Source organism: Dongia sp. P2_B8 (assembly GCF_056404715.1).
The window spans coordinates 1-56,752 of the sequence record NZ_JBFUDM010000002.1; the positions used below are offsets into that span (position 1 = coordinate 1).

General features: G+C 62.3%; 53 protein-coding genes (1 of these 53 cut by a window edge). 30 read left to right on the forward strand and 23 right to left on the reverse strand.

What is annotated here, in order from left to right; genetic code table 11:
* Positions 1-19: 19 nt before the first annotated feature.
* The 3 genes from tldD to AC1DWZ_RS04905 form a co-directional block, all read right to left on the reverse strand.
* Complete coding sequence (gene tldD, locus AC1DWZ_RS04895) at positions 20-1,453, reverse strand: metalloprotease TldD (RefSeq protein WP_477167750.1); 1,434 nt, start codon at positions 1,451-1,453, stop codon at positions 20-22.
* 120 nt (positions 1,454-1,573) lie between these two features.
* On the reverse strand, positions 1,574-3,769 hold the full coding sequence (locus AC1DWZ_RS04900) for a PAS domain S-box protein (RefSeq protein ID WP_477167751.1): 2,196 nt from the start codon (positions 3,767-3,769) through the stop codon (positions 1,574-1,576).
* 343 nt (positions 3,770-4,112) lie between these two features.
* Positions 4,113-5,207 carry a calcium-binding protein gene (locus AC1DWZ_RS04905; RefSeq protein ID WP_477167752.1) on the reverse strand — a complete coding sequence of 365 codons (1,095 nt, stop codon included), beginning with the start codon at positions 5,205-5,207 and terminating at the stop codon, positions 4,113-4,115.
* A 234-nt stretch (positions 5,208-5,441) separates the two neighbouring features.
* On the opposite strand from AC1DWZ_RS04905, the gene rph reads away from it, so the two are divergent.
* Entirely contained in the window at positions 5,442-6,176 is a 735-nt protein-coding gene (rph, locus tag AC1DWZ_RS04910) for a ribonuclease PH (RefSeq protein WP_477167753.1), read from the forward strand.
* Positions 6,176-6,787 (forward strand): RdgB/HAM1 family non-canonical purine NTP pyrophosphatase, encoded by a 612-nt coding sequence (gene rdgB, locus AC1DWZ_RS04915; RefSeq protein ID WP_477167754.1) that lies wholly within the window; start codon positions 6,176-6,178, stop codon positions 6,785-6,787. Before rph ends, rdgB begins: the two co-directional genes overlap by 1 nt.
* Here rdgB and hemN read toward each other — a convergent pair whose 3' ends face one another.
* A complete protein-coding gene (gene hemN / locus AC1DWZ_RS04920) occupies positions 6,788-8,173 on the reverse strand; it encodes an oxygen-independent coproporphyrinogen III oxidase (protein WP_477167755.1) in 1,386 nt (461 codons plus the stop codon). It lies immediately after the preceding gene.
* Between the two features lie 127 nt (positions 8,174-8,300).
* On the opposite strand from hemN, the gene AC1DWZ_RS04925 reads away from it, so the two are divergent.
* The 3 genes from AC1DWZ_RS04925 to AC1DWZ_RS04935 all read left to right on the forward strand — a co-directional run bounded on the left by AC1DWZ_RS04925 (position 8,301) and on the right by AC1DWZ_RS04935 (position 11,014).
* Positions 8,301-8,900 carry a DUF1989 domain-containing protein gene (locus AC1DWZ_RS04925; protein ID WP_477167756.1) on the forward strand — a complete coding sequence of 200 codons (600 nt, stop codon included), beginning with the start codon at positions 8,301-8,303 and terminating at the stop codon, positions 8,898-8,900.
* 162 nt (positions 8,901-9,062) lie between these two features.
* On the forward strand, positions 9,063-9,845 hold the full coding sequence (locus tag AC1DWZ_RS04930) for a 3-hydroxybutyrate dehydrogenase (protein WP_477167757.1): 783 nt from the start codon (positions 9,063-9,065) through the stop codon (positions 9,843-9,845).
* Positions 9,842-11,014 carry a DUF3734 domain-containing protein gene (locus tag AC1DWZ_RS04935; RefSeq protein ID WP_477167758.1) on the forward strand — a complete coding sequence of 391 codons (1,173 nt, stop codon included), beginning with the start codon at positions 9,842-9,844 and terminating at the stop codon, positions 11,012-11,014. Before AC1DWZ_RS04930 ends, AC1DWZ_RS04935 begins: the two co-directional genes overlap by 4 nt.
* Positions 11,015-11,017: 3 nt before the next feature.
* Here the strand turns inward: AC1DWZ_RS04935 and AC1DWZ_RS04940 are convergent, their stop codons facing one another.
* From AC1DWZ_RS04940 to groES, 5 genes are all read right to left on the reverse strand, one after another.
* Complete coding sequence (locus AC1DWZ_RS04940) at positions 11,018-11,383, reverse strand: hypothetical protein (RefSeq protein ID WP_477167759.1); 366 nt, start codon at positions 11,381-11,383, stop codon at positions 11,018-11,020.
* 85 nt (positions 11,384-11,468) lie between these two features.
* The gene (locus tag AC1DWZ_RS04945; protein ID WP_477167760.1) at positions 11,469-12,236 is read right to left on the reverse strand and encodes a tetratricopeptide repeat protein; all 768 of its coding nucleotides are present in this window, start codon (positions 12,234-12,236) and stop codon (positions 11,469-11,471) included.
* Positions 12,237-12,412: 176 nt separating this feature from the next.
* Positions 12,413-12,856, reverse strand: coding sequence for an Ohr family peroxiredoxin (locus AC1DWZ_RS04950; RefSeq protein ID WP_477167761.1), 444 nt, complete (start codon positions 12,854-12,856; stop codon positions 12,413-12,415).
* Positions 12,857-13,280: 424 nt separating this feature from the next.
* Positions 13,281-14,924: a chaperonin GroEL gene (gene groL / locus AC1DWZ_RS04955; RefSeq protein ID WP_477167762.1), complete on the reverse strand. Its 1,644-nt coding sequence runs from the start codon at positions 14,922-14,924 to the stop codon at positions 13,281-13,283.
* Between the two features lie 60 nt (positions 14,925-14,984).
* On the reverse strand, positions 14,985-15,302 hold the full coding sequence (groES, locus tag AC1DWZ_RS04960; RefSeq protein ID WP_477167763.1) for a co-chaperone GroES: 318 nt from the start codon (positions 15,300-15,302) through the stop codon (positions 14,985-14,987).
* A gap of 373 nt (positions 15,303-15,675) precedes the next feature.
* Between groES and AC1DWZ_RS04965 the strand changes: the two genes are divergently transcribed.
* The 4 genes from AC1DWZ_RS04965 to AC1DWZ_RS04980 all read left to right on the forward strand — a co-directional run bounded on the left by AC1DWZ_RS04965 (position 15,676) and on the right by AC1DWZ_RS04980 (position 17,784).
* Positions 15,676-15,945: an usg protein gene (locus tag AC1DWZ_RS04965; protein ID WP_477167764.1), complete on the forward strand. Its 270-nt coding sequence runs from the start codon at positions 15,676-15,678 to the stop codon at positions 15,943-15,945.
* A 108-nt stretch (positions 15,946-16,053) separates the two neighbouring features.
* Positions 16,054-16,605 (forward strand): YqaA family protein, encoded by a 552-nt coding sequence (locus tag AC1DWZ_RS04970; RefSeq protein ID WP_477167765.1) that lies wholly within the window; start codon positions 16,054-16,056, stop codon positions 16,603-16,605.
* A gap of 17 nt (positions 16,606-16,622) precedes the next feature.
* Positions 16,623-17,156, forward strand: a complete 534-nt coding sequence (locus tag AC1DWZ_RS04975; protein ID WP_477167766.1) for a disulfide bond formation protein B — start codon at positions 16,623-16,625, stop codon at positions 17,154-17,156.
* Between the two features lie 31 nt (positions 17,157-17,187).
* Entirely contained in the window at positions 17,188-17,784 is a 597-nt protein-coding gene (locus tag AC1DWZ_RS04980; protein WP_477167767.1) for a demethoxyubiquinone hydroxylase family protein, read from the forward strand.
* A gap of 10 nt (positions 17,785-17,794) precedes the next feature.
* Here the strand turns inward: AC1DWZ_RS04980 and AC1DWZ_RS04985 are convergent, their stop codons facing one another.
* The 3 genes from AC1DWZ_RS04985 to AC1DWZ_RS04995 all read right to left on the reverse strand — a co-directional run bounded on the left by AC1DWZ_RS04985 (position 17,795) and on the right by AC1DWZ_RS04995 (position 20,241).
* Positions 17,795-18,328 (reverse strand): hypothetical protein, encoded by a 534-nt coding sequence (locus AC1DWZ_RS04985; RefSeq protein WP_477167768.1) that lies wholly within the window; start codon positions 18,326-18,328, stop codon positions 17,795-17,797.
* A 21-nt stretch (positions 18,329-18,349) separates the two neighbouring features.
* Entirely contained in the window at positions 18,350-18,859 is a 510-nt protein-coding gene (locus AC1DWZ_RS04990; protein WP_477167769.1) for a hypothetical protein, read from the reverse strand.
* A gap of 194 nt (positions 18,860-19,053) precedes the next feature.
* Positions 19,054-20,241, reverse strand: coding sequence for an MFS transporter (locus AC1DWZ_RS04995; protein WP_477167770.1), 1,188 nt, complete (start codon positions 20,239-20,241; stop codon positions 19,054-19,056).
* 376 nt (positions 20,242-20,617) lie between these two features.
* On the opposite strand from AC1DWZ_RS04995, the gene AC1DWZ_RS05000 reads away from it, so the two are divergent.
* Both AC1DWZ_RS05000 and AC1DWZ_RS05005 read left to right on the forward strand, forming a co-directional pair.
* Positions 20,618-21,061 carry an Lrp/AsnC family transcriptional regulator gene (locus AC1DWZ_RS05000; protein ID WP_477167771.1) on the forward strand — a complete coding sequence of 148 codons (444 nt, stop codon included), beginning with the start codon at positions 20,618-20,620 and terminating at the stop codon, positions 21,059-21,061.
* A gap of 11 nt (positions 21,062-21,072) precedes the next feature.
* Positions 21,073-22,011 (forward strand): threonine/serine dehydratase, encoded by a 939-nt coding sequence (locus AC1DWZ_RS05005; RefSeq protein WP_477167772.1) that lies wholly within the window; start codon positions 21,073-21,075, stop codon positions 22,009-22,011.
* A 164-nt stretch (positions 22,012-22,175) separates the two neighbouring features.
* Here AC1DWZ_RS05005 and AC1DWZ_RS05010 read toward each other — a convergent pair whose 3' ends face one another.
* The 6 genes from AC1DWZ_RS05010 to trpS all read right to left on the reverse strand — a co-directional run bounded on the left by AC1DWZ_RS05010 (position 22,176) and on the right by trpS (position 27,750).
* On the reverse strand, positions 22,176-22,868 hold the full coding sequence (locus AC1DWZ_RS05010; RefSeq protein WP_477167773.1) for a FecR family protein: 693 nt from the start codon (positions 22,866-22,868) through the stop codon (positions 22,176-22,178).
* A gap of 128 nt (positions 22,869-22,996) precedes the next feature.
* Positions 22,997-23,515 (reverse strand): universal stress protein, encoded by a 519-nt coding sequence (locus AC1DWZ_RS05015; RefSeq protein WP_477167774.1) that lies wholly within the window; start codon positions 23,513-23,515, stop codon positions 22,997-22,999.
* Positions 23,516-23,529: 14 nt separating this feature from the next.
* Positions 23,530-24,255 carry a TIGR02186 family protein gene (locus AC1DWZ_RS05020; protein WP_477167775.1) on the reverse strand — a complete coding sequence of 242 codons (726 nt, stop codon included), beginning with the start codon at positions 24,253-24,255 and terminating at the stop codon, positions 23,530-23,532.
* A gap of 29 nt (positions 24,256-24,284) precedes the next feature.
* A complete protein-coding gene (locus AC1DWZ_RS05025) occupies positions 24,285-25,205 on the reverse strand; it encodes a sulfite exporter TauE/SafE family protein (protein WP_477168268.1) in 921 nt (306 codons plus the stop codon).
* Between the two features lie 267 nt (positions 25,206-25,472).
* On the reverse strand, positions 25,473-26,519 hold the full coding sequence (locus tag AC1DWZ_RS05030; protein ID WP_477167776.1) for a DUF2333 family protein: 1,047 nt from the start codon (positions 26,517-26,519) through the stop codon (positions 25,473-25,475).
* 199 nt (positions 26,520-26,718) lie between these two features.
* Positions 26,719-27,750, reverse strand: a complete 1,032-nt coding sequence (gene trpS, locus AC1DWZ_RS05035; protein WP_477167777.1) for a tryptophan--tRNA ligase — start codon at positions 27,748-27,750, stop codon at positions 26,719-26,721.
* A gap of 173 nt (positions 27,751-27,923) precedes the next feature.
* On the opposite strand from trpS, the gene AC1DWZ_RS05040 reads away from it, so the two are divergent.
* The 7 genes from AC1DWZ_RS05040 to AC1DWZ_RS05070 all read left to right on the forward strand — a co-directional run bounded on the left by AC1DWZ_RS05040 (position 27,924) and on the right by AC1DWZ_RS05070 (position 34,464).
* Complete coding sequence (locus AC1DWZ_RS05040; RefSeq protein WP_477167778.1) at positions 27,924-28,679, forward strand: Bax inhibitor-1/YccA family protein; 756 nt, start codon at positions 27,924-27,926, stop codon at positions 28,677-28,679.
* A 200-nt stretch (positions 28,680-28,879) separates the two neighbouring features.
* Positions 28,880-30,022, forward strand: a complete 1,143-nt coding sequence (locus AC1DWZ_RS05045; protein ID WP_477167779.1) for an ABC transporter ATP-binding protein — start codon at positions 28,880-28,882, stop codon at positions 30,020-30,022.
* Between the two features lie 104 nt (positions 30,023-30,126).
* Positions 30,127-31,269, forward strand: a complete 1,143-nt coding sequence (locus AC1DWZ_RS05050; RefSeq protein ID WP_477167780.1) for an ABC transporter substrate-binding protein — start codon at positions 30,127-30,129, stop codon at positions 31,267-31,269.
* Positions 31,270-31,437: 168 nt separating this feature from the next.
* Positions 31,438-32,310: an ABC transporter permease gene (locus AC1DWZ_RS05055; protein WP_477167781.1), complete on the forward strand. Its 873-nt coding sequence runs from the start codon at positions 31,438-31,440 to the stop codon at positions 32,308-32,310.
* Positions 32,311-32,320: 10 nt separating this feature from the next.
* Positions 32,321-33,139, forward strand: coding sequence for an ABC transporter permease (locus tag AC1DWZ_RS05060; protein ID WP_477167782.1), 819 nt, complete (start codon positions 32,321-32,323; stop codon positions 33,137-33,139).
* Positions 33,140-33,253: 114 nt separating this feature from the next.
* Positions 33,254-33,895, forward strand: coding sequence for a glutathione S-transferase family protein (locus tag AC1DWZ_RS05065; protein ID WP_477167783.1), 642 nt, complete (start codon positions 33,254-33,256; stop codon positions 33,893-33,895).
* A complete protein-coding gene (locus AC1DWZ_RS05070; protein WP_477167784.1) occupies positions 33,892-34,464 on the forward strand; it encodes a DUF924 family protein in 573 nt (190 codons plus the stop codon). The genes AC1DWZ_RS05065 and AC1DWZ_RS05070 overlap by 4 nt, the downstream gene beginning before the upstream one ends.
* Before the next feature lie 10 nt (positions 34,465-34,474).
* Here the strand turns inward: AC1DWZ_RS05070 and AC1DWZ_RS05075 are convergent, their stop codons facing one another.
* A complete protein-coding gene (locus AC1DWZ_RS05075) occupies positions 34,475-34,843 on the reverse strand; it encodes a DUF1636 family protein (RefSeq protein WP_477168269.1) in 369 nt (122 codons plus the stop codon).
* A gap of 151 nt (positions 34,844-34,994) precedes the next feature.
* Between AC1DWZ_RS05075 and AC1DWZ_RS05080 the strand changes: the two genes are divergently transcribed.
* The 12 genes from AC1DWZ_RS05080 to AC1DWZ_RS05135 all read left to right on the forward strand — a co-directional run bounded on the left by AC1DWZ_RS05080 (position 34,995) and on the right by AC1DWZ_RS05135 (position 52,050).
* A complete protein-coding gene (locus tag AC1DWZ_RS05080; RefSeq protein WP_477167785.1) occupies positions 34,995-36,344 on the forward strand; it encodes a tetratricopeptide repeat protein in 1,350 nt (449 codons plus the stop codon).
* 230 nt (positions 36,345-36,574) lie between these two features.
* On the forward strand, positions 36,575-38,215 hold the full coding sequence (locus AC1DWZ_RS05085) for a hypothetical protein (RefSeq protein WP_477167786.1): 1,641 nt from the start codon (positions 36,575-36,577) through the stop codon (positions 38,213-38,215).
* 272 nt (positions 38,216-38,487) lie between these two features.
* The gene (zapE, locus tag AC1DWZ_RS05090) at positions 38,488-39,705 is read left to right on the forward strand and encodes a cell division protein ZapE (RefSeq protein WP_477167787.1); all 1,218 of its coding nucleotides are present in this window, start codon (positions 38,488-38,490) and stop codon (positions 39,703-39,705) included.
* Positions 39,706-39,858: 153 nt separating this feature from the next.
* Positions 39,859-40,824, forward strand: coding sequence for a malate dehydrogenase (gene mdh / locus AC1DWZ_RS05095; RefSeq protein ID WP_477167788.1), 966 nt, complete (start codon positions 39,859-39,861; stop codon positions 40,822-40,824).
* A complete protein-coding gene (locus AC1DWZ_RS05100) occupies positions 40,821-40,961 on the forward strand; it encodes a hypothetical protein (RefSeq protein WP_298682991.1) in 141 nt (46 codons plus the stop codon). Before mdh ends, AC1DWZ_RS05100 begins: the two co-directional genes overlap by 4 nt.
* A gap of 278 nt (positions 40,962-41,239) precedes the next feature.
* The gene (sucC, locus tag AC1DWZ_RS05105; RefSeq protein ID WP_477168270.1) at positions 41,240-42,406 is read left to right on the forward strand and encodes an ADP-forming succinate--CoA ligase subunit beta; all 1,167 of its coding nucleotides are present in this window, start codon (positions 41,240-41,242) and stop codon (positions 42,404-42,406) included.
* A 6-nt stretch (positions 42,407-42,412) separates the two neighbouring features.
* Positions 42,413-43,288, forward strand: a complete 876-nt coding sequence (gene sucD, locus AC1DWZ_RS05110) for a succinate--CoA ligase subunit alpha (protein WP_477167789.1) — start codon at positions 42,413-42,415, stop codon at positions 43,286-43,288.
* A gap of 442 nt (positions 43,289-43,730) precedes the next feature.
* Positions 43,731-46,631: a 2-oxoglutarate dehydrogenase E1 component gene (locus AC1DWZ_RS05115; protein ID WP_477167790.1), complete on the forward strand. Its 2,901-nt coding sequence runs from the start codon at positions 43,731-43,733 to the stop codon at positions 46,629-46,631.
* Positions 46,632-46,680: 49 nt separating this feature from the next.
* Positions 46,681-47,925 (forward strand): 2-oxoglutarate dehydrogenase complex dihydrolipoyllysine-residue succinyltransferase, encoded by a 1,245-nt coding sequence (gene odhB, locus AC1DWZ_RS05120; protein ID WP_477167791.1) that lies wholly within the window; start codon positions 46,681-46,683, stop codon positions 47,923-47,925.
* Between the two features lie 5 nt (positions 47,926-47,930).
* On the forward strand, positions 47,931-48,632 hold the full coding sequence (locus AC1DWZ_RS05125; protein ID WP_477167792.1) for a peptidase C39 family protein: 702 nt from the start codon (positions 47,931-47,933) through the stop codon (positions 48,630-48,632).
* Positions 48,633-48,675: 43 nt separating this feature from the next.
* Complete coding sequence (lpdA, locus tag AC1DWZ_RS05130) at positions 48,676-50,082, forward strand: dihydrolipoyl dehydrogenase (protein ID WP_477167793.1); 1,407 nt, start codon at positions 48,676-48,678, stop codon at positions 50,080-50,082.
* 84 nt (positions 50,083-50,166) lie between these two features.
* Positions 50,167-52,050, forward strand: coding sequence for an ATP-binding protein (locus AC1DWZ_RS05135; protein WP_477167794.1), 1,884 nt, complete (start codon positions 50,167-50,169; stop codon positions 52,048-52,050).
* Here AC1DWZ_RS05135 and AC1DWZ_RS05140 read toward each other — a convergent pair.
* The 4 genes in view from AC1DWZ_RS05140 to AC1DWZ_RS05155 are tightly spaced (at most 9 nt apart) and all read right to left on the reverse strand, a layout consistent with a single transcriptional unit that may run on beyond the window.
* Positions 52,025-53,005, reverse strand: a complete 981-nt coding sequence (locus AC1DWZ_RS05140) for a glycoside hydrolase family 5 protein (RefSeq protein WP_477167795.1) — start codon at positions 53,003-53,005, stop codon at positions 52,025-52,027. The two genes, AC1DWZ_RS05135 and AC1DWZ_RS05140, sit on opposite strands and share 26 nt — an antisense overlap.
* A 9-nt stretch (positions 53,006-53,014) precedes the next feature.
* Positions 53,015-53,476 (reverse strand): N-acetyltransferase family protein, encoded by a 462-nt coding sequence (locus tag AC1DWZ_RS05145; protein WP_477167796.1) that lies wholly within the window; start codon positions 53,474-53,476, stop codon positions 53,015-53,017.
* Entirely contained in the window at positions 53,477-55,312 is a 1,836-nt protein-coding gene (locus tag AC1DWZ_RS05150; RefSeq protein ID WP_477167797.1) for an LTA synthase family protein, read from the reverse strand. It lies immediately after the preceding gene.
* A protein-coding gene (locus AC1DWZ_RS05155) for an LTA synthase family protein (RefSeq protein WP_477167798.1) crosses the window boundary here: on the reverse strand, positions 55,309-56,752 show its 3' portion. Its footprint extends 479 nt past the window's final position; only the last 1,444 of its 1,923 coding nucleotides appear in the window; its start codon lies off the right edge, out of view; the stop codon is at positions 55,309-55,311. The genes AC1DWZ_RS05150 and AC1DWZ_RS05155 overlap by 4 nt, the downstream gene beginning before the upstream one ends.

A 56,752-nucleotide genomic window follows, 5' to 3' on the forward strand; every position in this document is an offset into this window, starting at 1 on the left:
GGGTTGGGGTGAGGGGCTTTTACGCCGCCGTGCCGCCGACCGTGAGGGCGTCGATGCGCAGGGTGGGTTGACCGACACCGACGGGGACGCCTTGGCCTTCTTTGCCGCAGGTGCCGACACCGGTGTCGAGCTTCATATCATTGCCGATCATGCCGACCTTGGTCAGCACGTCCGGGCCGTTGCCGATGAGGGTCGCACCCTTCACGGCCGGGCCGATCTTGCCGTCTTCGATGAGATAGGCTTCGGATGCCGAGAAGACGAATTTGCCCGACGTGATGTCGACCTGCCCACCGCCGAAATTGACCGCGTAGAGACCCTTCTTCACCGAAGCCAACACATCTTCCGGCGCGTGCTTGCCATTCAGCATGATGGTGTTGGTCATGCGCGGCATCGGGTTATGCGCGAAGCTCTGGCGCCGCCCGTTGCCGGTTGGCTTCATGCCCATGAGGCGTGCATTCTGCCGGTCCTGGATATAGCCTTTGAGGATGCCGTCCTCGATCAAGGTCGTGCATTGTGTCGGCGTGCCTTCATCGTCGATGGTGAGCGAGCCGCGGCGGTCGGTGAGCGTGCCGTCATCGACGACCGTGACACCGGGGGCGGCGATGCGTTGGCCCATGAGGCCGGCGAAAGCAGAGGTCTTCTTGCGGTTGAAATCGCCCTCCAGCCCATGGCCGATCGCCTCATGGAGGAGGATGCCCGGCCAGCCCGGCCCAAGCACCACGGGCATTTCGCCGGCAGGTGCGGGGACCGAGCCCAGATTGACGATGGCCTGGCGCAGCGCCTCGTCAGCACCTGCCTGCCAATGGGCGGGATCGACCACGCCGTCATAGGTGACGCGGCCGCCCGAGCCGAAGGAGCCCGTTTCCATGCGGCCGTTTTCTTCCACCATGACCGAGATGTTGAGGCGCACCAGCGGACGGATATCGGCCATGCGGCTGCCGTCGCCGCGGATGATCTGAATGGCCGACCAGGAACCGGAGATGGAGGCCATCACCTGCCGGACGCGCGGATCCTTTGCACGGGCATAGGCATCGATTTCCTCAAGCAGCTTCACCTTCTGCTCGAAGGGCAGCAGGCCCAAGGGATTGTCCGGGCTGTAGAGCTGGCGGTTGGTGCCGACCGGGCCGACATCGAGGGCGCCGTTATGGCCGGCATGGACCGCCTTCACGGTCTGGGCCGCGCGGGCCAAGGCGCCTTCGGAGAGGTCGCTTGCATGGGCATAGCCGGAGATTTCACCGGCAATGGCGCGCAGCCCGAAGCCCTGGGTGGTGTCGAAACTGGCGCTTTTCAGCCGCCCGTCATCGAAGGAAAGCGCCTCCGACTGCTGGTATTCCAGGTACAACTCGCCATCATCGGCGCCGTTCAAGGCATCGCCCACCAGGGTTTCAACCTTGCGCTGGTTGAGGCCGGCGCGCTCGAAAAACAGCTGGTCGGTGGTGGCGATACTGGACATGGGGCGGGGCTCCGTCGGGGTCTCACGGGAATTGGCCTCCTGATATAGGACGCCGGAACGGGATTTGCCACCCGTTGCGCGTGACCATAGCCCCGGAAAGGGCTTTGCCGGATCGGCCCCTTAATCCTGATGGGCGATGCGGCGTTCGATTTCGATGAGGAGGCGCGGAATATCGACCAGTTCGATCCCGACCTTGTCGCTGCCCCGGTCGGCAAGCTGGTCACGGGCGATGGCCTGGTTGGCGCTGAGGTCGAGGATAGCGACGCGGCGCTCGTCCGCCATCGCCATCAGGCGGCGGTGAGAATCGCGGCGCATCATATCCTGGTCGCCCAGATCGATGAGGATCAGGTCCGGTGCCATGGAACGCATGGCGGCAAGGCCCAGTTCCGCCGTATGCACCGTGGTGAGAGAGACATAGTCGAGCTGTGTCAGCGCGCGTTCGATGAGACGCACATGGGCCGGATTGTCTTCGACATAAAGAATGCGCCGCGGCGCCCGGGTTGCCCGCGGCACATGGGGTTCGGCCATGGCGGGGAAGACCGGGCGGGTGCTGGATGGCGCGGGTTCCTTGACGGGGCTGCGCGGCGCTTCCGGCGCTGGCTCCGCCACGGCCGCAGCCGCAACCTTGGGCGCAAGATCAGCCGCCTGCCCTTCCGCCAGGGGCAGTTCCACCCAGAAGGTGCTGCCCTGGCCGAAAACGCTCTTGAAGCCGATCTGGCCGTTCATCAGTTCGGTGAGGCGCTTGGTGATGGCAAGGCCGATGCCGGTACCTTCGATGGCCAGGGTTTCCGCCCCCAGGCGGTTGAACGGGGTGAACAGCTCCGCCTGCCGCTCCGGCCGGATGCCGGTGCCGGTATCAGCAACCGAGATGCGCAGGAAGCCAGGCTTCACCACAGCGCAGGTCACATCGACATTGCCGCTCTGCCGGTTGTATTTGATCGCGTTGGTGAGGAGGTTGAGAAGGATCTGCCGAAGGCGCACGCCATCCGCCCGCACCAGGGGCAAGGCCGCCGCGGGCTGGGCGATTTTGAGCGTGATGGCACGCGCGGCGCCCATGCTTTCGATAAGCGGCAGGACCGCGTTGATGACGCCCGCCACCTCGATCTCCTCGATCTTGAGGCCGATGCGCCCGGCATCGATCTTGGCCAGTTCGAGAATATCCTTGATCAATTCCAGGAGATGCTCGCCGCCCGACATGATGTCGCGGATATAATCGCGCTGCTTGGGCAGCAAGGGCCCTGCAATCTCGGTTTCCAGCAACTGCGCATAGCCCAGGACGGCGTTCAGCGGCGTGCGCAGTTCATGGCTCATATTGGCCAGAAAGTCCGATTTGGCGCGGTTGGCCATTTCAGCGCTTTCCTTGGCCTGCCGCAGCGCGATCTCGCTTTGCTTTTGCACCGTGATGTCCTGGACCGTGCCGATCGAGCGCGTCGGCCGGCCACCGGCATCGTAGAAGGTGCGGCCATGCACTTCGACATGCTTGATGCGACCGTCCGGCATCACCACGCGATAGGTCATGTCGCAGGGCGCGTGGTTGGCCAGCGAATTGGCAAAGATGCGCGCGACGCGGTCACGGTCGAGGGGATGGATCGCGTCCTCGAAGGCGAGATAGAAATTGGTCGCAGGATCGCGCTCCAGCTCCAGGATGGCAAACACCTCGTCCGACCAGACACGGGTACCGGCAGAATGATCGATTTCCCAGGCACCGAGGCGCGCGATGCGTTGGGCTTCCTGCAGGCGCGCTTCGCTGCGCTTCAAGGCCTGTTCGGTCTGCATGACTTGGCTGATATCTTCCACCACGCCGATCAAGCGGTGCGGTGCGCCGTCACGGGTGCGTGCCAGCGTCACGGTGAGGCGCACCCAGATGAGGCTGCCATCCTTGCCGATATAGCGTTTTTCGATGGTATAGGGGCCGCGCTTGCCGGCGACAAGATCGTCGCCCAATTGGTCATCGATGGCGACATCGTCGGGATGTGTGATCTCGGCGAAGCTGCGCCCGATCAGCTCCTGCATGCTGTAGCCGGTGATGTCGCAGAAGCGCTGATTGACGCGGATGAACACGCCATCGAAATCGGAATAGCAGATGCCGATGGCCGCCTGTTCAAAGACGGCACGAAACAGGGATTCGGTTTCTTCGCTGGCGCTGACGGTAGGGGCCGGCGGATGGCCCAGGAGTGATTTTTCGGGGAGTGATTTCTCGGGAAGTGATTTTTCGGGGCCGGCTTTGTCCACACAGGGCACGTCGCCGACCGCGGACGTCACGTCCTGGTGCGTTCCCTTTTTCGGCACTGCACGCGTTACATCGGCTTTCGTCATCAACCCAATTCTCACCGCACCACCCGTGCCCCGCACCATAAAGGACTGCTGCCAAGAGCCAAAACTATGTTTGCCCAACGTTAACATTAGGTCCCCAGGTGCTAAGGATTCCTTAGCTTTGGCAGATCCTTGCCGCGAAACCGGGCCAGAGGCCGCCAAAATAGACTGGATTTTATTCATCTGTGACCGGGCGCCGGCCCCTTTGATATTGGACCGGCGCAGCAACAAGGGCGCCGACCTGCGCCGGCGCCCTTCCATTTCCCCGATGGCCTATTTCTCGGATAACCGCCCAAACCACTATGGCGGAGGAGATTGCGGGGCCTGGGATTCTGTTCCGCTGAGGTCAGTTCCACTCGATATTGAAGCTATCGAGGGTCATGCCTTGCTGATAGTCGACATTGGTCAGGATCACGGACCCGCCATTGCTGAAGTTGAACTGGACATCTCCGGCAGCACTCTTGACCAAATCGACATCGCCCGACCAGCCGTTGAATACCAACATATCGTCCCACAGGTCGAAATCGTTGATCGCGGCCTTGCCATCATAATTGTCGACGTCGAAGGCCAGCTTGTCATGGCCGGTACCGCTCCAGGCATAATCGAGCACGCCGTCGAAGGTCAGGTAATCGTCGCCCTCCTCGGCGAAGATCGTGTTCACATCGTCGCCGGCCGCAATGTAATCGTTGCCGCTGCCGCCATAGATCGTGTCATTGCCATCTTCGCCGATGAGGATGTCGGCGCCAGCATCGCCGAACAGCTTGTCGTTGCCGGCACCGCCGACGAGATTGTCGAGATTGCCCTCGCCGTGCAGCTCATCATCGCCATCACCGCCGCTCAGGCTGTCATTGCCGTCGCCGCCCCACAATTTGTCATGGCCAGTGCCACCCTCCAGCGTGTCGTTGCCGGCCTCACCATACATTTCGTCATTGTCGCCGGCACCCAGCAGCGTGTCATTGCCTTCGCCGCCGAAGAGCCGGTCATTGCCATCGCCGCCATGGAGGCCGTCATTGCCTTCATCGCCATAAAGCTTGTCATTGCCTTCGTCGCCGACGAGGCTGTCATCGCCACCTTCGCCCCACAGCCAGTCATTGCCGGCACCACCATAGAGCTGGTCGAAATTCTCGCCGCCGGCCAGCGCGTCATGGCCGTCGCCGCCGTCGAGCACATCGTTGCCATTGCCGCCATAGAGGGCGTCATTGCCTTCTTCACCCCACAGCACATCATGGCCATCGTCGCCATAAAGCGCGTCATGGCCGGTGCCGCCTTCGATCTTGTCATTGCCGCCGAAACCGTGGACCGTGTCCTGACCACCGAAGCTCTGGATCCAGTCGGCCTTGTCGGTCCCGCCGAAGGAATTATCGGCGTTGGTGCCGGCAATGTAATTGTAGAACACATAGCCGAATTTCTTGAGGATATCGGCGTTGATCTCGATCGGCATGATGGCGTTCCCCCAAAAGGTTGGATGGACGGAATTAAGGACTTACCCGTCCGTCGTCCTCAGGGGGGCCGCTGGTTCGCAGGATTCGGGCTGGCGGCGGTGACCGGCGTCACAATCGGCGGCGATTAAGCAGCTTTCGAGGTATTTTGGCCGGGAATCCGGGCTGGTTGCCGGGCCTCGCGCCAGCGTGTAGGTTCCCGCCAAATTCCCGCCCTAGAATGAGGTCAGCATCCCATGCGTCCATCCGGTCGCGCCGCCAACCAGCTGCGCAATGTCGAATTCATCGTCGGTTTCAACCGCCATGCCGAAGGCTCCTGCCTGGTGAAATTCGGCGACACCCATGTCATCTGCACGGCTTCGCTGGATGAGAAGGTGCCGCCCTTCCTGAAGAATTCCGGCAAGGGCTGGGTCACCGCGGAATACGGCATGCTGCCGCGCGCCACCCATACCCGTGGCGACCGCGAGGCCGCCAAGGGCAAGCAGTCCGGCCGCACCCAGGAAATCCAGCGCCTGATCGGCCGGGCATTGCGCGCCGTCACCGACATGAAGGCGCTGGGCGAACGCCAGATCAAGATCGACTGCGACGTGATCCAGGCCGATGGCGGCACCCGCACCGCCGCCATCACCGGTTCCTATATCGCGCTTCATGAATGCCTGCGGCTGATGAAGGACATGGGCGCCTTGAAGTCGATCCCGCTCGTCGACCAGGTGGCCGCCATCTCCTGCGGTCTCTACAACGGCAACGCGGTCCTCGACCTCGATTATCCGGAAGATTCCAACGCCGAGGCTGATGCCAATTTCGTCCTCACCAACAAGGGCGGCATGGTGGAAGTGCAGGCAACCGCCGAAAAGGAAGCTTTCACCGACAGCCAGTTTGCCGAATTGCTGGCACTGGCCCGTCATGGCACGACCGAGCTCTTTGCCATGCAGCGCGCCGCCCTCGAAGCTGCCGCGGCGAAGAAGAAGTAATGGCGCGGCATTTCACCCCAGGAGCCCAAGGCGGGAAGCTGGTCCTCGCCAGCCACAATCCCGGCAAGCTCAAGGAGATCGTCGAGCTGCTGGCACCCTATGGCATCGATGTGGTGTCAGCCGGCGCCTTGGGCCTGCCGGAACCGGAAGAGACCGAGACGAGTTTCATCGGCAATGCGCGGCTGAAGGCGGTGGCTGCGGCAACTGCCGCCAAGCTGCCCGCTTTGGCCGACGATTCCGGCCTCGAAGTGATGGCCCTCAACCGCGACCCCGGCATCTATTCGGCGCGCTGGGCCGGGCCCGCCAAGGACTTTGCCATGGCGATGGGCAAGGTGCTCGATTTGCTGAACGGCAAAAGTGATCGCCGCGGGCGCTTCGTCTCGGCACTGGCACTCGCCTGGCCCGATGGCCATTGCGACGAATTCGAAGGCGAGGTCTGGGGCGAGATCGTGGATGCGCCACGCGGCACGAAGGGCTTCGGCTACGACCCGATCTTCCGGCCGGATGGCTACGACATCACGTTCGGCGAGATGGACCCGGCCAAAAAACATGAGATGAGCCACCGCGCCTTGGCCTTCCGGCAGTTCGTCGCGGCCTGCTTCAAGAGCTGATTACACGGCCCTGCTGTGGCGTTTGTTGCCAGGTGCCACATTGCCCGAGTTCAGGTTGCCCGAGTTCAGATTACTGGGCGCCAGATAGGCATCGAAAGCGGCGGCCACCACGCGCTGGAACGGCAGGCCGCGTTCCGTCACGGTGACATGCGATCCCGCCAGATGAATCAAGCCATCCTCGAGCAATGGCTGCAGTCGGAGAGCCACCGTCTGCGGATCGAATGCAAAGGCAGCAAGATCGACATTCCCGAAACACATCAATTGTTCGATGATGGCGCGCCGCTGCTGGTCCTCCGCCGTGACGGCAACACCTTTGACGACCGCCAGACGCCCCGCGTCGATCGCCGTGCGCCAGGGCGCATGATCCGGCGCATTCTGTGCATAGCCTTGGGGCAAGGCTGAAATGGCGCTGGGCCCGAAGCCGATCAACGCATCGGCCCGGTCGGCGGTATAGCCCTGGAAATTGCGCTTCATGGTACCGGCGTCGCGGGCGCGGGTCAGCGCATCGTCTGCACGGGCAAAATGATCGAGGCCGATGCGGCTGTAATCGAGGGCGGAGAGCGCCTGCGCTGCCGCCTCGAACTGGCGAAAGCGCGCATAGGCATCCGGCAAGGTGACTTCATCGATCAGCCGTTGATGCGGCTTCATCCAAGGCACATGGGCATAGCCGAAGAGCGCGATACGGTCCGGCTGAAGGGCGGCCGCCTGTTGCACGGTGCGGCGCAGGCCCGAAACACTCTGGAACGGCAGGCCGTAGATGAGGTCGAGATTGAGCGTGCGGATGCCGGCTGCGCGCAATTTCGCGACACATGCCTCAACCAGATCGAAGGGCTGCACCCGGTTGACCGCCATTTGCACGACGGGGTCGAAATCCTGAACACCCAGGGATGCGCGATGGACGCCGCAAGCACGCATCGCGGCAATGAATTCGTCGCTGAGTGTGCGCGGGTCGAGCTCAATGGCAAGATCGAGATCCGGCTCCAGCGCAAAGTTTTCACCAAGTGCTGCCATGACGCGCCGAAAATCATCGGGTGCGAGGCTGTTGGGCGTGCCGCCTCCGAAATGAATGCTGCTGACGACGCGCTGATGTCCAGCGGCCGCCAGCAGCGCCCCCACCCTCTCGATCTCGGTTATCAGTGTCTGTGCGAAAGCGGCGATCGGCTGCGGCCGCGCCACGATCTGGGTGTTGCAGCCGCAATACCAGCACATCTTCTGGCAGAAGGGCACATGCAGATAGAGCGAGAGCGGCATCTCTGCCGGCAGCTCCTGCAGCCATGCCACCATTGTGTCCGGTGTGACACCGGCCTGAAAATGCGGCGCCGTCGGATAGGAGGTATAGCGCGGCACCGGCCGGTCGTAGATGGCGATGAGGTGATCGGTGATCATCGGCCCGAGTTTCTGAGAGTCGAGTTTCGGAGAGTCGAAGTTCATGGGTGGGAGGTTAAGGATTGACCCCGCCGCCGGTCTTGATTCAAATCAACTGACGCTAAGATTGAGCAAGGAATCGGATGCCATGGGTGCGACAAATTTGACCGTTCCGGCCCGCAAGGGCCTGGCGATGAAGGTTCCCACAGGGAAGACTTTTACCGTGGTGAACACCTACGGCACGCAAGTGGTCGACACCTGGGCCTTCAACGCCGCCGACATGGCGGAATTCATGTCGATGGAGCATACCCGCGCCGGATTGCGGCGGCTTTGCATGCGGATAGGCGATTCCTATCTCACCACCAGGCGGCGGCCGATCCTCACCGTGACCGATGATACCTCGCCCGGGCGGCATGACACGCTCATCGCCGCCTGCGACACGCATCGCTACCACCAGCTCGGCCATACGGGGCATCACGACAATTGTACCGAGAACCTCGCCGCGGCCTTGGCCACGCTGGGCCTGAAAGCCACGGAGACCCCGTCGCCGCTCAATCTTTTCATGAACATTCCCTGGGAGCTCAACGGCGATCTGTTCTGGAACGAGCCGATGAGCATGCCCGGCGACGCTATTACCTTCCGTGCCGAGATGGACCTCGTCGCTGTTTTCTCCGCCTGCCCCATGGACCTGCTGCCGATCAACGGCAAGGATTGCGTGATCCGCGACGCGCAAATCGTCTTGAACTGAGATTCTGCAGGGCTGGGTGACGCATAATTAGGCAGGTACGCGGCAAAAGCGCACGGCGCTGAACGGACCTGCCGTTTGTCCGTTGTCATCAGGCTTACCCAGGAGTCAGGATAATCTTGTGGCGGGACTTGGCAATATCCGCATTGAAATTAGGAGATGGTTATGCGTTTGGACGGTAAAGTGGCACTCATCACCGGGGCGGCAAGCGGCATCGGCAAGTCGATCGCCGAAACCTATGCGGCGGCGGGTGCGGCGATTGCGATCGCCGATCTCAACCAGGCCGGCGCCGACCAGGCAGCGGCCGAGATCGTGGCCAAGGGCGGCAAAGCCATCGGCATTGCCATGGACGTCACCAACGAGGAAGCGGTCGACAAGGGTACCGACCTCGCCGTCCAGAAACTGGGCGGGCTCGACATCATGATCTCCAATGCCGGCATCCAGATCGTCAAACCCATCGTCGACTTCGCCTTTGCCGATTGGAAGAAGATGCTGGCCATCCATATGGATGGCGCGTTCCTCACGACGCGGGCCGCCATGCGCCACATGTACAAGGACAAAAAGGGTGGCTCGATCATCTATATGGGTTCGGTCCACTCCCACGAGGCGTCCAAGCTGAAGGCGCCCTATGTCGCGGCAAAGCACGGCCTCCTCGGTCTTGCGCGCGTCGCCGCCAAGGAAGGGGCCGAGTATAATGTCCGCGTCAACGTGATCTGCCCGGGCTTCGTGCGGACACCGCTCGTCGAGAAGCAGATCCCCGAGCAGGCCAAGGAGTTCGGCATCACCGAAGAGCAGGTGATCAAGACCATCATGCTGAAGGAAACCGTGGACGGCATCTTCACGACGGTGGAGGACGTGGCGCAGACGGCCTTGTTCCTGGCCTCGTTCCCGTCGGCGGCCCTGACCGGCCAGTCGATCACCGTCAGCCATGGCTGGCATATGCAGTGAGCCAAATTCTCGAAATGAAGTCCCAGAAGATCGAGCTGCCGCCTTATGAAACCGTCGCCCTGGTGCTCCAGGGCGGTGGTGCCTTGGGCAGCTACCAGGCCGGTGTCTATCAAGGTCTCCATGAGGCGGGCATCCAGCCCAACTGGTTTGCCGGTATCTCCATCGGCGCCTTGAATGCCGCGATCCTTGGTGGCAATGCACCGGAAAAGCGGCTGGAAAAGCTCAGCGAGTTCTGGGAGACGATCTGTCAGTCGGCCCTGTTCCCAGCCTTCACGCTTGGCGCTGAAGTAGCGAGCGTGCTGGGCGATGGCGACATGCGGACCTTGGCCGGCGCCTGGTCGTCGATGCGGGCGATTGTAGAAGGCCAGCGCGGCTTCTTCACGCCGCGGATGCCGCCGCCCTTCCTCAACACGTTCGGCGGGCCGGAGGCGAGCAGCTTCTATGACACGGCGCCCCTGAAGGCGACCCTGGAGCGGCTGGTCGATTTCGATCGCATCAATGCGCGCGAGACGCGCGTCTCGGTGGGCGCCGTCGATGTCGAGACCGGCAATTTCGAATATTTCGACAATGCCAACCGGAAGCTGGTGCCAGAGCATTTCATGGCATCGGGTGCCCTGCCACCGGGTTTCCCCGCGGTCGAGATCGAGGGCAGGCATTATTGGGATGGCGGTCTCGTCTCCAACACGCCGCTCATGGAAGTTCTCTCCCGCCCACCGCGGCGCGATACGCTGACCTTCCAGGTCGATCTGTGGTCGGCCAAGGGTCAGATGCCGCAAAATCTGCTCGACGTCGCCGAGCGGCAGAAGGACATCACCTATTCCAGCCGCACGCGTCTGGTGACCGATGTCGCCGGCCAGATGCAGCGCCTCCGGCATGCACTCCGCAAGGCCGTCGACAAGATTCCTGCCGAGTTGCAGAACGATGCCGAGGTGGCGTCGTTACGCGAACTTTCCTGCTCCAAGGTCTACAACACGGTCCAGCTCATCTACCGCGACAAGCAGTTCGAGACCCACAGCAAGGATTACGAATTCAGTCTCCTCAACATGCGCGAACATTGGCAGGCCGGGCTCGACGATATCCGCGAAACACTGAAGCACCCGGAATTCCTGGCCCGTCCCATCGGCAGCACCGGCGTGGTGACGCATGATGTGCATCGGGTGGAGGGCTGAGTCTTACGGGCAAGGTTTCAGCATGGATGTTTCATTTTCCGTGCGGTCGAGGAGCGAGATGTCCCAGCATGTATCTCCGCTGCAGATGCTCCAGTAGCCACCACGCGCTGGATGCTTCTCGATCAAGAGCTGGTCTTCGATCAGCGCGAGGGCCGGGTGATAGCGCCAGATTCCGCCGTCCTGTTCGGCGCCTGCCGGTGGCTGCAATCCGTCGCCGGAGACACGCGTCTCGATCAGCTGGAAGCCGGCCAGGCCAACCGTCCAATCCTCCTCCCAGCGCGCATCATGGCCGGGTTCCGACCACAGCAAGGTGAAGGAACCGGCCGCCAGCACGATTTGCTTCGCGGCAAGGACGAGACAGGCGTTCATGGCGTCATGCTGTGCGCGTCACAGCTATTTGTCGATGGGGTTTTGTTGGGCCGATAGCCTCTCACCCTGCAACAAGCTAACGCTCTCAAGAAATCGCCCTCTGTGCATCGCCCGCCCGGCGCACCCAATATTCTTCGTCCTCGGTCATGCGGAACAGCTTGCCGTGCTTCACGATCTCGGCGAGCTCGGCGCGGGCACGCTCCTGCGCACCTTGCTGCCAGAGGATCTCGGCGTAGTAATAGCGCGCCTCCAGCCGGCGGGCTTCGAGACTGTCCTTGCGCTCCAGCAGCGTTTCCAGCTCCGCAATCGCTGTCGCATGATCCCCGGCCGCCGCCACCGCGCGGGCACTGAGGATGGTCCGTTCCTGGGCGAAGGAGTTGGGATGGGCGCCAGCGAGGTCACGCAGCACCTGCCGGGTTTCAGCATAATCGCCATGGGCAAAGCGGGCGCGGGCAAGGCCGATCAGCAGATCCGCCGCATTGACGAAATAGCCCTCGCGCGCACTTTCATAAAGCCGGATCGCTTCAGCATAGCGTTCCTGCACCACGCATTCTTCCGCCAGCACGATCTTGTTGTTGACCGAGCCATTGTTGACCACATCCGCCACCCGGCGCGCGCTGATGTCCGGCGCCTGGGCCGCGGCAGCAGCGCGGCGCCAACGCTCCTGGTCCACACGCACGACCTTGGGTGAAACCTGCAGCGCGGGAGCCACCTCGACGAAGAAATAGATGAGACTGCCGATCAGGGGAAAGAAGAGGATGATGCTGAGCCACCAGCAGGAATTGCCACTGCGGACGACATGGACGGCCATGAAGATCTGCAGGGCAATGACGGCCAAAGCGAGAATGGGCATGCGGCGCGGGTCCAGTTTGTTCTAACCTTATTAGGGGAATAGAACATAACGAATACAACCCGTCAAGACAGCACGTGTTTGACTATTTTATCGCGGCCATCAGGCCCGCTCCACTGCGTTTCGTTTCAGGGAAATGGGCCTGCCCSGCAAGCCAGGCAGGCCCGGACTGGTCCCGTTCAGATGATGTTTGTCGAGACGTCGATATTGCCGTGGATTGCCTTGGAGTACGGGCAGATCCCATGCGCCGCCTCGGCCAGCTCGCGCGCGGTGTCGTGATCGACACCCGGTACGCTGACATTGAAACGGGCCCGCAGGAAATAGGCACCGTCGGCAAGGTTGAGGTCGATCTCAGCATCGACCGCCGGTGAGGCCGGCAGCTTGATCTTCCGTTGGCCGGCGGCGACCTCGATCGCGCCGATGTAACAGGCCGACCAGGCGGCAGCGAAGAGGTTCTCGGCAGCCGGATGCGGCTGCGGCAGCTTGAGGTCGACGAAGCCGTCGCTGCTGCGCGCGGCGCCGTCGCGGCCGCCTGTGCTGTGGGTCCTGCCGGTGAAGAGAACTTTTGCAGTCGTGGGCTGGATCTTGGTCGCAGCCAGGGTCGCAGTCTGGGTCGTGGTCATGGCGAACTTCCTTCTCAAAAAGTAACCGTTTTCACGGACACGATGACATCGTATGCGATGTAATAAGGGAGCCAATCTCAATCTGTCAAGTACACAATTCAATCGGATACGATTATTTATGCTCCCGGGGAAGCCATCTTTTCATTTGGGGATTTTAATCCCATCAAAGCTTGAAGCACGAAAAGGCCTGAAGGCGCTAAAAGCCAGGACAAGCCTAGACCCGAGAGGCTTAAGCCGGACAGGTACAAAAAACCCGCCAAACCAGATCGGTGGTGGCGGCAGGGGGCGCACTAGCAGGGGGCGCACGAGAACCTCACCACCACGCCAAACAAAAACCCCGCGGCATTGCTGCCGCGGGGTTCTCGATACCAATCAGCCTGGGTTGGCTGGACTTTAGAAGTCCATGCCGCCGCAGGATTTCTTCTTAGAAATCCATACCGCCCATGCCGCCCATGTCAGGAGCGCCACCCATCGGGGCGGGCTTCTTTTCCGGACGATCGGCGATCATCGCTTCGGTGGTGATCAGCAGGCCAGCGACCGAGGCCGCATCCTGCAGGGCGCAACGCACGACCTTCGCGGGGTCGATGACGCCGGCCTTCACCAGGTCCTGGAATTCCGCCGTCTGGGCGTTGTAACCCCAGTTGGTGCTCTTCCCTTCGAGCAGCTTGCCGGCAATGACGGCACCGTCGACGCCGGCATTTTCAGCGATCTGACGGACCGGCGCCTGCAGCGCACGGCGGATGATTTCGACACCGACCTTCTGTTCGTCGTTGTCGACCTTAATCTTGTCGAGCGCACGGATCGAATAGAGGAGGGCCACGCCACCACCGGCGACGATGCCTTCTTCGACGGCCGCACGGGTCGCGTGCATGGCGTCGTCAACGCGATCCTTGCGTTCCTTCACTTCAACTTCGGTGGCACCGCCGACGCGGATGACGGCAACGCCGCCAGCCAGCTTCGCCAGGCGCTCAGCAAGCTTTTCCTTGTCGTATTCCGACGAGGTTTCTTCGATCTGGGCGCGAATCTGCGAGCAGCGGCCTTCGATCTCTTTCTTCTTGCCAGCACCGTCGACGATGGTGGTGTTTTCCTTCTCGATCACGACCTTCTTGGCCTTGCCGAGCATGTCGAGGGTGACGGTCTCGAGCTTAATGCCGAGATCTTCGGAGATCACCTGGCCACCGGTGAGGATGGCGATGTCTTCGAGCATGGCTTTGCGGCGATCGCCGAAGCCCGGGGCCTTCACGGCCGCGACCTTGAGGCCACCGCGCAGCTTGTTGACGACCAGGGTCGCCAGCGCTTCGCCTTCGACGTCTTCCGAAATGATGAGCAGCGGACGGCCCGACTGCACCACCGCTTCGAGGATCGGCAGCATCGCCTGCAGGTTCGAGAGCTTCTTCTCGTGCAGGAGGATGTACGGATTGTCGAGATCGGTGATCATCTTCTCGGCGTTGGTGATGAAGTACGGCGAGAGATAGCCACGGTCGAACTGCATGCCTTCGACGACTTCGAGCTCGGTGTCGAGGCCCTTGGCTTCTTCCACCGTGATGACGCCCTCGTTGCCGACCTTCTGCATCGCCTTGGCGATCATGGCGCCGATGTCTTTTTCACCGTTGGCCGAAATCGTGCCGACCTGGGCGATTTCTTCCGAGGTGGAGACCTTCTTGGCGCGCTTCTTGATGTCTTCGACGACGGCTTCGACGGCGAAGTCGATGCCGCGCTTCAGATCCATCGGGTTGATGCCGGCGGCAACGGCCTTGGCACCTTCGCGCACGATGGCCTGGGCCAGCACGGTCGCGGTGGTGGTGCCGTCACCGGCGAGGTCGTTGGTCTTCGAGGCCACTTCGCGCACCATCTGGGCGCCCATGTTCTCGAACTTGTCGGCCAACTCGATTTCCTTGGCGACCGTCACACCGTCCTTGGTGATACGGGGAGCGCCGAAGGCCTTGTCGATGACGACATTGCGGCCCTTCGGGCCCAAGGTCACCTTCACGGCGTTGGCGAGGATGTCGACACCGCGCAGCATACGCTCACGGGCATCGGCTGAAAAACGTACGTCTTTAGCAGCCATAATATTTAAACTCCTGAATTGATTTCTGTCGAAGCGGCGCCATCAAGCGAGAGGTCTCGCTCAGGCAACCTTCTTCTTGGCAGCCGGGGTGCCCTCGATGATGCCGAGGATGTCCGATTCCTTCATGATGAGGAGATCTTCACCGTCGACCTTCACTTCCGTGCCCGACCACTTGCCGAACAGGATGCGGTCGCCTGCCTTCACGTCGAGCGGCGTGAGCTTGCCGTCTTCGTTCTTCACGCCAGCGCCGGCGGCGATGACTTCGCCCTCTTGCGGCTTTTCCTTGGCGGTGTCGGGGATGATGATCCCGCCGGCAGTCTTTTCAATGCCCTCGATACGACGCACGAGCACGCGGTCGTGGAGCGGACGGAACTTCATGGTGATCCTCCGTAAGTGTCTGAAAAATATGTTTTCCCTGCGCGCCGACCCACTCTCCAGCGCCGCTTGAAAGACGGCTGCTAGCACTCTGGGTCGACGAGTGCCAGACAGGTAGGGCGTTCCGGCGCAAAGGTCAAGTGCGCCGGACGCATAGCCGCAGGGGTTGATGGCGATATTTTTGGCCAATTTCGGCACCGCCGGGATCGGAGCCACAAGGCCAGCCTGGCAGCAATCTCGTTAATTGAGTGCTAACCATCTGTAATCACAAAGACTTTTATACTTTCTTAGCAACCGACTCGGTATCATCGGTTACCGTAGTGACATCAAACGATCAGAGAAGGTTCATGGATTAACTGCCCCACGAGGAGGACCTATGGAGATACGTCCGTTAAGCCTGCAGCTGCGTGACTACCGGTTGGTGACCGCCGAGATCCTTTATCACCTGCCCGATCACCCCGGTCTGCTGCAGAGCTATGTCTGGCAGGATTATGATCTCGCCCCCCGCCTGCCGGTGCTCCACAAATTCCTCGATTTCTGGAGCCATAATCTCGACGGCAAGCTGCATTCGGTCAAAGTCGCCAAAGCCGATATCATCACCCCGGGCAAATGGCGCCATGCGGAGGCACTGCTCAGCATTCACTAAGTGCGTTGCAGCATGGTCGGTTGTGAAGGTCCCGGCGACCTGATACGAGGTTGACCCGCGTCATTTGAGATCGGTGTCCCCGTGCTGCGCAGACTTTACGATTGGATCATGCGTTTGGCCGAAAGCCCGAACGCTTCGTGGGCACTGGCGGTGGTTTCCTTTGCCGAAAGCTCGTTCTTTCCCATTCCGCCCGACCCCATGCTGATCCCGATGGTCCTGGCCAACCGGAAAAAGGCCTGGATCTTTGCCCTGGTGGCGACGGTGGCCTCGGTGCTGGGCGGCATCGCCGGCTATTTCATCGGCGCCTCGCTGGAAGGCCTCGGTGCCTCAATCCTCAGCTTCTATGGCCATCCCGACGCCATGGGCGAATTCCAGGCGATGTTCGCGCAATGGGGCCTGTGGATCATCCTCATCAAGGGTCTGACCCCCATCCCCTATAAATTCGTCACCATCGCCTCCGGCATGGCGGGATTCGACCTCAAGATCTTCATCCTGGCCTCGGTCCTGACCCGTGGCGGCCGCTTCTTCATCATCGCCACCCTGCTTTATTTCTTCGGCGAACCGGTGCGCGCCTTCATTGAGAAGCGCCTCACCCTGGTCACCACATTGTTCGTCGTGGTGCTTGTGGGCGGTTTCGTTGTGCTTAAATACATCTTCTGAGACGAAAGGCCCCACCCTTGTCCCGACCCGAAAACTCCCGACGTGGCAACACCCCTTTCATCGACCCCCGGCACATTCCCTGGCTGACGGCCGGCTTCAGCCTCGCAGCCCTCTGCGTTGCGTGGCTCGCGCAATATGGCTTCGGCCTTGCCCCCTGCCATCTCTGCCTGCTGCAGCGGGACGCCTATTGGGGAGCGATCGTTCTTTCCGTGATCGCCATCGTGCTCGGCACCCGTTCGCCCGTACGGCGCCCCGTGCAACGCTGGGCGGTCCTGCTCATCGGTCTTGCCTTCCTGGTGGGCGCTGCCATCGCCTTCTTCCATGTCGGTGTCGAGCAGAAATGGTGGGAAGGTGACGCAAGCTGTGTCGGCGCCATGTCCGGCCTCACTGGCGCCGATCTGGAAGCTGCCATCATGAATGCGCCCGTGACGCGCTGCGACGATGTGGCCTTTCAATTGTTCGGCATCTCCATGGCAGGCTATAATGGCCTATTGTCGCTGGCGCTGGCGGCCTTCACCTTCTGGGGCTTTGCCAAATCAAGACAGCCCTGAAGAAATGCGGCGCTGAGGAAATATCGCACCTATGTCGATCCCCGTTGATCAGGACAAAGTCGAGCCAGGACCTGTGGCACCGCAGCCATCGGGACGACGCCTGCCCGGCGACCTCACGCCTGAACAGATGATCGACCGCCTCATCCGCGTCGATCATGCCGGCGAATATGGCGCCAAGCGCATCTATGAAGGACAGCTCGCTGTCCTCGGCAAGAAGCCGGAAGGCCATGTCATCCGGCATATGATGGAGCAGGAACTGGTCCATCTGCAGGCCTTCGAAAAGCTGATGGTGGAGCGGCGCGCACGTCCCTCGGTGCTGTTCCCGGTCTGGCATGTTGCTGGTTTTGCCTTGGGGGCGGCCACGGCGCTGATGGGGCCGAAGGCCGCCATGGCCTGCACGGTCGCGGTCGAGGAAGTGATCGACGAGCATTACCGCCAGCAGACGGCCGCATTGGGGACGACGGAGCCCGTCATCCGCGACAAGATCGAAACCTTCCGTGCCGAAGAACTGCAGCACCGCGACACGGGCCTGGCCCACGGCGCTGAACAGACACCGGGCTATGAACTGCTGAGCGGCGCCATCAAGGCCGGCTCACGCCTCGCCATCTGGCTGGCGGAACGGATTTAATCGGCGCCCGTTAGCCGGCGCAGTCGGTAAGTTTGAGAAATGCTAGCGGCACGCCTTCACGCGGCTCGGCCTTGTACCACATGATCTCTGGCAGATCCGGCAGCAGGATATAGGCTGGTGCAACGGAATCGCTCTTGGGAATCTCAAGGGTGAAGCGAAGATCTTTGTCGGCTGCCAGATAATGCTGGGTGCCGAGCGGTCGCTCGCCGCCATCGACTGCACCATCGAATGCCCCATTGGATTCTGGTGGCACCCAATCCTTGCGCGTCACATCCGTCGTCGAATGCAGATAGACATATCGACCGGTTCCCCCGTCGAACAAAAACCAGAAGGTGCGGTCGGTCTCTGCCGAGTGCAGATAGAATGCGACATCCGACAGCCAGTCTGGGTGCGGTTCTATCTTCCGGAAGCCCGCTGACAGGGCCGGAAAATCGATCATGCCATACTGGGCATGCATCACGGTGCAGGGTTCTTCGGCAGCAGCCATCACGGGCGACAAGGTGCAAAGCATCGCCGCCACGACCAGCGCGCGTACAAGCCGCATGTCAGGGGCATTCATGCCGGCTTATCGGATCAGATCGGCTTTCGCCGCGATGGCATCCGGGCCCAGCGCTTCGGCCACCAATGTCTCCAGCCGCTGGACGAGCTTGTCGCCGAGTGCGCCGCCGTCACCACGGATTTCTTGCGTGAGAACCAGGCGCATGGCGTCGAGATGAGAGCCCACCAGGTTGAGGTCGGTTTCCGGAAAAGGGCGCTTGCCGCGCGTCAGCTGGCAGAGCGACTCCCCCAGCCGCGTCATCAGCGGAAAGCCGAAGGAACTGCCCTGGCCCTTGATATTGTGGGCGACGGCATAGAGCGCCTGCGTTGCGATCATGCGGTTGTCGACAGCACCTGCGGGCAGCGTGGTATGCAGTTCCGCCGCCCGGGCTGTTGCCAGATATTCGGTGCATTTGTCGACATCGGCCATAGCCCAGCCGACATAGCTTTTGGCGAGATCGGCGACCGCCGCCTCGGCGCGGGCCAGCCGCCGCGCCATGTCATTGTCTTTGCTGTCGTCGTTCATCCGGTCGCGCATTCCGCGGCCCCCGTCTTCGGCGGACGCGCCAAAGGATAAGGCCTTCAGTGAAGAATCAACGGGTTATACTAACCGCTGCATCCGTTTTAGCCTAGCGGATTGGTTCGCCTTACCGGACCCCCGGCGAACCCTGGACGAACTCCCGGCGAACCCTGGGCCGAACCCTTGGAGACCGTCGCAGCTACTTCGCGCAACTACATGCTGCGGGGCAAGTATTTCGCGAACAGGCCCACCACCAGCATCAGAATGCCATAGGCAATATAAACCGCCCGCTGGTCGAAGAACTGGAGGAGCACTGTGAACACCGCGAAGGGCAGCAGATTGCCGATATCGATATAGGTACGGAAGACCGACATCATCTGCGGCCGTTCCAGCGGCCGCACCGCGCGGAGGAACGGGATGTTGCCGAGCGAATCCAGCATCACCACGAAGAACGCCGCCACCAGCAGCAAAATGCCGACCGCCAATGGGCTGCTGAAAGCAAAGGGAATGGCGAGTGTGGTGAGGCCAGCACCAAAGAAGGCCACCATAATCGGCAGACGCACGCCGACGCGATGCCCGATCCAACCAAATAGCGGGGCCAAGACCAGCAAGATGTTGGCTGCCCCGGTGACGAGGCTGGTCCAGAAATCGTCGACCTTCATGTCGCGGAAATAGAGGGCCGGATAGAGGAAGAACAGAGACCACCAGCCGGATCGTCCGAAGGCAATGGTCCAGCCGAGGCGAAGTCGCGGCTGACTGAAGAACCGCCCGATGCTGAGGAAAGGGTTGGGCGGCGGCTTGGTGGCCGCGGCGACGGCTGGATTTTCGGTCAGGCGTAGATAGGCAAAAAAAGCGACCGCGATGAGAGCGACACCCATGCCGGTTGCCGCGACTGCCCAGGCGCCATAGACGTTGTAGAGTGCCACACCGGCGATGGGTCCCAAGCCCCATGGAAGACAGCCCAGCAGCAGTTTGAGCGGTTCGTAGCGCACAAGGTCCGCACGCGGGATGAAGTCCAGCACGTAGAGCGTGAGGGCGACGATGCAGGCCGTGCTGGAGAGGGTGCGCAGTACCTGTCCCGTGAACTGACCCAGTGGGTCATCGAAAGCCAAAGCCACGACCGCCAGCCCACCGACGAGAAGCCCCATCGAATAGACCCAGCGGCGCCGATACCGATGGATGAGGACCGGCACGGCGAAGCCGGCGATCAGGCCGAAAATTGTGACACCCAGATAGACCGCCGTAACCTTCGCCTCGCTGCCGAAGATTTCCTTCGCCTGCAGCGGCATGACGGTGAGAACCAGCGCCCGCGTGGTCGATTCCAGCATGTAGAGAATCGCAAATACCATCGCGCCGGGCTTATGCCCGGTCAGCGGCAGTGAGGGAGACTCGATGGCCATCAGGCGATTTTCAGGGTGCCGGCGGTGAGGTGATGCGCTTCGATGAATAGCATGCACCCCCACCCCTGTGTTGAGCGGAAGCGGCATGGCTCTGTCACAAATCGGCATAGCGGGGTGTGGAATGAGGCGATGTCGATCTTGGGGAGTCTTACAAACCCGCCCAATCCCCTTCGTCATCCCCCGGGCTTGACCCGGGGATGACACCATTTATGAACGACAGGTGTCGCTGCCGGCCCGAAGATTGACGAAGACATCTGTCTGTTATTGTGCACCTGCGTTCAACAATCCTTCTACTAAGGTCGCAGGCCAAAGCTCCTTGCCTTCTGCCGGCAAAAAGGCGACAAGAAATAAACTTACCGGCAAATCGACGGACCAAATGGCGAAACGCAGCCTGGACGAAATCGACCGCAAACTTCTCTCGCTGCTGCGCAATAATGCGCGCACACCGACCGCGGCCTTGGGCCGGCAGCTTTCCCTCTCACGCAGTGCTGTCCAGGAACGCCTGAAGCGTCTCGAACGCGATGGCGTCATCGCCGGCTATACGTTGGTCGTCGGCAAGGATGGCGAAGCGCCCGGTGTCGGCGCGCATGTCCTGCTTTCGGTCGATCCCAAGGCCCRTGACCAGGCGATCGGCGCCTTGAAGAAACTCCCCGAGGTGCAATCGGCCTATACCGTGTCCGGTTCTTACGACGCCATCGCCATCGTCAGCGCCAGCAACGCCGCCCATCTCGACGAGATCCTGACGCGGATCGGCCACCTCCCGGGTGTCCAGCGCACCACCTCCTCGATCCTGCTATCCACGCTGGTCGAGCGCCGCTAGTATCGCGCCCGATGATCAATGCTGACGATATCGAGGCTGCCGCGCGGCAGCTTCATGGCCATGTGCGGCGGACACCGATCCTGCCCCTGGAACTGGGGGCGCTCGGGACCCATGCGCATCTCACGCTGAAGCTGGAATTGCTGCAGCATAGCGGTTCGTTCAAGGCGCGCGGCGCCTTCAATTCCCTGCTTTCCATGCCGGTGCCTGAAGCTGGCGTGATCGCTGCCTCAGGCGGCAATCATGGTGCCGCCGTCGCTTTTGCGGCACAGAGTCTGGGCCACAAGGCCGAGATCTTCGTGCCGGCGCTGGCGAGCGCTGCCAAGATCACGCGCATCGAGTCCTTCGGCGCCAAGGTGCATGTCGTGCCGGGCGCCTATGCCGACGCGCTGGCTGCCGCTGAAAAACACAGGGTCGCGACCGGCGCACTCGCCATCCACGCCTATGACGCACCGGCCACGGTCGCCGGCCAAGGCACGCTGGCGCGCGAGCTCGATGCGCAATGCACCATGCTGGATACCGTGCTGGTCGCGGTGGGTGGTGGTGGCCTCATCGGCGGTGTCGCGGCCTGGTTCCAGAACCGCGTGCGCGTGGTGGGTGTCGAGCCGGTGAACTGCCCGACCCTGCAGCGCGCCTTTGCCGCCAAGGCGCCGGTCGATGTCGATGTCGGCGGCATCGCTGTTGATTCACTGGGGGCGCGGCGGGTCGGCCAATTGCCCTTCGCCATCGCCAAGGATTTTGTCGAAGGCGTGGTGCTGGTGGAAGACGATGCCATCCGCGCCGCCCAGCATGTGCTGTGGCGCGACCTGCGCCTGGCCTCCGAGCCCGGCGGCGCCACGGCGCTCGCGGCCCTGCTGTCAGGTGCCTACAAGCCCGCGCTGGGAGAAAAGGTCGCCGTCATTCTGTGCGGCGGCAATGTCGATCCGGCGACGCTCAATCCGGCAGCGGAATAGCGGAAACACCCCCTCACCCTGACTCACCCTGACCCTCTCCCGCGAGGGGAGAGGGGATGAGATCTGCCGGCAAGACCAAGGCAGTCATAGAGATCTGTATTGAGATGCATGGCACAAGCCCCTCTCCCCTCGCGGGAGAGGGGTTGGGGTGAGGGGGCGCAGACTCAGTCCAGCGAAAGCCCGGCTTTCAGCTCAGCGAGCTTCTTCGCGGCGATCTGTTTGGGGGCGAGGGTCCCGCCCAAAGCGATCTTGCCGATGGTGATGGATTGGCCGGCACCCAGCAGCATCGCCTTGTCCTGCTCGGCGCTGGACAGGCTGCGGAAGCCGAAGGCGGATTCAGCCACGTCGACTTTGCCTTCCAGCACGAAGACCGACGTCTCGGCTTTCTTGGCTTCGACGATCCATTCGGTCGAGCGGGTGGCCGCCACCGCATTCTGGGTGCGAATGACGAAGCTGGAGCCGGCCGCAGCCTTGGCGGTGACGGCCTGGCAGAGGCCGGCCTTGAGATCGAAGGCAGCCTTGCGGCTCAGCGTTTCCGGGGCGAAATCAAACGTTGCGATGGTCATCTTGGTCAGTTCGCCGAGATTGAGCTGCGAACCGTCAGCGAGCGCGATGCGCAGGCGGCTTTCCGCCAAGGTGGTGACGACATCGCCCGCCATGACCTCTTCGCCGCCCTGGAGAACCAGCTGTGTACCGTTGCGCACCAGCGAGGCGGTGCCCTTGACCTTGGTTACCGATCCCACCGCGGCGCCGGCAGCGGCAGCCGGCCGCAACAGGAAGGTAGCAGCGCTGGGCAGGGCAACGCCCAAGCCCATCAAAAGACGCAGGAAATGCTGCCTGGTAAGGCGCGCGCGCATGACTGTCCTCGTGAATCCCAAAGATCGCAAAAGTCACAGAGGATATTGGGCTCGATCCGGCTCAACAGCAATGACCGCCATCACAAATGTGATGGGGCCAGCCAGCCGTAAGACTGAGAGTGGAGCCTTTAGGCGATGTTCTCGATATCCGCTTCGGTGAGGTTGCCGGGCACGATGGTGATCGGGATGCGCAATTTGCCGATCGCCTTGCCGGTCAGGGCCGAGATGAGAGGGCCCGGGCCCTTGGGACCGGTGGAGGCACCCAGCACCAGGATCGAGATGGTGGGTTCCTCGTCGATGAGCTTCATCACCTCGTCCTGCCGCTCGCCTTCGCGGAAATAGAGGATCGGGAAATTGCCGGACAGTTTGTGCACTTCGCCCGCCATCTTCTGCATGATGGCCTCGGCCTGCTGGCGCGCTTCGTCGCGGATGAGGTTGCTGACACCGACCCATTCCTGATAGTCGGCCGGCTCCATGACATAGGCCATGGCGACACGGCCGCCGGTCTTGGCGGCACGCCGGCAGGCATAGCGGAGCGCAATCTTCAATTCCGGGGATTCGTCGATGATGACCAGGAAGATGCGGCTCGTCATCAGCGGGGGGGTCGGCGATTGGTCGACCGTCTTCGGTGCGTCAGCTTCGCTCATCCCACATACTCCACTTATCTTCTTCTGAAGGCCAGATGCGCCATCCAGCCGGCGAACAGCGCCACCAGGATGGCGATGACACCATAGGCGGCGCTATGGCGGTGCGCAAAATCGTAGATATCGGCGCCGAAGCCGATCTTGCTGATGACCAGCGGCGTGGTCTGGGCGCCCACGATCTTCTGGTCGCGCACCAGATAGACCTCGGCAAGATAGGTGCCGGTCGGCACGGTCGAAGGCACCCTGAGATTGACCCGGAACAGCCGGTCACCGATGAACAGGATGCGCGCCGGCTGGTCGGAGAAGAGCCCGGTGCTCTGCTTGGCACGGACCAGCGCCTGCGAGAAGGTCTTCAAATCAGTGTCGTCCGGTGAGACGGGCGTCATGCGCACGTTCTCGATACCCATCTGGTAAAAGGCGCGCTGGTCTGCCGGAAGGAGTTCGGTCAGGGGTTTGGAAGCCGCCATCATGTAGACGGCCGGCACGTTCTGGAACCCCAGGCCCTTGCGGTTGATCCAGATGCCGCCCACGCGCTCCTTGCGCAGCACCTCGACATCGGCGACCGGACCCTTGACGATCACGACGACATCGCCGGGCCCGTCCGTGGTGCCGAACAGCAGCACGTCGGCGCCCGCGAAGCCGGTCGTGATGGCGATGAGATGATCATCGAGATCGGCAATGAGCGGCGCCTGCGCGTCAGCCGGACGCAAGCCAGCGAACGCCATGAATGCCAGAAGAAACATGAACCGAAGAAGCATGAGCCGGGCGGTGATCAATGTCCGCCCCCGGCGATGACGATGGAATAGAGCTCCGCCGGCCGCGCCACCAGTTCATAGAACAGGCCGCCAGCGGTGGTGAGGATGACGATGGCCATCAGGAAGCGGAGCTGTTCGCCCGGCAGCTTGGCGCCGAGGCGACCGCCGATCTGCGCGCCGACGACCCCGCCGATGGTGAGAATGAGTGCCAGGAGCACATCGACGGTCTGGTTGGTGTTGGCCTGCCAGAAGGTGACCCAGGCCTGCACGAAGATGATCTGGAAGAGCGACGTGCCGATGACGGCACCGGTCGCCATGCCGAGAAGATAGATCATGGCCGGGACCAGCAGGAAGGCGCCGCCGACACCCATGATGGCCGACATGATGCCGACGATGAAGCCGATGCCGCCTGGCAACAGGGCCGAGATATAGAGGCGCGACTTCCTGAAGCGCATCTTGAACGGCAGGCCCTGCGCCCAATTATGCTGGTGGAGCTTGGCCGGCGCCATGGAGCGGCGTGAACGACGCAGCGCCCGGACCGATTCCACCGCCATCATGAAGCCGATGCCGGAGAGTGTGATGACATAGGCGATGGCGATGACGAGGTCGATCTGGCCAAGGCTTTTCAGCAAGGTGAAGACACCGACACCGACACTTGAGCCCAGCATGCCGCCTGAGAGCATGACGGCGCCCATCTTGAAATCGACATTGCCGCGCGCCCAGTGAGCGAGCACGCCGGAAACCGAGGAAGCGACCACCTGGTTGGACTGCGTGGCCACGGCCACGGCCGGCGGGACACCGACAAAGATCAGCAAGGGCGTGAGCAGGAACCCACCGCCGACACCGAACAGGCCGGAGAGGATGCCGACCCCGGCACCTAGGCCCAGCAGCAGGAAGACGTTGAGCGCGACTTCGGCGATCGGCAGATAAATCTGCAATCCAAGAAACCAGTCGAGGATGGCCGTCGCCCAGGTCACAAGCTTTCCCCCACATGACGGGAGCGTGACCGAAACCCTGATCTAACTACGCCGCCGCCGGTCCGGCCGCTCTGGCGACCGCAAATCCATCGCCGAGACCCCCTCACGACTCGGGCGTCCTGGTGAAATCGACACCACTGTAAATCACAGCGATTCCAAGGGGAAGCAGCGCTTGCGCGCGATATTGGCTAAACTGCGCCTGGCCTGGCGAAATCCGCCGATTAAATTCTACTTCTGCAGAATGTCGGTGATCTCTTCCAGCTGGGCACGGGCGCGCAGCAGATAGAAGCCCTGCTCGGCAAGATGGTTCGGCTGGGCCAGCGAGGCGGTCTCGCCGTTGATGACGATCCAGGGCTGCAATTCGGCGCCTTCCAGCATGGAGCCGACCATGCGCTCCCAGATCTTGCCGGCGCCCTTTTCGGTCAGCACCGATTTGAAGTCCTGGCCCAGGGCACGGAGCAACAGCCCATAGGCATAGAGCTCGCCCTTGTTGCGGTAGAAGATGTCGTCGGCATCGAGATCGAACCAGGAACCCGATTGCAGGTCGATTTCCTTGTCGATGTCGTCGGAGGCTGCCCCCAGATCCTTGCCGATCCGATCGAGGGTCGAGAGCAGATTGTCGGCGCGGCGCTCGAACACGGCATCGCCCCGCGTGAGACGGCCGTTGAAGTCGATCAGCGCCTTCATGGCGTCCTGGTAATAGCTTTCGGACGGCTTCATGGGCGCCCAGGAGCGGCTGAGGTCGATATACCAGAGGTCCGGCTGGTTATTGAGATAGGAGGCTGCGTCCTGCAGGGCCCGATCTGAACTGCTGGTACCGCGCGACCGGCCGATCTGGTCCCGGAGTTCGGTGACCACACGCTGCAGGGCTTGGATCTCGCCCGACTGGAAATTCGGCATGTTGTCGAGGATGGCCGCCGGAAAGAACCAGGGCGCATTGGCTGGCCAGGAGGTGCCGTTGACCTCGCGGTCGATCAGCGCCGCCGCCATCGCCACGGTCTGGCTGGCTTCCGGCGGAATGGCTGGCGGCGCGAAATTGGGGTCGTCATCGATGTGATGCACGATGAGGGCGCCGATCGGGTAATAGAGCAGGATGAAGGCCAGCAGGACGCCACCGGACCAGCGCAGGGCCTTGGCCAGACGCCTACGGCCGGTGGGCGTCTCCAGCTCAGCCATGGCCTCGTCGGACTTCCGCGACGACCAAGCCTTCATGGCCGGCACGAACCGCCGCCATCCCGCTTTCGCGCGCGCCTGGATGTCAAAGTCGTCGCTCATGATCTGGACTATCCTCGATGATCAGATGGTGCAGCAGGACATAAGCAATCGCCACACTCAAGACAATGCTTTGGCAAAACAATGACTCTGGCTCCCCCACCGTCATCCCCGGGCGAAGACCCGGGGATCCACTGCAGCAGTTGATAGTGTGGATGCCCGGGTCAAGCCCGGGCATGACGACCTTTTTCAGCGCCGCATCCTACGCCGAGAGGAACCCGACCGCCTTTTCGATGTCCTTGAGGATCGGTTCCGAAATCGCCCGCGCCTTCAGCGCGCCCTGCGAGAGAACCGCGTCGATTTCGGCCGGATGGTCGAGCAGGCGCTTCATTTCGGCCCCGATCGGCCCCAGCACGGAAACGGCGAGATCCGTGAGGTCGCGCTTGAAGACGGAGAATTCCTTGCCCGCAGTCTCGGCAATGACCGTCCCGATCTCCTTGTCGGAGAGGGCGGCGTAGATCGCCAGCAGATTATAGGCTTCCGGGCGCGCGGCTTCCACTTCGGCCTTCACCAGGCCCTTTTCATCCAGCACCTCGGTCCCGGGCAGGGCCTCGGGGTCGGTCTTGGCCTTGCGGAGCTTCAAGGCAATGGTGTCGGCATCGTCGGTCATGTTGATGCGGCTGTAATCGGAGGGGTCCGATTTCGACATCTTCTTGGTGCCGTCGCGTAAGGACATCACACGGGCCGCGGGCCCGCCGATCACGGGTGCTGGCGGCACCAGGCAGTCGATCGCGAAATCCGTGTTGAATTTCTGGGCGATGTCGCGGGCCAGCTCCAGATGCTGCTTCTGGTCCTCGCCCACCGGTACATGTGTCGCGCGGTACCCCAGGATGTCGGCCGCCATCAGCACCGGATAGGTATAGAGACCGACGGAGGCGTTTTCGCGGTCCTTGCCGGCCTTTTCCTTGAACTGGGTCATGCGGTTGAGCCAGCCCACCCGCGCCACGCAATTGAGGATCCAGGCCAATTGGGCATGCACCCGGTTCTGGCTCTGGGCAAAGATGATCGAATGGCTGACATCGATGCCCGACGCCATGAAGGCCGCTGTCACTTCGCGGGTGTTCTTGGTGAGTTCAGCCGGGTCCTGGAACACGGTGATCGCATGCATGTCCACCACACAGAAGATGCACTCATATTCCTTCTGCATGCGCACCCAATTGCGCACGGCGCCCAGGTAATTGCCCAGATGCAGCGTATGGGTCGGCTGTACGCCGGAAAAGATGCGGCCCTTCATGATCTTCGGATTCCCCGTGAGTTTGGCGGTTTATGGCCGCTAAAAGCCCGATCTGCAATGGCTTTCGCCCGCAGATTCCCCTACCCGCCCTATTGATTTCCCGGGTAACAGTCCTAAATTCAGGCCTATCCGCGACGATGCGCGGTAGGGATATGGAACAGGGAGTGAACAACATGGTCACCAGACCAGATAGCGGTATTACCGGCAGGCCCATTCAGGTGAGCACCGTCAAGGGCGGTTACGCTCAGACGCAGTCCGCCGAGATCGATGCTGGCCTGCGCGCCCACATGCAGAAGGTCTACGCCTACATGGCCGGCGGCCTGGCCGCCACCGGTGGCGTTGCCTATTTCGTGTTCCGGAGCGCTGAATTCGCCCCCGCCTTGTTCGAAGGCATCATCCGCAACAACCTCATCCTGATGCTGGCCTCGCTGGGCGTCGCCTTCTTCCTCAGCTTCCGCATCAACGCCATCCAGGTTGGCACGGCGCGCGCCCTCTTCTGGGCATATGCCCTCATCCTGGGCCTGGGCCTGGCGCCGATCTTCATGATCTATACCGGTGAGTCGATCGCCCGGACCTTCTTCATCTCGGCCGGCACCTTCATGGCGATGAGCCTCTGGGGCTACACCACCAAGCGCGACCTCACCGGCATGGGCAACTTCCTGATGATGGGCCTCATCGGCATCATCCTCGCCTCGGTCGTCAATATCTTCTTAGGCTCGACCGGCCTTGGTTTCGCCGTCTCGGTCCTCGGCGTGCTGATCTTCACGGGCTTGACCGCCTATGACACCCAGAAGATCAAGGAAATGTACTGGGATGCCGATGGCGCCGATATCGCCGCCAAGAAGTCGATCATGGGTGCCTTCACCCTCTATCTCGACTTCATCAACTTGTTCCTGATGATGCTGCGCTTCGTCGGCGACCGCCGCTAAGCCGGCCCGGACCAAGCTCATCCAACAGCGGCGGCACCATCTGGTGCCGCCGTTTCTTTTTACGCTGCACCCAAAATGAAAATTACATGGGTGCTTTTCATTGAGCGGCAAAGGCAGTAAGACTCGTCGGACGGCGGCTTGCGATCGGCATCGGGGGATGGCGCGCGGGTCTGGCCGGATCAACGGGGAGTGCGGCATTCGTGGCGTCACCAGAGTCCGGACCAAGTGCAAACAATGGGGCTTATGACGTCGAGTTCCGCTCGGTCGTCAAACATTTCGCTGACGTCAAAGCGGTCGACGATGTCAGCTTCGGCCTGCGGCAAGGCTCGTTCCATTCCTTCCTGGGCCCATCCGGCTGCGGCAAGACCACCAGCCTTCGCCTGATCGCCGGCTTCGAGCAGCCCGATAGCGGCGCTGTCGAGATCGCCGGCCAGTCCGTGGTCGGTGTCCCCGCCTATCGCCGTCCCGTCAACATGGTGTTCCAGCACTACGCCTTATTCCCGCACATGGATGTGGCGACCAATGTCGGCTATGGCCTCCGGCAGCGAAAACCCCGCGCCGACACAGCCGAGATCGACAAACAGGTGGCAGCAGCCCTGGAGCTGGTGCGCCTGCCACATCTTGGAAAACGTCGAGCCTGGGAATTGTCCGGCGGCCAGCAGCAGCGCGTGGCGCTGGCCCGGGCGCTGATCAACCGGCCGACCGTCTTGCTGCTCGACGAGCCCTTGGCGGCCCTCGATCGCAAGCTGCGGCGCGAAATGCAGATCGAGCTCCAGAATCTGCAGCGCGAGGTTGGCATCACCTTCGTCCTCGTCACGCACGACCAGGAAGAGGCGCTCTCCATGTCCGACACGATCGGCATCATGAAGGACGGCAAGGTGGTGCAGTTCGGGACGCCGGAAGAGCTTTATGACGCGCCGGTCAACCGTTACGTCGCCGATTTCGTCGGCGAATCCAATTTCTTCAGCGGCGCGGTCGCGAGCAGCGACGCGCAAGGTGCCACCGTCACGACGGCGAGTGGCCTCACCCTGCAGGCGCCCTTCAGCCGGTTGGGCCCGAAGCTGCAGCCGGGGGCTCGCGCCAGCATCGCCGTGCGGCCGGAAGTGATCGGCCTGTGGCAGCCGGGAGCAACCCCTGCCGGGCTCGACATCGCACGGCCGGCACGCCTCCTCAACCGCATCTATCTTGGCGATCACAGCGAGTTCCAGGTCGAAGCCGACGGGCTGGGCGCGGTGCTGGTGCGCCTGCCGAAACATTCGACGGAAGGCCAGGCATTGGAGCCAGGCGATCAGGTGATCATGGGCTGGAAGCGCGAGCGCGCCTTGGCCCTTGCCGAGGTTTAAAAGAATTTTCGGATGCGCCGTCGGCGGTGACGGACGCGTCCTTCCACATCAATAACGCCGCCACACAGGTTTGRTGGCTTTCACGTTACCCTCAGGAGAATGAGATGACCGATCCACGCAAGGAATTCATCGCCCAGCTGCGTCGCTATCAGATGGGCTCGATCTCGCGCCGGCATTTCCTCGGCGTCACGGGTCTTGGCACGGCGATGGCGGTGATGGCCGGCGCTGTCCCGGGCCTGCGCCCGCGCCCCTCTTTCGCCGGCGATATCGGCGACAAGGTGGCACTCACCAGCTGGCCGAACTATCACGACCCCGCCAATCTCGAGAAGTTCAAGGAACTGACGGGTGCCGCGGTCGAGCTCACTGTGTTCGGCTCGAACGAGGAAATGTATGCGAAGCTGAAGGCCGGCGGTACCGGCTGGGACGTGTTCGTGCCGACCAACTACACGATCGCCAATTACGTCGAGGCCGATCTCATCGACCCGCTCGACCTCTCGCAGATTTCCAATTACGACCCGGCCGCCTATTCCGACCCGCGCATGACCGAGCCTGGTACGGTGAATGGCAAGATCTACGCCCTCCACAAGGATTGGGGTACCACCGGCTTCGTCCAGAACACCAAGAACCTGCCGGACAAGATGACCAGCTGGAAGGAATTCTGGGACATCACCAAGGACAAGGCCAGCGGCCGCGTCATGGTCCATGACTATCAGCTCACCACCATCGGCAACGCGCTCAAATATTTCGGCTATTCCTTCAACTCGATCGACGAGAAGGAACTGGCCGATGCCGAGAAATTGCTGCTCGAGGTGAAGCCGCATCTCTTTGGCATCAGCAGCGACTACCAGCCCGCCCTGCGCAACGGCGACGCCTGGATGTCGGTGGCCTGGACCGGCGACGGCAAGCAGCTGCACAAGGATCTGCCGGAGATCATCTATGTGCTGGGCAAGGAAGGCGGCGAGATCTGGTCCGATTTCTATGCCGTGCCGAAGGAAGCACCAAACAAGAAGGGCGCCTATGCGCTCATCAACTTCCTGCTTGATCCCAAGGTGAACGCCGCGGAGCTCGCGGTCCATGGCTATCCCATCGCCGACAAGCGCGTCATCGCGCTGCTGCCGGCGGAGGTTGCCAACGATCCGATCATGTACCCGGCTGCCGAGCTGCTTTCGCCGCTCGAATTCGGCGCCGGCAACGTGCTCACCAACCCGGCCCGCGCCGAAATCATGGCCCGGTTCAAGTCGGCTTAAGACGACCAGTTCCTGCACCCTCGCTTAAAGCCCCTCGCCCCGCACTTGCGGGGAGAGGGGTTGGGGTGAGGGGATCTTCGCACCGAGGCTGAATTCAACTACCCCTCACCCTGCCCTCTCCCCGCAAGCGCGGGGCGAGGGTTCGTTCAGAGGTCACCCTTCGAGATCATGACCACAGCCGCTCTCAAAGAAAAACGCCGGCAAGCCTGGTGGAACGCTGCGCTGCTGGCGCCGAGCGGGCTTTGGTATCTGGTGCTCCTCATCCTGCCGCTGATCGTCATCATGGTCTATTCGGTGGGCGAGCGGGCGCCGACCGGCGGCTATCAGGCAGCCTTCACCTTCGACAATTACCTCAACATCGGCGCCCGCTGGACTGCGTTCAAGAACACGCTGATGCTGGCACCGACCGGCACGCTTATCTGCCTGCTCGCGGGCTACCCGCTGGCCTATTTCCTCGCGGTGAAGGCCAATCCGCGTCTGCGCCTCTTCCTCCTTATCCTGGTGGTGGTGCCGTTCTGGACCAGCTTCCTCATCCGTACCTATGCCTGGATGTTCATCTTAGGCGGCCGCGGCCTGCCGCATCTCCTGGAATTGATGGGGCTTGAGGGCATCCGCTTCATCAACACGCCCTTCGCGGTTTTGGTCGGCATCGTCTATGCCTATCTGCCGCTGATGGTGTTCCCGATCTTCGTCTCGCTGGAAAAGCTCGACAAGCGACTCCTCGAAGCCTCCGACGATCTCGGCGCCGGGCCGTTCGCGACGTTCCGCCAGATCACCCTGCCCCTGTCGGCACCCGGCATGATCACGGGCTGCATGCTGGTCTTCATCCTGCTCATGGGTGAGTATCTCATTCCGCAGATGCTGGGCGGCGGCAAGGTGTTCTTCATCGGCAATGCGCTGGTGGATCTGTTCCTGCAGAGCCTCAACTGGCCGTTCGGATCGGCCTGTGCCATGGCGCTGGTGGTCATCATGGTGGTGACGGTCAGTCTCTATCTCAAAGCGACGCGCTCGAGTGGGCGCGGCGACGTATCGTTGATGTAGGGCCCTGATCATGCTGCGCGCCTATTCCAGCTTCATCTATCTGTTCCTCTATGCGCCGATCGCGCTCATCGTGGTGTTCAGCTTCAACAGCGGCAACAACGCCTCCGACTTCCAGGGCTTCGGCACCCTCTGGTACTGGAAAGCCGCCAACAACAGCCTCATGCTGGCGGCACTGGAAAACAGCATCATCGTGGCGGCGACCTCTTCCGTGCTGGCGACGATCATGGGCACCATGGCGGCCATTGCCCTCCAGAATGTGCGCGGGCCGCTGCGGGTGCTGTTCGATGGCCTCACCTATGTCGCCATCATGGTGCCCGGCATCGTCATCGGCATCGCGACACTCATCGCCCTCGTCACCACCTTCGATGCGGCCAACACGGTGCTGGCCAGCATCTGGCCGGGCGAGACGCCGCCCAAGCTCAGCCTCGGCTATGGCTCGATCATCGCCGCCCACACGCTCTTTGCCATGGCGCTGGTCATCATCATCGTGCGGGCGCGCATTGCCGGCATGGATCGGAGTCTCATCGAGGCCAGCGCCGATCTTTATGCCGATCCGCTGGCGACCTTCCGGCAAGTGACCCTGCCGCAGCTCATGCCCGGTATCGTCGCTGGATTTCTGCTGAGCTTTACCTTCAGCTTCGACGATTTCGTGATCGCCTTTTTCGTGGCCGGCTCCAAGAACACCTTGCCGATCTATGTCTTCTCGTCGATCCGGCGGGGTGTGACGCCGGAGATCAATGCGATCGGCACTGCGGTCATGCTGTTCTCTCTGACCGCCCTCGTCACGGCGCAGGTCCTGCTGCGCCGCGGCAACAAGCCGGCTCGCTGATCCCTTCCTTGCCGGCATCGTCAGCATGCGTGGTGGGCATTGGCGACGATTGGCTTGATGCTCTATAACACCGTCCCAGAAACGCTGCCGCAAAACCCACCTGGGAGAGAAATCATGTACAAGCTTTATTGGTCACACAATTCGGCCTCGATCGCGACGCATTACTGCCTCGAGGAAGCCGGCGCCAAATACGAGACCGTGCTGGTCGACATGTCGAAGGGCGCCCATCAGCAACCGGACTACCTGAAGCTCAATCCCGCCGGCAAGCTGCCGGCGATGGAACTGCCCGAAGGTGGCATCGTCAGCGAATGCGCCGCCATGTCATTGCTCATCGCCGACCGCTTCCCGCAAGCAGGCCTCGCCCCTGCCGCCAATGATCCGCAGCGCGGTGCTTTTCTCATGTGGCTCTTCCATCTCAACAACACGCTGCAGCCGGCGATGCTGCGCTATTATTATCCGGACCGCATCACCGCGGACGCCGCCGGCACCAAAGCCGTACAGGATAAAGCGATGGAGGAAATCGCCGCACTGTGGTCGCGTATCGATGCGCATCTCACAAAGAGCGGCCCGTTCCTGCTCGGCGACAAATTCTCGGCCGCCGATCCACTCTCCTACATGCTCTCCACCTGGCAGGATTGCTGCCCCGATCTCTACAAGCGCTTCCCCGGCGTGCGGCGCCTCGCAGAGAAGGTCCGCGCCCGTCCGGCGATCGCGCGGATTGCCGAGATCAATGATGTCGGCCCGGTCGCCGCGTGATCGATCCCCGTTCCGTCATCGACTTCTGGTATGCGCCCCGGGCGCGCGCGGTCTGGTTCGAAAAGGACCCGGCCTTCGACGAAGAGATTCGCGTGCGCTTCGGTGCTGCCATTCATGCAGCCCAAATGGGGGCGTTCGACGAGTGGCGGGCGATGCCGATGGGGACGCTCGCCTTCCTCATCCTCCTCGACCAGATGGCGCGCAATATCCATCGCGGGCAGGCAAAGGCGTTTCTGGGCGATGCCCGCGCACTGGCTGTGGCCGACGAGGCCGTGAAGCGCGGCCAGGACAAGGCGCTGCCGTTCGAGCAGCGGCGCTTCTTCTATCTGCCGTTTGAGCATGCCGAGGACATGGCAAACCAGGACCGGTCCATCCAATTGTTCACCCAGCTTTATGAAGAAGCAGCACCGGAGGAGCGCGACCGCGCCGAGGAGCAGCTCGATTACGCGCACCGCCACCGCGACATCATCAAGCGCTTCGGCCGCTACCCTCACCGTAACGCCGCCCTGGGGCGACCCTCGACGGATGACGAGATTGAATTCCTGAAAGGACCGGGGAGCTCGTTTTAGGGAGCTCGTTTTAACTACCCGGCAATTCCGGCATCGCGGGAATGCGCCCCATAGTCTTGCGGCGGAGCGGCTTGGGGCGTTCCATCAGGCGCGTCTGGCCATCGGCGCGCGCGGCATAGAGTTCCGCAAATTCGATGAGGGCGTCGCGGTCCGTGAGCGGATCGAGGTCGCCGAACATATAGGTGGCCTTGCCCGGTGCACGGAAGGCCGCGGTGCAAGGACGCAGACAGCCCGACATGCAAGCTGTCCCGATCACCTGGAAACCTGCCGGCAACGTCCCCGTCTCCGACAAGCCCGCGATCAGGCCCGGCCCCAGATACGGCCCGTCGGCGCCTACCTTGCAGGTCGTGCAGATAAAAAGGACATGGTCGGCCGCCATTTGGCTCAAGGCTTGCAGCTCCGCTGGGATGGGCGCCCTCCCTTAGCAAGCTGCCCGGCACGGCGCAAGCTTGGCCGCTACTCGCTTTTTGGGGGCGCCTTGGTTAGATTGCCGCCTCAACAGGCCGTTTCAACCGCTGAAGGCAGTCCCCATGCGCCGTCTCTTGCTGATCTCCGCTGCCCTTCTGGTCTCGGCGCAATTTGCCCTCACCTTGCCAGCGATCGCCGATTACGCGGCCGCCGAAGCAGCGCTGCAATCCGGCAATATCGCTGGCGCCATTCCGCTCCTCGACGAGGAAGCCAAGCTCGGCAACCCGGTCGCTGCCTTCAACCTCGCCAAGATCTATGAGAGCGGTGCCGCCGGCACGCCGGATTTCCAGCAGGCCGCCACCTATTACCGCATCGCCGGTGAGATCGACACGGCACCGCGCTACAATGGTGCAGCGCTCGGCGCGCAGGGCCCGCAGCTCATCGCCGCGGCGCAGATGTATGGCCAGTTTGCCCTTGGCCGTCTTTATGAAACCGGCAAGGGTGTGCCGCAGGATTATCTCGAGGCCCTGGCCTGGTACACGCGCTCGGCCGATCTCGGCAACGCCAAGGCGATGCTGAAGCTGGCGGTGATCAAGCGCGAAGGCCTGCCCGGCATCGCCCCCGATCTCGAGAGCAGCACCAGCTGGCTGCAGCGTGCGGCCGAGACCGGCAACATCGCCGCCATGAACGAGCTCGGCCGTGCCTATCAGAGCGGCGCCGGCGTTATCCCGAACCAGCAGGAAGCGGCCAAATGGTTCGAGCAGGCAGCGGCTGGCGGCAGCATCGCCGCGGAATATAATCTCGGCCAGCTTTACAGGACCGGCATCGGCGGCCAGCCGGATTATGTGCGGGCCGTCCAGCATTTCCAGAACGGTGCCAATGCCAAGGACGCGCCCTCGATGCTGGCGCTGGGCGATCTTTACGCCGGTGGCCAAGGCCTGCCGCGCGATCCGGTGCAGGCTCATGCCTGGTACAAGCTCGCGGCTGATTATGGTGCCGCTGAGGGCACCGCGAAGGCGGCCGGCCTCGCTGCCACCATGACACCGCAGGACATCGCGGCCGCCACCAGCCTTCATGACAGCTGGCAGCCGCGGGCCAAAGAGGCGGTCCTGCCGGAGACTCTGCCAACGACAGCACCGGCGGCGGCGGCACCTGCCCCTGATGAGCCTGCCGCACCAGCGCCGGTTGCCAGCGAGCCAGCGGCGGCTGTGCCGGCACCTGCCGCGAGCGCGCCGGCACCCGATCTGCCGCCCTTGTTCGAGCAAGCAGCACCTGCCGCCGCAACGCCCGCGGCGGCGGCACCTGTCACTGCAACACCCGAGGTCACCGCGCCGGCGGCGGAACCCGCGCCAATTCTGTTGGGGCCGGCGGAGATTCCCTTGCCGGCATCAACGCCACCAACCGAGATCGATCCGTCCGTGCCGCTGCTGCCCGGCGCGCCACAGCCGGGCGCCAAGCCGTTCGGCCAGTAATGCGCCACAGGAACGTGCCGATGCCCGCATATCGGTTGGATGTGTTGGGGATCACAGAAACGTCAGCTTCGCGTTCCGCCGCCATCCTCTATCTGTTATAGGCGGCATCAGTTTCCATCCGCGGTTCGTCGGCCTCTTCGGGCTGCGAGCCATCTTTCGGCCGCAATAAGGCGATCTATTGCCCGAAGTTTTTCAGTTCAGGCGTTTATTTCATTTGAGGAGTGAGTTCGATGGGGCGTTGGTTGAAAACCGGCCGAATCCATAAAGCGAATCTGGCGGCCGGCAGCATCGCTGCCCTGCTGCTGATGGCAGCCTGCGGCGACAAGGATGCCGACAAGGCGGCCGGAAGCAGCAATCAAGCGACCACGGTGGCCGCCATTGATCCGGCCCAGGCCCCGATCATCCAGAAGGCCATCGAGGACTATCTGACCCTGATCGAAGGCCCGGATGCGCAGCGTGTGATCCATCATGCCGCAGTCAAGGTGACACCCGGTTCGGACGCCTTCGACGTCGCGATCGAAGGAATTTATATCGGCCCCAAGGACGAAGGCCGCCTCGATGTCGGCACCGTCGGCTACAAGCTGACGCCCAAGGGCAGCGATGGTTTCACTGCCAGCAGCCTGACCCATGCCGCCTCCTTTCCGTTCAAGGAAAAGGATGGCAAGGAGAGCGGCGCACTCAGCCTGACGACCAAGAACTTCAGCGGCGAATGGTCCAGCAGCCTGCAGACCTTCCTGTCGCTGGACTGGCAGGCAACGGACATCACCGCCAAGGACGGCGCCCCCGATGGCGGCAATTTCAATGCCAAGAGCCTCGCTGCCAACCTGGCCAGCACCGACAAGGGCAACGGACTTTATGACCAGGCCGGCACGTTCGAGCTCACCGGCTTCAGCGGCAAGGACACGACCGGCGGCAGCTTCGATCTGGGCAAGATCAACGTCACTGGCCTCATGAGCGGCATCAAGCTCAAGGAATATGTCGCAAAGACCCGCGAGATGCAGACCCTGATGGCCGAGATCGCCGAGACCAGCTCGAAAACTCAGACGACGGCAAAGGCCACCACGGAAAGCGGCACCACCCTAGAGGTGACGGCCAATGAGGGGATCACCGACGAGCAAGCCAAGAAGCTCGGCGACATGATCAAGGGCATGACGGGCCTCGTCGCCGGCGTCAAATACAACGTGGCCCTCGCCGATGTGGGCTTCAAGAACAAGGATGGCAGCGAGCCGTTCCACCTTGGCAGCGGTACACTCGACGTCGGATTCCAGGGGCTGGATGCTGAAAAGTCGGCCATGAACTTCGCCATCGGCCATGACGGGCTGGTGATCAACGACCCGGATTTCGCGGGTGATCCGCTGTTCGCCAAGCTCCTGCCGGCATCCGGCAAGCTTGACCTCAACCTCACCGACGTGCCGTCGAAGGAGCTGTGGCAGCTCATCGGCGACAGTTTCCCGGGCCTCATCACGTCCGATCCCACGCGCTCGGAAGCGGCCATCGGCACGATGTTCGTTGCCATGCAGCAATTGATGCAGAAGGCGCCGATGAAGCTGACCGTGGCGCCCTCCGGCCTCACCTCTGAGGTGATGCAGCTGGATGCCACGGGTGCCTTCGACGTAAAGCCCGAGGCCGCCTTCGGCGTCATCGGCGCGCTTGATGTCGGCCTCCATGGGCTCGACGAGGCCATGAAACTGGCCAATGAAGCGGCGCAAAGTTCGCCTAATGCCGCGCAAATTGTCGGCGGTCTGGCCATGATTCAATCGATGGCGAAGCGTGAGGCCGGTGCTGATGGCAAGCCGGTCGACAAGCTGAAACTGGAGGTCGATGCCAAGGGTGACACCAAGGTCAACGGCATGTCGCTCTCGGGTCAGTAACGCCACATGTGAACACTTTCTTCACCTTCGTGATGTTAGAACCGCGCCGATCGGGATCGATCGGCGCGGTTTCTTTTTGCCCGATCGAGATGCGATCGGGACCTGCTCGACACCCATGCGAGATGGGGGAGCGATGACGATCGGATGCGCAGCGATGACCTCGCACCTGTTGCAGCGATGACTCAGTCGACACGGAATCTGTGGTCGCCCGGACACGCGCGAATCACTTCGGAGTGGATAAGCGCAAAAAAATATGTTGTGATATGCGTGACATGCATATTGACCGAGTCGCGATTTCAGCAACGACCGATGTGGTCTCATCCATGAGCGATGACGGACCGCTCCCCGCCTATCGCGCCATGCAGCGTGGTGGTCGCTTGCATCATGACGCCGCGCAGGAGCTCGCGGCGGAGAAGCTGCAATCGCTTTACAACGCTCTCAAGAATTATCAGCCCGATCCGGTTGGCGATGCCGGCGGCTTGCGCAGCTGGGCCGAGCGTCTGGGCCGCTCGCTCTTCGGCCGGGACGAAGCCGCACCCCAGGGCCTCTTCATCTATGGCGGGGTCGGTCGCGGCAAGTCCATGCTGATGGATCTGTTCTTCGCCCAGGCTCGCGTTGGTGGGGCGCCAATAGCGTTGAAGCGCCGCGTTCATTTCCACGCCTTCATGCTGGAAGTGCATGATCAGCTGCATCATTGGCGCCAGGAAAAACCGAAACAAGTCGACCTCATCCCGGCCTTGGCCGAGAAGCTTGCAGGCGAATGCACGCTCATCTGCTTCGATGAATTCCACGTCACCAACATCGCCGATGCGATGATCCTGGGTCGCCTGTTCAGCGCCCTCTTCGAGCGCGGCGTGGTGATGGTGGCGACCTCCAACTGGGCGCCCGACGATCTCTACAAGGGTGGCCTGCAGCGGGAGCAGTTCCTGCCCTTCATCGCCCTCCTCAAGGAAAAACTGGACGTTCTGGAATTGGACGGCGGCCGCGATTATCGCCTGGCGCGCCTCAAGGACATGAACGTCTACCACCATCCTTTGGGCGATCTCAGTGCCCGGCAGATGCGCGATGCCTTCGCCCGGATGACGGACAACGAGCCCCCGATCGCGGCCAGCCTGACCGTGCAGGGGCGCAATATTCCGATCCTGCGCCAGGTCGCCAACGCCCATGGCCGCGTCGCCTGGTTCGATTTCGACGAGCTCTGCGCGCAGCCCCTGGGGGCTGCCGACTATCTCGCCATCGCCACCCATTACGATGTGGTGCTGCTGGACCAGGTGCCCAGGCTCGAGGCCGATCGCCGCAATGAGGCGCGCCGCTTCATGACGCTGATCGACGAACTCTACGAACATAAGGTGACGACGATCGTCGCTGCTGCCGACAAGCCGGAGCGTTTGTATCCGGCCGGTGATGGCGCGTTCGAATTCGAACGCACGATTTCGCGCCTCAACGAAATGCAGTCGGTCGATTATCTGACCCGACCGCATTTGACGTGACTTGAGTGAGAATTTTCGCGAGAAGAGTTAATGCCTCTTGCCCTTGTGGCAAATTCGGGTTATTAACTCAACATCTAGAGGAGTGCGCTTAGAGCGCAGGTGCATTGCCTAACCGGAATCGTGGCAATGCGTAAGAGGCATCAGGATTACAGAATGGCACGGAAGAAGATAGCCCTTATCGGCGCAGGTCAGATCGGCGGCACATTGGCGCTGCTCGCTGGCTTGAAGGACCTCGGCGACATCGTCATGTTCGACGTCGTTGATGGTGTGCCGCAGGGCAAGGCGCTCGACATCGCGGAAGCCTCGCCGGTTGAAGGCTTCGACGCGAAATATGTCGGCGCCAGCGACTACAAGGCGATCAAGGGCGCTGATGTCATCATCGTCACCGCCGGCATCCCGCGTAAGCCGGGCATGAGCCGCGACGATCTCATCGCCACCAACGCCAAGGTCATGGACAGCGTCGGCAAGGGGATCAAGAAATATGCCCCCAAGGCCTTCGTCATCTGCATCACCAATCCGCTCGACGTCATGGTCTATGTTCTGCAGCAGGCGTCCGGTCTGCCGGAAAGCCATGTGGTCGGCATGGCGGGCGTTTTGGATTCCGCCCGCTTCCGTTATTTCCTGGCCGAGGAATTCAAGGTCTCGGTCGAGGACGTCACCGCCTTCGTGCTGGGTGGCCATGGCGATACCATGGTGCCCTTGGCCCGCTATTCCACGGTTGCCGGCATTCCGCTGCCGGATCTCGTGAAAATGGGCTGGACCACGCAGGAAAAGCTCAATGCCATCATCCAGCGCACCCGTGACGGCGGCGCTGAGATCGTCAATCTCCTGAAGACGGGTTCTGCCTTTTACGCGCCGGCATCCTCCGCGATCGCGATGGCTGAATCCTATCTCAAGGACAAGAAACGGGTTCTCCCCTGCGCGGCCTATCTGACGGGCCAGTATGGGGTAAAGGGACTCTATGTCGGCGTACCGGTTGTCATCGGTGCCGGCGGCGTAGAGAGAGTGGTCGAGATCGACCTCAACAAGGCTGAAAAGTCCCTGTTTGATAAGTCGGTCGCGGCCGTAAGGGGCCTCATCGATGTGGTGAGGAAGCTTCAAAGAGGAGAGAAGCAATGAAGAAGACCATCGAACTGGCGGCCAAGAAGGTTGCCAAGAAAGCGGCCAAGAAGTCGGCCAAGAAGACCACGAAGAAGGCCGCTGCCAAGAAGCCGGCAGCGAAGAAGACGGCAAAGAAGGCCGCCAAGAAGAAGTAAAGTTTCGGGCTTCATTCGAAGCTCTAAACGGCCTGCGACGGCGACAGTCCTATTTCCATGTTGTTACGACGGGTTTCAGTTCAATTGGCTTGAACCCGTCGGGCATGGTGATAGAGTGCGATCTGCTGCACCACAGCAAATCGTCGGCTGTCGCTGTCGCCCGCTTTTTTTCTTAAGAACTTCTCAGAACTTCCTAGGGAATAATCGCGCGGCTCGGTGGCTGGCGAATGACCGCCGAGGTGCAGTCCTTCGCAACGCAGCAAAGCGGGTCACCCCGGATGAACATCCATGAATATCAGGCGAAAGCCCTGATCAGGAAGTTTGGCGTCGCCGTCCCAGACGGTCATGTCGCCTACTCCGCCGACGAAGCAGTCCAAGCATCCCAGAAATTAGGTGGCGGTCTTTGTGTCGTAAAGGCACAGATCCATGCCGGCGGCCGCGGTAAAGCAGGCGGCGTCAAAGTCGCAAAGACCCAGGACGAAGTCCGCAGCTTCGCCAAATCCATGCTCGGCATGACCCTGGTCACGCATCAGACCGGCCCGGTGGGCAAGGTCGTAAAGCGGATCTATGTCGAATCCGGCTGCGATATCAAACGCGAACTCTATCTCGGCATGCTGGTCGATCGCGCCTCGTCGCGCATCACCATCATGGCCTCCGAAGAAGGTGGCATGGAGATCGAGGAAGTCGCAGCGACCCATCCTGAAAAGATCCTGAAGATCGCGATCGACCCGGTGATGGGCGTGCAGCCCTTCCATGCCCGTCAGGTCGCATTCTTCCTGAAGCTGACCGGCAATCAGGTCGGCTCGGCGACCAAGTTCATCATGGCGCTTTACAAGGCGTTCACGGAACTCGATTGCTCGATCGTCGAAATCAATCCGCTGGTCATCACCGGTGCCGGCGACGTGCTGGCCTTGGATGCCAAGATCAACTTCGACGACAACGCGCTCTTCCGTCACAAGGATGTCGAAGAGCTGCGCGATCCGGATGAAGAAGATCCGGCGGAACTTGAAGCTGCCAAGCACAGCCTCAACTACATCAAGCTTGATGGCTCGATCGGCTGCATGGTCAATGGCGCCGGCCTTGCCATGGCGACCATGGACATCATCAAACTCTATGGCGGATCGCCGGCGAACTTCCTCGATGTCGGTGGCGGTGCCACCAAGGAACGCGTCACGGCAGCGTTCAAGATCATTCTCTCCGACCCCAATGTCGAAGGCATTCTGGTCAACATCTTCGGCGGCATCATGCGTTGCGACGTGATTGCCGAAGGTGTCGTGGCGGCGGCACGCGAAGTCAGCCTGCATGTGCCCCTGGTGGTGCGTCTTGAAGGCACCAACGTCGAATTGGGTAAGAAGATCCTGGCGCAGTCCGGGCTGCCCATCCTGTCCGCCGACAATCTGGCGGACGCGGCCGAGAAGGTCGTCAAAGCCGTGAAGGAGGCTTGAGGAATCATGTCCGTTCTCGTCAACAAAAACACCAAAGTCATCTGCCAGGGATTCACCGGTGCCCAGGGCACGTTCCATTCGGAACAGGCCATCGCCTATGGCACCAAGATGGTGGGCGGCGTCACCCCGGGTAAGGGCGGCACCAAGCATCTCGATTTGCCGGTGTTCGACACCGTCGCCGACGCCGTCGCCAAGACCGGCGCCAATGCCAGCGTCATCTATGTTCCGCCGCCCTTCGCGGCCGATGCGATCCTGGAAGCGATCGATGCCAGGCTGCCGCTGGTGGTGTGCATCACCGAAGGCATTCCGGTTCTGGACATGGTGCGTGTGAAGCGCGCCCTGGCCAATTCCGCCACGCGCCTCATCGGTCCCAATTGCCCGGGCGTCATCACGCCGGAAGAATGCAAGATCGGCATCATGCCGGGTCACATTCACCGGAAGGGCAAGATCGGCATCGTCTCACGCTCCGGCACGCTCACCTATGAAGCTGTGGCCCAGACCACGGCCGCTGGCCTCGGCCAGTCGACCTGCATCGGCATCGGCGGCGATCCGGTCAACGGTACCAATTTCGTCGATTGCCTGGAACTGTTCATGGCCGATGACGAAACCCAGGGCATCGTCATGATCGGCGAAATCGGCGGCAGCGCCGAAGAGGATGCTGCCGAGTTCTACAAGGCCGCCAAGAAGAAGAAACCCATCGTCGGCTTCATCGCCGGCGTCACGGCACCTCCGGGTCGCCGCATGGGCCACGCCGGCGCCATCATCAGCGGCGGCAAGGGCGGTTCTGGCGACAAGATCGAGGCGATGCGCTCGGCAGGCTATGTGGTGGCCGATTCCCCCGCCAGCCTCGGTTCCTCGATGCTGAAAGCCATGGGCAAATAATATTCTTGATCAAACCACCCCTCACCCCAACCCCTCTCCCCATTTCATGGGGCGAGGGGCTTTGAGGCAGACCCGCTGGGAGCTCCCTCGCCCCGCTTGCGGGGAGAGGGTCGGGGTGAGGGGTGGAAATACCTGTCCGGCTTTGCGATCTACCGGGTTGATATCCCGGGATCTGCTTGCTATCTGGAAAATATCCTTCCCCGGCCGCGTGCTGCGGGAAATCGTAACTATTGGGTAACCATCCCATGCGCAAATAACCGCGGGGGTATCCGCTACTATTATTGGGGACTCTTCTATGAAGATTTCCCTGCCGGCAAAATGGGCATGAGACCCGTGCGCCGGGTGACTGAACCAGAACTGCTCTCCTGAAGGCCTTGGGTAACAGGGGCTAGACCTTTTGGTGGCTTGACCTATTCAGGGCATCGGCCCAAACGGGTGAATTATGAACCAGCCAATCGCCAACTTTCTCTCCGGTCCCAACGCGCCCTTCATCGAAGAGCTCTACGCCAAATATCTCACGGACCCCAGTTCCGTCGACGCCTCCTGGCAGAACTTCTTTGCCGATCTCGCTGAAGACGCGCCGGCGGTGCTGAAGGATTTGCAAGGTGCCAGCTGGGCACCGCGGGAACGTGACGTCGAGATCACCGGCAGCAACGGGTCTCATCCCGCAGCCAACGGTCATGGCGGCAACGGCCTTGCTCTCGACACCGGCGCCCGGCCCTCCTCGGGCGGCCATGTCAGCACGGCCGCACAGCGCCGCGCCGCGCAGGACAGTCTGCATGCGATCATGCTGGTGCGCGTCTACCGTGTGCGTGGCCATCTCGAAGCCAATCTCGATCCGCTGGATCTCAAGCCGCGCGAGAAGCATGCCGACCTCGACTACCGCACGCATGGGTTCACGGAAGCCGATCTCGACCGCGAAATTTTCCTCGACGGCCAAATGGGCTTCGAGACGGCGACGCTGCGCCAGCTCATTCATGCGCTGCGCCAGACCTATTGCGGGTCGATCGGCGTCGAATACATGCACATCCAGGATTCCGATCAGCGCCGCTGGCTGCAGCAACGCATGGAAGGCAGCCGCAACCAGCGCGACTTCACTGACCGCGGCAAGCGCGCGATCCTCGAACGCCTGACCGAAGCGCAGATGTTCGAGAACTTCCTCGACAAGAAATATACCGGCACCAAGCGCTTTGGCCTCGATGGTGGCGAGACCACCATCCCGGCGCTTGAGCAGATCATCAAGCGCGGCAGCCAGCTCGGCATCAAGGAAGTCGTCATCGGCATGGCCCATCGCGGCCGCCTCTCGATGCTGGCCAACTTCATGAACAAGCCCTATGCGGCGATCTTCTCGGAGTTCCAGGGCAATGCCTCGAACCCCGAGGATGTGCAGGGTTCGGCCGACGTCAAATACCATCTTGGCACCTCGGCCGACCGCGAGTTCGACGGCCGCATCGTGCATCTTTCTCTGACCGCCAACCCGTCGCATCTCGAATGTGTCAACACGGTCGTCCTCGGCAAGGTCCGCGCCAAGCAGGACCAGCGCAAGGACAAGAACCGCGAACAGGTCATGGGCCTGCTGCTCCATGGCGATGCGGCGTTTGCGGGGCAGGGCCTGGTGCCGGAATGCCTCGATCTCAGCCAGCTCTTTGACTACGAAGTCGGCGGCACCATCCATTTCATCATCAATAACCAGATCGGCTTCACCACCAGCCCGACCGCATCCCGCTCCGGCCCCTACTGCTCGGATGTCGCCAAGGCCGTGCAGGCGCCGATCTTCCACGTCAATGGCGACGATCCCGAAGCTGTGCTCCATGTCTCGCGCATCGCCATGGAATTCCGCCACGAATTCAATCACGATGTCATCATCGACATGTTCTGCTATCGCCGCTTTGGCCACAATGAAAGCGACGAGCCGGCCTTCACCCAGCCCATCATGTACAAGAAGATCGCGACACAGCCGACCACGCGCCAGATCTATGCGCAGAAGCTGGTCGACGAAGGCAGCATGAGCCAGGCTGAAGTCGATGGCATCATGAATGCCTTCCAGGCACGCCTGGAAGCGGAATTCGAAGCCTCGACCTCCTACAAGCCCAACAAGGCCGATTGGCTCGAAGGTGCGTGGGCAGGTCTTGCGGCCGCATCCGGCGATGATCGCCGCGGCGAAACCTCGCTCACCGAAGAAAAGCTGCAGATGATCGGCAAGGCGCTCACCACGACGCCGGCCACTTTCAACCTCAACCGCAAGATCACCCGCCAGCTCGCCCAGAAGGAAGAGATGTTCAAGACCGGCGAGGGCATCGATTGGGCAACCGGCGAGGCCTTGGCCTTCGGCGGCCTGCTGGATGAGGGCTTCGGCGTCCGTCTCTCCGGCCAGGATTGCAAGCGCGGCACCTTCAGCCAGCGTCATGCCGCCCTGGTCGATCAGGAGAATGAGGACGAATACGTTCCCCTGAATCACATCCGTGACGGCCAGGCCTTCTTCGAGGTGATCAACAGTCCGCTCTCGGAAGCCGGCGTGCTCGGCTTCGACTATGGCTACAGTCTTGCCGAACCCAAATCGCTGGTGCTGTGGGAAGCGCAGTTCGGCGATTTCGCCAACGGCGCCCAGGTCATCATCGACCAGTTCATCTCCTCGGGCGAATCGAAATGGCTGCGCATGTCGGGCCTCGTCATGCTGCTGCCCCATGGCTATGAAGGCCAGGGTCCGGAACATTCCTCCGCCCGCATGGAGCGTTATCTGCAATCCTGCGCCGACGACAACATGCAGGTCGTGAACATCACCACGCCGGCCAATTATTTCCATGCGCTGCGCCGCCAGCTGCACCGGAATTTCCGCAAGCCGCTCATCGTCATGACGCCGAAATCGCTGCTCCGCCACAAGCTCGCGGTCTCGAAGCTCTCGGAGATGGGTCCAGGCACGACATTCCACCGGCTGTTGTGGGACGACAATGCCAAGCTGGTCGACAAGAAGGTGAAGCGCGTCGTGCTGTGCTCGGGCAAGGTCTATTACGATCTCTTCGAGGAGCGCGAGAAGCGCGAGCTCGACGATATCTACATCATGCGTGTCGAGCAGCTGTTCCCCTTCCCGGACAAGGCGCTCAACAAGGAATTGGCGCGCTTCCCCGGCGCCGAGATCATCTGGTGCCAGGAAGAGCCCAAGAACATGGGCGGCTGGAGCTTCGTGGCGCCCGAGATCGACAATGTGATGGAAGCGCTGGGCACCAAACAGCGCCGCGTGCGTTATGTGGGACGGCCGGCTTCGGCCTCGCCCGCCACCGGCCTTTACAAACGACACATCAAGGAACAGGCGAAACTGGTCGACGAGGCGCTCAGCTTCAGCTGAGCCATCGTCACCCGCATCGTCCTTATTATCGAGCTTCTGGAGGTAGAGAATGACAACCCCGATCACGGTCCCCGCCTTGGGCGAATCGGTCAGCGAGGCGACGGTCGCCAAATGGATGAAGAATGTCGGCGACCCCGTGAAAAAGGATGAGGCGCTGGTCGAATTGGAGACCGACAAGGTCACCGTCGAAGTGTTCGCCAGCGTCGCCGGCACCCTGGGCGAGATCATCGCCCCCGCCGGTACCACGGTTGCCGTCGGCACCTTGATCGGCAACATCGCCGCCGGTGGCGCCGCGGCCGCTCCTGCCGCAAAGCCGACGATTGCAGCCGCCGCACCGGCTCCCTCGGTCGCCAAGGCCGCGCCTGCCGCAGCACCAGCTGCCAAAGATGATTTGGCACCAGCCGTGCGCAAGCTCGTTGAGGAAAACGGACTCAACCCTGCCAGCATCACCGCCAGCGGCAAGGACGGCCGCCTGACCAAGGGCGACGTGCTCGAACATCTGGAAAACAAGAAGTCGGCGCCTGCCGCCGCCCCCGCACCTGTTGCAGCGCTGGCCCCCGTTCCCGCCGCACCCCATGTACCGCGTGCTCTTGGCGAGCGTGAAGAGCGCGTGCCGATGTCGCGCTTGCGCAAGCGCATCGCCGAACGCCTGAAGCAGGCCCAGAACACTGCCGCCATGCTGACCACCTTCAACGAGGTGGACATGACGGCCGTGATGGCGCTCCGCGACAAATACAAGGAAGGCTTCGAGAAGCGCCACAAGGTGAAGCTGGGCTTCATGTCCTTCTTCGTGAAGGCAGCGCTGCAGGCCCTGAAGGAAATCCCCGCCGTCAATGCCGAGATCGACGGTGGCGACATCATCTACAAGAATCATTACGACATCGGCGTCGCGGTCGGCACCGAACAAGGCCTGGTCGTGCCGGTGGTGCGCGATGCCGATGCGCTCAGCTTTGCCGCCATCGAAGCCACCATCACCGAGCTCGGCAAGAAGGCCCGCGACGGCAAGCTCGCCATCGAGGATCTGGTGGGCGGCACCTTCACCATTTCCAACGGCGGCACCTATGGCTCGCTGATGTCGACGCCGATCATCAACCCGCCGCAATCGGCGATCCTCGGCATGCACAAGATCCAGCAGCGGCCGATGGTGGTCGACGGCAAGATCGAAGCGCGCCCGATGATGTACTTGGCCCTCTCCTACGACCACCGCATCATCGATGGGCGCGAAGCTGTGACCTTCCTGGTCCGCCTCAAGGAGAGCCTCGAGGATCCGCAGCGCCTGCTCATCGAGATGTGAGCCAGATGGCGATTGCCAAGCGGGCAGCAAGACCGGCCGTCAAAACCGCCGCCGCGAAAAGCAAACGGCGGCGCCTGCCTTATTATAACCAGAGCACCGACTTCACCTGCGGGGCGGCATCCCTGCTGATGGCGATGCGCGGGCTCGATAAGGACATGCCCTTCGACCGGGTGCATGAGCTGCAGGTCTGGCGCGAGGCCAACACGGTCTATATGGGCGCCAGCCACGCCGGCTCATCGCCCTACGGCATCGCCCTTGCCGCCTGGCGCCGCGGTTTCCATGCGGAAATCTGGACCAGCCACAAGGGCGCCGTCCTCCTCGATTATCAGAAGAAGCCCGACTGGCGGAAGGCCGGCAAGCTGATGCAAGCCGCCGACGAGGCCAGTGTGCGCGATCTGGGCCTGCCCATCGAAAAGCGCAGCTGGGACGTGGCTGATCTTGCGCAAGCCTGCCGGCAAGGCGCTGTCCCCATCGTGCTGGTCAGTACCCGGGCCTTTCACGGCGGCAACACCCCGCATTGGGTGGTGGTGGCCGATTGCGACGCGGCCGAGGTCTACATCAATGACCCCTGGATCTCGCGCAGCAAGGGCCAGACCGCAAAGTCGCAGACCGGCCGCGCGGCCGGCCACGATGCCTTCATGAAAATGGCCCAGTACGGACCGCGCCACGAACGGGCAGTGGTTCTCATCCGGGGGCCGCAGGTTTAATCTTATTTTGCAGCGGGGCCCGCGGGTCCCAAGGGAGTAGCTTATGGCCGAAGATTCATTCGACATCGTCGTCATCGGTGGTGGCCCGGGCGGCTATGTCTGCGCCATCAAGGCGGCGCAGCTCGGCCTCACCGTCGCCTGCGTTGAAAAGCGCGGCAGCCTCGGCGGCACCTGCCTCAATGTCGGCTGCATCCCGTCGAAGGCGCTGCTCGCCTCATCGGAGAAATTCGAGGAAGCCGGCCATCATCTGGCCACCCACGGCATCAAGATTGCGGGTGTCGCGCTCGACCTCAAGGCGATGCTGGCCCGCAAGGACAAGGTGGTGGGCGAGCTCACCAAGGGCATCGAGTTCCTGTTCAAGAAGAACAAGGTCACCTATCTCAAGGGCAATGGCGCCTTGCTCGGCAACGGCAAGGTCGAGGTGACCGGCGAGGCTGGCAAGCAGATCGTCAGCGCCAAGCATATCGTGCTCGCCACCGGCTCCGATTCGACACCGCTCCCCGGCCTTACCATCGACGAAAAGAAGATCGTGACCTCGACCGGCGCCCTTACCCTTGAGAAGGTGCCGGAACATCTGGTCGTCATCGGCGGCGGCGTCATCGGCCTGGAGCTTGGCTCCGTCTGGCGGCGCCTGGGTGCCAAGGTGACGGTGGTGGAATTCCTCGACCGCATCGTCCCCACCATGGATACCGAGATCGGCGGCATGTTCCAGAAGCTGCTGGCCAAGCAGGGCATCGAATTCCGCTTGGGCCAGAAGGTCACCGGCGCCAAAGCGAAAGGCGCCAAGACCGAGCTTTCCGTCGAACCTGCGAAAGGCGGTGCTGCGGAATCCCTCGTTGCGGATGTGGTGCTGGTCTCGATCGGCCGGCGTCCCTATGTCGAAGGCCTCGGCCTCGACAAGGCCGGCGTCAAGCTGGATGACAAGGGCCGCATTGCCACCAACGGCCATTTCGCAACCAACGTGCCCGGCATCTATGCCATCGGCGATGTCATCGTCGGCCCCATGCTGGCACACAAGGCCGAGGAAGAAGGTGTGGCGCTGGCCGAGATCCTGGCCGGCCAGAAGGGTCACGTCAATTACGAGACCTGCCCCAACATCGTCTATACCCAGCCGGAACTGGCCTCGGTCGGCAAGACCGAAGAGGAATTGAAGGCCGCGGGCGTTGCCTACAAGGTCGGCAAGTTCCCCTTCATGGTGAATGCGCGCGCCAAGGCTGCGGGCGACACCGACGGCACGGTGAAACTGCTGGCCGATGCCAAGACCGACCGGTTGCTGGGCGCCCATATCCTGGGGCCGGGAGCCGGCACCATGATTCATGAATGCGTCATGGCGATGGAATTCCAGGCCTCGTCGGAAGATGTCGCCCGCGCCTTCCATGGGCATCCGACTCATAATGAGGCGATCAAGGAAGCGGCAATGGCCATCAGCAGCAAGACGATTCACATGTGATCCCCGGCCGCGAAGCGCGCCATAATTGGCTTGGCGCGCAGCGGCCATAACTGGTTTGGTGCGATGGTCGGAATCGAGACGGCAATGCCCGCAGATGTGAGACCGACCATCGACAAGCTGCTGCGCGAGGCGGAGAACGCCTTTGAGGGCAGCCACGCCCAGGCGCTGAGCCTGACCTTGAAGGCGCTCAACCTGGCGCTGGAGGATGGCGACGACGCCATCATCGCGCGCTGCCAATTGGAGTGCGCGCGCCAGCAGCGCGTGCTGTGCCAATATAGCGAGGCGCTGACCAACCTCGAAAACAGCCATAAATATTTTGTCCGCACGGGCGACCGGCTGCGCGAGGGCATCGCGCTGCGCACCTATGCCGCCATCTATGACGAGGTCGGCCTGTTCGACGAAGCGCTGGAGAGCAACCAGCGCGCCTTGGCCTTGTTCGAGGAAACGAACGAGCCGCATTTCCGCGCCATCTGCTTCGAAGACACCGGCAACATCATGCGCCGGCGCGGCTATCACACGGAATCGGTGGCGGCGTTCGAAAGCGGCCTCGCCCTCCTCGATGCCCTGCCGCCGGGACCGGAGGTCGACCGCTCGCGGGCGCATCTGAGCTGCGGCCTTCTCGATGCCTATCTCGAAGGCGGCGAAGACGAACCGGTCCTGGCCAATGTGGGCAGCGTGCTGGAACAGGTCTGCATCATCGGCAATGGCAATCTCGAAGCCTATTGCCACAGCATGGCAGCCTTGGCCCAGGCGCGGCGTGGCGATGCCGCCGCCAGCCTCGCCACCGCCGCCACGGCGCGTCACGCCCTCGCCCGCGCTGAATCACCTTATGAACGCGTTGGCTGCCTGATGCATCTCGGCCGCGCCCGCGATGCGCTGGGCGATTTCAACCAGGCCCAGGCCCTGCTCTCGGAAGCGCTGGAGACGGCCGCTTCTGCCGGCATCCACGATCTTTCCATGAAATGCCATGCCGAGCTCGCCCAGATCAGCGAGCGCGCCGGCAACATCACGCTGGCGCTCGACCATCTCAAGACCCTGCGGCGGCTGGAGGTCGATCTCTTCGACAGCCGCACCGACATCAGGCTCGACCGCCTGCGCCTTGAGGTCGAGCGGGAGCGCTCACGCCATAGCGAGGCCGACCTCGCGCGCCAGGAACTGGAACGCCAGGTCGCCGCCCGCACCGTCGAGCTGCGCGCCGCCAAGGAAGCGGCAGAGCGCGCCAACCGCACCAAGAGCATGTTCCTCGCCAATATGAGCCACGAGCTGCGCACGCCCCTGAACGCCATCAACGGCTATTCCGAGGCGATGGCGCTGGAGCTTTTCGGCCGTCTCGGCGAGGCGCGCTATGTCGATTATGCGCGCAACATCTGGACCAGCGGCCAGCATCTGCTCTCGCTCATCAATTCGGTGCTCGATCTCTCCAAGGTCGAAGCCGGCCGCATGGAGATCAGCCGCGAAAGCCTGCTGGTGCGCGCGCTGATCGACGAATGCCTGGCCCTGGTGGCGGTGCAGGCGGAACAGACCGGGCTGCGTCTTCTGGCCGAGGAGGTTCCCGAGCATCTGACGGCCCAGGCGGATCCCCGCGCCCTCAAACAGGTGCTGGTCAATCTGCTCGGCAACGCCTTGAAATTCACGCCGCGCGGCGGCGAGATCAGGATCAGCGCCAGGCATTGCACCGGGCATAGCGACCATCACACCGAGATCATCGTCGCCGATACCGGCATCGGCATGGCGGAGGAGGACATTCCCCGCGCGCTGGCGGTCTTCGGCCAGCTCGACAATGCCTATGCCCGCCAGCATGACGGCACCGGTCTCGGCCTGCCGCTCGCCAAATCCCTGGTGGAACTGCATGGCGGGACGCTGACCATCGATTCCGTGCCGCTGCAGGGGACGCGAGTCACGATCCGCCTGCCCAATCTGGTGCCGGGCCCGGAACGCGGGATCAGCTCCCGCGCAGGTAACGTTTGAGGAAGGCACCCCAGGGCGTCAGCGACCTGCCGTCCGATTTGCGCAAGCTCGGCCCGTAATCGGGATTCCAGCACCAGCCGGTGAAGGACAGTTTGTAATTGTCCATGAGCGCTGCAAAGGGCTCGCCGAAATCTTTCGGCGTCCCCGCCCAATGTTCCTTGGCACCCGGCTCGAATCCCCATTCGGTGACGATCACCGGCTTCGCCTCAGCGAGCTCCGCCAGCGCCGGTTCCCAATCCTTGAGATCGTCACGCGGATAGACGTGCCAGACATAGGCGATGTTGGGGTCGTTGAGCGGGATGTCCTTCATGCCGGAAAGATCGAAGGCCCAATCCGATCCCGCCGCCAGGATAACATTGCTGTTGCCCTGGCCGCGGATGAGATGGGTCAGCTGCTGCCAAAAGGGTGTCAGCTTGGCCCAGGTGGCCCCATCGCCCTTCGCATCCTCGTCGGCCCCGATCACCGGCTCGTTCCACAGCTCGAACAGGATGTCGTCATCCTTGAAGGTGCTGGCGATGGCGCGCCAGAAATCGAGGGCGAGCGACATCCGCGTATCATACCAATCGGTGGTCTCGCTATCGCCGGCCACGAAGAAGTTCTGCACATAGCCGTCGGGCCAGCCGATGGCGTGATAATCGATGATCACATAAAGCCCGGCCGCCCGCGCCCATTCGACATGCTGGCTGAGGCGCGCCAGCGCACCCACCGCATCGTCCCGCCAATAGCCGGGATGGATGGAGAGGCGCACAACATTGGCCTTCCAGTCGCGGGCGATTTCAGGATAGGGGTTTTCATCCGCCGGCAAATCCCCGACATCGCCCATGGCAATGCCACGCAAACGCAGGATCTCCCCATGACCGATGAAATAGGACCCCCGGATTTCAAGCGCCATGGCAGGCCCGGCGGTGAGCCAGCATGCCAGCAGCAGCAGAAGAGCTAGGACGGGGCGGCGCATCGCATCAGTCTAATCGAGATTGAGATACATCCAATCGAGATCTTCGACCACCTGCCCGCCGATGCGCTGGTAGAAATCGCGCGCCAGCTTGTTGGGCCGGAAGACCGCCCAGAGCAATTGCCGCGCGCCACCCTGGCGCGCGGCCCCGGCCGCCGCATCCATGAGCGCCCGCCCGGCGCCGGCGCGCCGCGCCTGGGCACGAACCCACAGATCGATCACGATCTCGATCCGCTTGCCTTGATCAATATCGTAATTGGGAGCCATCAGCACATAGCCCAATGCGGTGCCGTCCAGCTCCGCAATGAAACCGCGGAAGGCCGGGTTGGGGCCGAAGCCATCGGCAAGATACCGTTCGCCGGTAAATTTGTGCCGCCAGGCATCGCCAAGGCCAGTGAGATAGGCGCCGAATTCCAGCACCATCTCCTGCACGATGTCGACATCGGCAGCGACGAGCGGCCTTACGGACATCATCTATTTCATCTTCGCGACGAGGTCGGGTGGCACGATGCCCGGCCAATCTCCGGCATGGCTGTCGCCATCGAAAATATCCTGGGCGAGCGCTGCCGTATCTGCCTGCCAGGCAGCAACCGCATCGCAAGGCGGCGTCACATTGCCGCCCTGGCACAGGAAAGGCTGTCCGCCACTGTCGAAACCCACCACCGTCCCCGGCAGCGGCCGCAGGGCGAGACCGGCCGGCGGCGCCGCCAGATCGGCAATGCCCTTGGCCGGCATCCCGATGAGATCGAGAAGCAGCGACGGCAGCCGGTACATCGGCAGATGCCCGACCTTGAGCGGCCCATTGCGGCCGTCGATCACCAGGAGCGGCGTCGCCGTGGCGCGCGCCTGGACCTCCGGCGAGACATGATCATCGGCGCGCCCGAGGAAACCCGATTCCGCATAACCGGCCAGATTCTGGCCCAGCAGCGGCAGGTGATCGCCGAACACGACAATGACCGAATCCGGGTCATCGCGCTGCCAGCGTTCGATGGCATCCATCATCTCGCGCGACTTCCAGTGCACCACGCTCAAATAGCGCGCCAGCTCGTCGACATGGGTCGTCGTCTCAATCGTCTGCGGCCGCTTGGCGTCGAGGTCGTACATCCAGTGGCCGTAATAGGTGACGATATAGTCGAACACCGGCCGCTTGTCCGGGCTCGCCGCCAGCTTCTCGGCTACCTGCCGGTGCAAGGACGCATCGGAAAGGAAGATCGACGTCATATCGTCCTGGACGAAATCACCGAGCGACCAGAAGGTCTCAAAACCAATACGGTCGTAACTTGCCTGCCGGTTCCAGAAACCCGGCGTGTTGGGGTGGCTTGCCACGGTGCGGTAGCCGGCTTTTTGCAGCAGCCGCGGCAGGCAGGGCAGCTGGTCGTTGAGCGATTGCTCGAACCGGACGGCACCTTGCGCCAGCGGAAAGCCGCACAGGACTTCAAATTCCGCATTGGCCGTCTGGCCGCCGAAGGCCGGCGACAAAGCGGTCGAGCGGCCGGCCGCATCCCACATTTTGAGGAAGCGCGGATCAAGCGGCGAGCTGGCGACACCGGCAGCGGTGAGCGGTGCCGGATCCCAGAAGCTCTCCTCCAGCACGATATGAAGATTACGCACGCGGCCGGGTTGAACTGCGGGACCAAGATCGGCGACATCGACGCGCCGCGCGATCGCTGCGTCCACCATCGCCGCATCGGGTGCCGGCCGTGCCACGGCCGCCATGCGCACCAGTTCCTGCAGCAGATGGATGGTGCCGCCGCGCCAGACATAATTTTCCCGCTGGTCCCAGGGCTTGTCGCCCCAGATACCGTCCATCCAGTCGATGAGCGTGGTCGATCCGGCATGGGCACCCACCGGCACCGCAATGAGGGCGGCAAAGGCTGCGCGGCGCAGATGACCCTGGAGCCGCAGATTGCCAAGGAAGAGCCCCAGGATGAGAAGGCACGGAATGCCCGCGACCAGCCAGCCCACCGGGCCCATCAGGCGGATGAAGGCATCCAGGCTGTAGATATCGTCCGGCATCAAGGGTCGCCCGGCGATAGCGCTTTTGGCGGCACTGCCGACATAAAGGGTGGCGATCAGCAGCGCCTGCAGGATCAGGAACAAAGAGAGGCGCCGCGACACCGCAAAGACCAGCAGCGAGACGATCAGCAGCGCCGCAAGATCCGCAGGCACCCGGTCCGGCACGATCGCCACATTGAAGAGCCAGGCGGACACGACATAGGCAAGGAGATAGAAGGCCAATGTCGACACGATCGGCACCAGCCAACGCAGAGCAGGGCGCTGCTCTGTCAACACGCGCGGCACCAGGTTCATGGCAGGCTGGCCGCGACCGGATGGCGATGGCGTTCCATCAGCGCCAGGGCATGGCCCTTGCCGTCGAAGATGTCGCTGGCGATCAGCTTCACGTCAGCCATCCAGGCCGCCACCGATTTGCAGGTGCCGCCAGCTGCCTGCGGATTGCCTTCCTGCGTATTGCACAGGAACGGGTTCTTCGCACCATCGAGGCCGATCACGGTATCGGGCGTCGGCCGGATGGTGAGGTCTCCCGGCGTCGGTACCAGTGCGCCGATATTGGGGACGTCGACCCCCAGCCGGTCGAGCACCAGCTGGTTGAGCCGGTAGAGCGGCATTTTGCCCAGATTGAGCGGGCCCCTTTCGCCATCGATCACGATGAGCGGTGTCGCGCGCGAACGGACATACATGTCGGCAGGGAAATCGCCCCAGCCGCCGGCAAAGAAGCCGTTATTCTTATAGCCGCCCCAATTGGCGCCAAGATTGGGCAGATGATCGCCAAAGGCGATGATAAGCGAGTTCGGATCGTCGCGCCGCAGGCGCTCGATCTCATCCATCAATTCGATGGATTTGTAATGCATGGCGGTGGCGAACTGGCCAAGCTCCGTGCTCTCGGGATCGATCGGCACCACCGCCGGCCGCTCCGGCACCATGTCATAGGTCCAGTGGCCATAAAGCGTCACGATGAAATCGAGCACCGGCCGCTTGTCATGCCCCTCTTTCAGTTTCTCCGCCTGCAGCTTGGCCGCGATCTGGCGATAGAGCGAGCGGTCGGACAGCATCCATACGATCATCTCGTCGAGCTTGAAATCATCCTTCGACCAGAAGGTCTGGAAGCCGACGCGCTGATAGGCGCTGATCCGGTTCCACACGCTCGACGTGTTGGGGTGGGAGGCAACCGTGCGATAGCCCTGCTCACCGAGCAGGGTCGGCAGGCACGGCGCCGTGTTGAAGCCCTGCTCGAACTTCACCGCCCAGCTGTCGATCGGGAAGCCGCACAGCACTTCGAACTCGGCATTGGCCGTGCCGCCGGAGAAGGTCGGCGACAAAGCCATGGTGCGGCCGGTCTGGTCCCACAGCGCATAGAAGCGCGGATCGAGCAGCGGCGTGCCGGATATGGTCGTGGGATGGTCCTTGGGCAGGAGCGGCGTCGGATCCCAGAAGCTTTCCAGCAGGATGATATGCACGTTCCGGGGCTTCGTCTGGTTGAAGGCCACCGGCACCAGCGGCCCGCTACCCCCCGTCGCATGATCCGATCCGCGGATGTCGAGGCGATCGAGCGCCGATGCTACTTCCTGCTCCGTCGGCGCCGGCTTCCAGGTCGCATAGGCGCGCAGGGTTTCCTGCAGGATGTGCAAGGTCGGCCCGCGTGATTTGAAATTCTCGCGCTGGTCCCAGGAACGGTTGCCGAGGAGGATATCGGCCCAGCGCAGGCTCGTTTGCCCCATGGCACCCACGCCG

Coding starts and splice junctions, on each gene's coding strand:
- tldD (WP_477167750.1), bottom strand. CDS start 1,453: ATGTCCAGTATCGCCACCACCGACCAGCTGTTTTTCGAGCGCGCCGGC.
- AC1DWZ_RS04900 (WP_477167751.1), bottom strand. CDS start 3,769: ATGACGAAAGCCGATGTAACGCGTGCAGTGCCGAAAAAGGGAACGCAC.
- AC1DWZ_RS04905 (WP_477167752.1), bottom strand. CDS start 5,207: ATGCCGATCGAGATCAACGCCGATATCCTCAAGAAATTCGGCTATGTG.
- rph (WP_477167753.1), top strand. CDS start 5,442: ATGCGTCCATCCGGTCGCGCCGCCAACCAGCTGCGCAATGTCGAATTC.
- rdgB (WP_477167754.1), top strand. CDS start 6,176: ATGGCGCGGCATTTCACCCCAGGAGCCCAAGGCGGGAAGCTGGTCCTC.
- hemN (WP_477167755.1), bottom strand. CDS start 8,173: ATGATCACCGATCACCTCATCGCCATCTACGACCGGCCGGTGCCGCGC.
- AC1DWZ_RS04925 (WP_477167756.1), top strand. CDS start 8,301: ATGGGTGCGACAAATTTGACCGTTCCGGCCCGCAAGGGCCTGGCGATG.
- AC1DWZ_RS04930 (WP_477167757.1), top strand. CDS start 9,063: ATGCGTTTGGACGGTAAAGTGGCACTCATCACCGGGGCGGCAAGCGGC.
- AC1DWZ_RS04940 (WP_477167759.1), bottom strand. CDS start 11,383: ATGAACGCCTGTCTCGTCCTTGCCGCGAAGCAAATCGTGCTGGCGGCC.
- AC1DWZ_RS04945 (WP_477167760.1), bottom strand. CDS start 12,236: ATGCCCATTCTCGCTTTGGCCGTCATTGCCCTGCAGATCTTCATGGCC.
- AC1DWZ_RS04950 (WP_477167761.1), bottom strand. CDS start 12,856: ATGACCACGACCCAGACTGCGACCCTGGCTGCGACCAAGATCCAGCCC.
- groL (WP_477167762.1), bottom strand. CDS start 14,924: ATGGCTGCTAAAGACGTACGTTTTTCAGCCGATGCCCGTGAGCGTATG.
- groES (WP_477167763.1), bottom strand. CDS start 15,302: ATGAAGTTCCGTCCGCTCCACGACCGCGTGCTCGTGCGTCGTATCGAG.
- AC1DWZ_RS04965 (WP_477167764.1), top strand. CDS start 15,676: ATGGAGATACGTCCGTTAAGCCTGCAGCTGCGTGACTACCGGTTGGTG.
- AC1DWZ_RS04970 (WP_477167765.1), top strand. CDS start 16,054: ATGCGTTTGGCCGAAAGCCCGAACGCTTCGTGGGCACTGGCGGTGGTT.
- AC1DWZ_RS04980 (WP_477167767.1), top strand. CDS start 17,188: ATGTCGATCCCCGTTGATCAGGACAAAGTCGAGCCAGGACCTGTGGCA.
- AC1DWZ_RS04985 (WP_477167768.1), bottom strand. CDS start 18,328: ATGCGGCTTGTACGCGCGCTGGTCGTGGCGGCGATGCTTTGCACCTTG.
- AC1DWZ_RS04990 (WP_477167769.1), bottom strand. CDS start 18,859: ATGCGCGACCGGATGAACGACGACAGCAAAGACAATGACATGGCGCGG.
- AC1DWZ_RS04995 (WP_477167770.1), bottom strand. CDS start 20,241: ATGGCCATCGAGTCTCCCTCACTGCCGCTGACCGGGCATAAGCCCGGC.
- AC1DWZ_RS05005 (WP_477167772.1), top strand. CDS start 21,073: ATGATCAATGCTGACGATATCGAGGCTGCCGCGCGGCAGCTTCATGGC.
- AC1DWZ_RS05010 (WP_477167773.1), bottom strand. CDS start 22,868: ATGCGCGCGCGCCTTACCAGGCAGCATTTCCTGCGTCTTTTGATGGGC.
- AC1DWZ_RS05015 (WP_477167774.1), bottom strand. CDS start 23,515: ATGAGCGAAGCTGACGCACCGAAGACGGTCGACCAATCGCCGACCCCC.
- AC1DWZ_RS05020 (WP_477167775.1), bottom strand. CDS start 24,255: ATGTTTCTTCTGGCATTCATGGCGTTCGCTGGCTTGCGTCCGGCTGAC.
- AC1DWZ_RS05030 (WP_477167776.1), bottom strand. CDS start 26,519: ATGAGCGACGACTTTGACATCCAGGCGCGCGCGAAAGCGGGATGGCGG.
- trpS (WP_477167777.1), bottom strand. CDS start 27,750: ATGAAGGGCCGCATCTTTTCCGGCGTACAGCCGACCCATACGCTGCAT.
- AC1DWZ_RS05040 (WP_477167778.1), top strand. CDS start 27,924: ATGGTCACCAGACCAGATAGCGGTATTACCGGCAGGCCCATTCAGGTG.
- AC1DWZ_RS05050 (WP_477167780.1), top strand. CDS start 30,127: ATGACCGATCCACGCAAGGAATTCATCGCCCAGCTGCGTCGCTATCAG.
- AC1DWZ_RS05055 (WP_477167781.1), top strand. CDS start 31,438: ATGACCACAGCCGCTCTCAAAGAAAAACGCCGGCAAGCCTGGTGGAAC.
- AC1DWZ_RS05060 (WP_477167782.1), top strand. CDS start 32,321: ATGCTGCGCGCCTATTCCAGCTTCATCTATCTGTTCCTCTATGCGCCG.
- AC1DWZ_RS05065 (WP_477167783.1), top strand. CDS start 33,254: ATGTACAAGCTTTATTGGTCACACAATTCGGCCTCGATCGCGACGCAT.
- AC1DWZ_RS05075 (WP_477168269.1), bottom strand. CDS start 34,843: ATGGCGGCCGACCATGTCCTTTTTATCTGCACGACCTGCAAGGTAGGC.
- AC1DWZ_RS05080 (WP_477167785.1), top strand. CDS start 34,995: ATGCGCCGTCTCTTGCTGATCTCCGCTGCCCTTCTGGTCTCGGCGCAA.
- AC1DWZ_RS05085 (WP_477167786.1), top strand. CDS start 36,575: ATGGGGCGTTGGTTGAAAACCGGCCGAATCCATAAAGCGAATCTGGCG.
- zapE (WP_477167787.1), top strand. CDS start 38,488: ATGCATATTGACCGAGTCGCGATTTCAGCAACGACCGATGTGGTCTCA.
- mdh (WP_477167788.1), top strand. CDS start 39,859: ATGGCACGGAAGAAGATAGCCCTTATCGGCGCAGGTCAGATCGGCGGC.
- AC1DWZ_RS05100 (WP_298682991.1), top strand. CDS start 40,821: ATGAAGAAGACCATCGAACTGGCGGCCAAGAAGGTTGCCAAGAAAGCG.
- sucC (WP_477168270.1), top strand. CDS start 41,240: ATGAACATCCATGAATATCAGGCGAAAGCCCTGATCAGGAAGTTTGGC.
- sucD (WP_477167789.1), top strand. CDS start 42,413: ATGTCCGTTCTCGTCAACAAAAACACCAAAGTCATCTGCCAGGGATTC.
- AC1DWZ_RS05115 (WP_477167790.1), top strand. CDS start 43,731: ATGAACCAGCCAATCGCCAACTTTCTCTCCGGTCCCAACGCGCCCTTC.
- odhB (WP_477167791.1), top strand. CDS start 46,681: ATGACAACCCCGATCACGGTCCCCGCCTTGGGCGAATCGGTCAGCGAG.
- AC1DWZ_RS05125 (WP_477167792.1), top strand. CDS start 47,931: ATGGCGATTGCCAAGCGGGCAGCAAGACCGGCCGTCAAAACCGCCGCC.
- lpdA (WP_477167793.1), top strand. CDS start 48,676: ATGGCCGAAGATTCATTCGACATCGTCGTCATCGGTGGTGGCCCGGGC.
- AC1DWZ_RS05135 (WP_477167794.1), top strand. CDS start 50,167: ATGCCCGCAGATGTGAGACCGACCATCGACAAGCTGCTGCGCGAGGCG.
- AC1DWZ_RS05140 (WP_477167795.1), bottom strand. CDS start 53,005: ATGCGCCGCCCCGTCCTAGCTCTTCTGCTGCTGCTGGCATGCTGGCTC.
- AC1DWZ_RS05145 (WP_477167796.1), bottom strand. CDS start 53,476: ATGATGTCCGTAAGGCCGCTCGTCGCTGCCGATGTCGACATCGTGCAG.
- AC1DWZ_RS05150 (WP_477167797.1), bottom strand. CDS start 55,312: ATGAACCTGGTGCCGCGCGTGTTGACAGAGCAGCGCCCTGCTCTGCGT.